Here is a 57,671-nt window from a genome sequence, read left to right as displayed (position 1 = left end):
CGGGCACCAGCGCCAGTGCCTCGTCGAGCCAGTCTTCGAGCTGCTGCGAGACGATCCCGGTGCCGTCCTGCGGAATCGAATTGCCTGCCGTGAAGGTCGATGACTCCGGACGTACGATCGTCACAATGAGTTCGATCCCAGCAGAACGTGCCAATGAGATGGCCAGAGCGATGGCGTCGCGTCCACGATCGGTGGCGATGTATCCGACGACCAGTCGTCGAGGGGTGGCAGCAGGCTGTGACATTGTCTTCTCCCAGTAAGTCGCGAGTCTGAGAAGATTCTACGTCGGCAGCTCAGCATTCTTCGACCTCACATCCCGAGCCCGATGGAAAGGTGCTCCACGTGACGGTGCGCATCGATGACCGGACCGAATAACCCACGATTCTCATTAGTCACAATAAAGTTCAGAAAGAATGAACAAAACCTACACACAGTTCTTCACCTGTGATAAATTCGACAGTGCAATTACGGATTCGCACAAACCCCAGAATTGCAACAGCCCATCTTGAGCGCTGACGCCGCTCAAACGAGATCCACGACCAAGAAGGGAGCGCAGAACTATGCCGAAACTTATCGCATTTCCGAAGCCCCAGCACTGCTGGACCGGGAACACTGCCTGCTTGATTGGCGGACAAGGGCTCGTCGGCTGAATTTCAGCCGCATCTTACGTCTTTCTCCACCGGTCATCTGAACGCCGGTACTTCCTCTGCCGCTAGATTACCCAGGTCATACCGCTGTGTCGCCACCGTTGGCGCCCACACGGTGCAAGCACGCCTGAGGTGGCCTCGCCCAGGACACCGTTGTTCACCAGGTGCGTTCATTCATGAACACCACCGACCTTTGGGGCCTTGATCCACTATCCGATTGAGCCTGCCTGTGGGCTGCTGCCGCCAATTCATCTGATTCCCACCAAGGCTCAGCTGATTGCGGACATCGATCCGTGAGTTCATTTCCCAGAAGTCGCTTTCATTCGAGTCTTCGGGCCTTTCTTCAGCTCATTGTCCTCGAACATTTCCACTAACCCTCATTTGGGCATTCCCCCTGCCCGAAAACATTAAGGAATCATTTTGTCCACGGCATTTCCAATCACATATCCACGGCGTGTGGCACTGAACACCGGGCTCAAGTTGATCCAATGGGCCCGCCGTCCGACTGCCGCCGCAAAGGATCGCAAGCAGGTCACTCTTCGCGACCGTCGTCGGGCGCAGCTTCGCAGACACGCTCGCGATGAACGGGTGAAGGAGCAGCGCGAACGCGACGTCGCGAAGTACCTCTACTATGTTCGGCCCATGATCTGATGTCCGGTGGCCGGGACCGGGAGTTCACTTGGTCCCGGCCAGCGTCAGATTCCCTGTTCCCGCCACCGGCTAACCACACGAGTGTGGCCAGCGTCACTCTCCGCCGATTTGTCGTCCCGCGCGCACCTGAGTAATATTGATCGAGCAAGCGGGGGTATGGCGCAGTTGGTAGCGCGTCTCCATGGCATGGAGAAGGTCAGGGGTTCGAATCCCCTTACCTCCACCGCATGAAGGGCCTGGTCTCATCACAATGAGGCCGGGCCCATCTTCGTATGCGTGGCTCGTATGCGAAGTTGCCGTCAGCGACCCGCTTCGAGGTCGAGCAGTCTCCGCTTCTTCTCTTCACCCCAGGCATAGCCGGTCAGCGCCCCATTCGCTCCGATCACACGGTGGCAGGGAACGATGATGCTGATCGGATTCCGACCATTGGCGGCTCCCACTGCGCGCGCCGCTGTCGGTCTGCTGATCCACGCAGCGAGTTCCCCGTATCCGGCGGTGACGCCGTAGGGAATCGTTGTCAGCGCCTGCCAGACTTCGCGTTGGAATTCGGTGCCTTTCGGGGCCAATGGAATGTCGAATGCGACGCGGGTTCCCGCGAAGTACTCGGCGAGCTGCTCCCCCGTCGCTGCGAACACCGTGAGTCCGTCGTCGAGGACCGGTTCGGCATCGCCTGACAGTGCCAGTCGCTTAAGAATCCGATCGAAATCATCAAGGTAGAGCCCGGTCAGGTGATCGCCGTCGGAGGTGAGAAGAATCCTCCCCAGCGCCGAGTCGATGATCGAATATCGCGCTGCGTTCGCCGTGGGCTGGGTCAGTGTCATCGTCATTGTGTTCTCCGTTCCTGATTCGCGGTGCTGTTCCTGATTCGCTGTGCTGATCATGGTTGTGGCTGGGAGTGATGGGCCCACAGCAGATGGGTGACGTAGGACCTCCAGGGTCGGGCACGGTCCGACTGGTGGGTCCAGGCGGTCATGTCTGTGTCTGAACCGTTGAGCTCCTCCATAGCCTTCCTGACTCCGAGGTCCGAACTGAGAAGGACATCGGGGTCTCCCAGCGCACGCATCCGAATGTAGCCAAGACTCCACGGACCGATTCCGGGGATGGCGAGCAGGCTGTCGTTGACCTCAGTCCGGTCGCATCCCGGCCCCAGATCGATCGAGCCGTCGGCCAGGTGTGCGCTCAGCGCTCGAAGGGTGGCGATCCTGCGACCGGGCAGCGCCCAATGCTCGTCGGGGATCTCTGCGATTGCTGTTGCGGTGGGAAACACTCGGTCGACAGTGCCGGCCCTCAGCTCATCCGGCAGCACCTGACCATAGGCGGTCACCAGGCGGGTCAGATGAGTCTGCGCGGCGCTGACCGAGATCTGCTGGCCCAGGACCGTTCGAATTGCGAGTTCGACGGGGTCGCCTGTTCCTGGGGAGCGGATGCCCGGGTACCTGTCGATGAGCGCGGAGAGCCCTGCCTCGGTCAGTGTCGCTCGCACCGCGATGGGGTCCGCGTCGAGGTCGAGGATTCGCCTGGCCCTGGCGACCGCGCTTCCCAGGTCGCGGGTATCGGCTAAACCGAGGTGGCACTCGATGTAGTCACCGGCACCCGGTGTCAGGGTCAGGACGGCAGGTCCGTGCGCTAGGCGCAGCGAACGGGTGTAGCGATCGCCGCTGACATCCTCAACCCCGGGAATCGCACGCACACTCAGATACCTGAACAGGTGAGCATGGTCGAACGGCGGCCGGTAGGCGAGGCGGACAGTGATGTCCTGACCGGTGTGCGCCTCCCCGGAGCTGCTGCGCAGATCCCGCGGAGTCGACGAATACACGGCTCGGAAGGTGTCGTTGAATTGTCGAATGCTCGAGAATCCGGCGGCGAAGGCGATCTCGCTCATCGACAAGGTCGTCGATTCGACCAGCGTTCGAGCAGTCCTGACGCGTTCGGTGCGGGCGATGGCAAGCGGCCCGACGCCGATCTCGGACTGCAGCACTCGTCCCAGCTGCCGTGGGCTGTATCCCAATGCCGAGGCGAGGCCGGAGATCCCCGCCCGGTCGACGAGACCATCTTGGATGAGTCTCATGGCCCGGGCGGTGACATCGGCTCGACTATCCCACTCAGGCGAATTCGGGCTGGCATCGGGTCGGCACCGTTTGCAGGCTCGGAATCCGGCATCCGCCGCTGCCGCTGCAGTCTGGTAGAAGCCGACGTTCTTGCGCAGCGGAGTTCTCGCCGGACAGGACGGACGACAGAAGATGCCCGTTGAATGAACCGCGGTGAAGAACATTCCGTCGAAGCGTCTGTCGCGTCCGGCCACTGCCTGGTAGCACTGATCTGTGGTGAGCATGTGACTATTCTGCTCGCCCGAGAGCGACAATACTAGCGGTTTTCGGACACGGCGGTGTCCGGCAGGATTCGTGGGACCAGACGGACGAGGAGGAGCATGAAGACAAGCTCGACAATCGTCTGCGCGACGACGGTCGAGGGACCGATGCCATCTGCAGTCATGGCGCGCACGATCGGGAGCATGACCAGCGAATTGCGGGTGACCGCGGTGAAGACGAGGCTCCTCCCCTGGCCCACGCTCAGAGGCAGCACCCGAGCCAGGATCGCGCCGAGGCAGGTCATGATGATCGCGAACACGACGAATGTCGCTACGGCACCACCGAGATCCGACAGATGCGAAGCGATCAGGGGCACCTGCGCCGCGGCGATCACAGCCAGGGTGAGCATCATCATTGGCACCATCGACCCCGAGACACTCTGGACGCAGCGATCCGCGACCGTCGACCTCCGAGACAGCAGACGCACGACGACTGAGGTACCCAGCGGCAGGAGGATGAAGATGACGAGGGCGGCGATGAAGGGCCCCGGCGCGATCGGTCCGACTGCTGTGGTGCCGAGAATGATCCACAGGTAGACCGGCAGGAGGATGATCTGGACGAGCATGAGCACCGGCGTCAGTGCCAGCAGACTTACGTGATCGCCGCCTGCCGATCTGGTGAAGACGAGGACGTAGTCGATGCAGGGGGTGAGGAGAACGATGAGGACTGGCAGGATGATGGGCTGAGCAGGAGGCATGATGGCATAGAGGCCGGCGACGATCAGCGGGACGATCAGGAAGTTGACGAGGGTGACTGCGCCCAGGAACTTCATGTCCGTGAAGGAAACACGGACGGCATCGAACGGGATGTCGAGGAATGTCACGAACAGGAGCGCGATGAGGCAGGGCGTGATCGCAGTGGTGGCGAGCGATGATGCTACCGGCTGGCCCAGCCCGATGAGAGCGCCTGTGACTATGGCGATGAGGTACCAGAGGACCTGATGTCTGGTCAGTGAAGCGAGCACGCGGGGGCAGTCAGCCGTTCTCGGGCCAGTAGTAGCTGTCAGGCAGCGCCCTTTTGCCGAAGATGGACTGGCCGACACGAACGCAGTTCGCTCCTTCTTCGATGGCCACTTCGTAGTCCCCTGACATGCCCATTGAGAGTTTCCCTGCGCCGATCAGCTCGGGGTCGGTCTCCTGCGCTTGGTCCCGCAGAGCGCGCAGACTCTGGAAGCAGGTGCGGACACGATCGAGGTCGGAGGAGAACACCGCGAGAGTCATCAGGCCCTGCACGTTCAGGGTCGGGAACTGCGGCAGTTCTCGCAGGAAGTTCAGGAGTTCTTCAGGCGGCATCCCGAACTTCGACTCTTCTGCCGAGGTGTTGACCTGAACGTAGACGTCCAGGCTGCGACCCGCCGCTTCGAGACGTCGGTCGAGAGCAGCTGCGACCTTCAGCCGGTCCAGAGCCTGGAACTCGGAGGCGAACTTCGCGACCTCACGTGCCTTGTTCGACTGCAGATGACCGATCACGGCCCAGTCGATGTCCAAGTCAGACATCTCGGCCGACTTCCGGAAGGCCTCCTGGACCTTGTTCTCGCCGAGCTTGTGGCAGCCGGCGGCAACAGCTTCTCGGATCCTCTCCTGAGGAACCGTCTTGCTCACCGGCAGCAGTTCGATCTCAGAGGAGTCGCGGCCGGCCCGTACAGCCGCGGTTTCGATGCGCCGATTCACCTCGGCGATGTTGATCCGGAAGTCCTCAGCAGTCGTCGCAGTCGCATACTGTCCGTTGTGGTTGGGCCCCTCGTTCGCGGCCTGGTCCTCGTCCATGTCCTCATGGTACCCAGACCGTCTCAGGCGACTATCCGCGCTCGTCCGGCCGGGACACGGTCAGTGGACTTCAGAGCGTCGTCCCAGGCGGCGGCGAGGCGGGGGCCGACCTCATCCAATTGAGCCTCGGAGACGGTGTATGGCAGCCGGACCCACCGGTCCAGGCCTCCGGCGGGGGCGAAATTGGGTCCGGAGACCAACCCGAGCCCGTGTTTTCTCGCAGCGACGGCAAGGGCACCGGAACGGTCCTCGGGCAGGCGGCACCACAGCGCCATGCCTCCGCTGGGCACGACGACCTGCCAGGTCGGAAGATGAGCGCGCACCTGCGCGGCGAGATTGTCCCTGGCCGCGCGCAGCTTGTCGCGGTATGCGCCGACGATTGTGTCATGGTCACGCATGAGTTCGACGGCGACAAGCTGTTCAAGCACGGGAGCGCCGAGGTCGAGGCTCAGACGCGTGGACGCCATCGCCTCGATGCGGTGGGCCGGAATTCGCAGCCACCCGACGCGCAGACCGCCCCAGTAGATCTTGCTGGTGCTTCCTGCCGTGATCGAGTCGGGGACGAAGGCCGCCATCGGCGTGGGTGTCGGATCGCCATCGAGCCCCAGCTCGACCAAGGACTCGTCGAAGATCGGCACCATGGAGTTGCGCCGAAGCATGGATGCGAGTTCGGGGCGCTGCTCTTCGGGCAGAAGCGCCCCGGTGGGGTTATGGAAGTCGGGGATCAGGTAGGCCGATCGCACACGGGTCTGGCGTGCGATGTGGTCCATAGCCTCGATGTCCCAATGGTGTCCGGCCGGGCCCACTTCGAGCGGATAGGGAATCAGGGAGGCACCGGCACCTTCCAGGGTCGCGATCGCGTTCGGGTAGGTCGGACTCTCAATGAGCACCCGGCCTCGACCCTCGTTGAGTGCACGCACGGCGATGGCCACGGCGCCGAAGGCTCCCGAGGTGATGAGGATCTGATCCGGATCGGTGCGGACACCGCGAGCGGTGTAGCTCTCGGCGATGAGTTCCCTGAGAACCGGGAGCCCCGAAGGATAGTACCCGGTACCGGGCAGATAGGCGTGGATCTGCGTGACCGCGCGTTCGTAGGCTCCCAACAGCCATGGCGGCGCCACCGAGGCGGTGCAGGTGAGGTCGATCTCCGCCTCGTCGGCTCCGGCCGGGGTCAGGAGATGATCGATGCGACCGCCCGGGACTTCCGGCATCTGGACCACGCTTCCGGAACCGCGCCGGGTGAGGACGAACCCCTGTTCGCGCAGCTTCGCAAAGGCGCGGGTGGTCGTCGTCCGAGACAGGCCAGTCGCGGCTGCGACCTCACGCTCACTGGGCAGCCTGGCCCCGACCGGGATGCGGCCGTCGCCGATGGCGCGCGAGATCCCTGCCGTCAGCGAATCATAGGCTGGTCCTGGCCACGGCCCGGTGCCGATGATGCCTGCCAACCTGGGACCGCTCATGACTGCCGTGCTCATGCCAACCTCGCTGTGTCGATGCCTCGTCCACCCGACCGGTGGCGATATGACCACTTTCTTCCAATTGGCTATTTTTTACAAGGCCAGTTCGAGACAAGATGGTGATATCAGTCAGAACGAACCGGAAAGACCTACGATGTCATCAACACCTGTGCCGAAGCGCGAACTCGCGAATATCGGCCCGATCCAGCAGCTCAAGAGCGGTCGACTCCCCCGTCGACTGCCGCAGCTGCTCCTCGGCCTCTACCTCTACGGCGCATCGATGGCCATGATCGTGACATCCGGGCTGGGCATGATGCCCTGGGACGTACTCCATTCGGGCATCATCAAGCACCTGCCGCTGACCTTCGGCACCATCGTCACGATCACGTCCTTCCTCGTCCTCCTCACCTGGATTCCGCTCAAGCAGCAGCCAGGACTCGGGACGCTGCTCAATGCCCTCCTCATCGGACCCTTTCTCGATCTGACGCGGCTCTTCCTGCCCCGACCGGAGGAACTGTGGTGGAATATCGCACTCCTCGTCGGCGGCATCATCCTCAACGGCATCGCCTCGGCGATGTACATCGGCTCGCAGTTCGGCCCCGGCCCCCGTGACGGCCTGATGACAGGCCTGTCGCGAGTCACCGGCAAGTCGATCCGACTGGTGCGCACCCTCATCGAGGTCAGTGTGGTCATCGTCGGCTGGCTGCTCGGCGGCGTCTTCGGCATCGGCACCGCGCTCTACGCTCTGGGAATCGGACCGATCACGCAGTTCCTCCTGCCCACATTCACCGTCGAGCTCCGGCCGCGGCCCCGGCCTCACGCCAAGGGCTGAGCAGGACTTCGCACCTAAGGTCGAGGAGCCTCAGAACGTCGAATCACTCCATCGTGTCAAGAATGTCGACGAGATCTTCGAAGGCCGTGAGCGGATTGACGATCGCGAACCTGGCATTGGGCCGCCCCTGGTGCGAGCTGGGTACGACGAAGGCCCGCTGGTCTTCCAGCAGTCGGTCCGACCACTGCTGATAGTCCTCACGGGACCAGTCGGCACGTTCGAAGACGACGACCGAGAGTTCGGGCTCGCGGACGAGTTTGAGATTCGGACGCTTCTTGATCTCTGTGCCGATCTGCATCGCCAGTTCGATCGAATGGCCGATGGCTTCGCGATAGGTCTCGGCACCGTAGCTGGCCAGGGAATACCATAACGGCAGGCCCCGAGGCCTCCGGGTCAGTTGGATGGCGTAGTCCGAAGGACTCCACTCCTCAGCGTCGGTGAGGGTATCGAGATATTCGGCGCGCTGGGTGTGCGCTCGCCGCCCCAAGGTCGGGTCGCGGTAGATGAGCGCGCAGGCGTCGAACGGGGCGAAGAGCCACTTGTGCGGATCGACGATGACCGAGTCGGCGGATTCGACGCCGGCGAACTTGTGCCGGGCCAGGGGTGAGAGCATCGCAGCCAGCCCATAGGCCCCGTCGACGTGGAGCCAGAAGTTGAAGTCATCCTTGAGCGCCGCAATTCCGGCGATATCGTCGATGGTGCCGAAGTTCGTCGTCCCCGAGGTCGCGACCACAGCGATGACGGCATCGCCGTGTTCTTCAAGCGCAGCCCGGACGCCGTCGGGACGCAGAATGCCGTCGTCCCCGGTAGGAACTGGCTCTACATCGACGTCCATCACGGCTGCTGCCGAGGCGACCGAGGAATGTGCTTCGGCGCTGCACACGATGACCCAGCGCCCCGGCTTCTCTTCGCCGAGCGCGGCCTTGCGCGCATCACGTGCCGCCACCAGTGCTGACAGGTTGCCGATCGTGCCTCCCTGAACGAAGACGCCGCCGGAGCTCGTCGGCAGCCCGAACTCACCGGCCAGCCAGGACAGGACCTCGTTCTCGGCATGGACGACGCCTGCCCCCTCGAGCCACGAGCCTCCGTAGAGCGCGCTGGCGGAGACCACAAGGTCGAACGCCACGGCCGCCTTCGTCGGCGCGCTCGGAATGAAGGACAGGTATTTCGGGTGGTCAGTTGTGATGCAGGCGGGAGCGAAGATGTGCTCGAAGATCGCCAGCGCGCGAGATGACCCGACACCATCCTCGGTGATGGTCGGTCCGGCCAGTCGCTTGAGTTCGGTCTCGGTCGTCGGGTGATCAAGTGGAGTGTCGACGGCCAAGGTGCGCCGACGCGAGTAGTCCAGGACGAGGTTGACGAGGTTTCGGGTCTCGTCGGATACGACGTGCATGCGTGAATGGAGATTGTCGTTCATGGGCCCCTCCGATGTGGGAACAGTGTCATCAGGCGATCGATTCATCCCTTCGAGAATATCCGCTCCCCTCTGATCACGGCGGTCTCCAGTGCACGAACATGGCAACCGCTGCGGACAATGTCACTCGCAAGTATTGATTTATCACCAGCATTACTTGCGATCTGCGCAAAGAGCAGATAGATTGGCGGCCATGACGGATCGCAGCGCAGCCGGTGTCGACGGAGCTGGTGTCCACGGCGCCGGCGTCACAGCCCAACGGGCCAAAGAGGCACTGCGCACCAGCGATCTGTCTCAACGACATGTGGCCGCGAGCATAGGAATCGATGAGACGAAGCTGTCGAAGTCTCTTTCTGGCCGACGCAGATTCGGCACCGAAGAGCTCCTCGCTCTGGCCACCGCTACCGGGGTGACGGTCAGCTGGCTGCTCGGCGACGAATCGCAGGTGTCCGCGACTCCCCTGCGGTACCAACCAGGCATTGACCGGAGTCCTGGGCCACACCCGGGCTCCTCGCCGCGCAGGCTCATCGTCGAAACGGCATGGGATCTGTTCGCCCGCCATGGTTATGAGACGGTGCGAATCGCGGACATCGCGGACGCCGCTGGGATCTCGAATGCGAGCATTCACTATTACTTCGATGGGAAGTCTGATCTCTTCGACGCAACACTCGACTATTCGGTCAAGCTCGCCTTCGACCGTCAGATCGCCTGGCTCGACAAGATTCCCAACCCCCATCGCCGGCTCGAACGTCTGCTCGAACTTCAGTCGCCCATCGGCCGCACCTCACGCAGCGAGTGGTCGATCTGGCTCCAGACCTGGGCTCGGCTCGGTCTCGAAGATGCCCATACCTCTGACTATCCGGCTCACTACGAACGCTGGTCGCACACCGTGCGCTCCACCATCGAAGCCGGTCAGTCCGACGGGCTCTTCCGCTCTGGCGACAGCGAGGCCATGGCCGATGAGCTGACCTCGCTGCTCGACGGTCTCGGGGTCAAGGTCCTCACCGGAATCATGGACGTGGCAACCTTCCGCCGTCGACTCTCCAGTTACCTCAAACGCGCAATCGTCAACACCAACCCTGATGAGGAGTCATCATGAATCGCAAGGTCATACTCACCTGTGCCGTCACCGGCGCCGGCGATACAGCGAACAAGAGCGAGCACGTACCCGTCACACCGCAGGAGATCGCCGATGATGCGATCGCGGCTGCTCGTGCCGGTGCGTCCGTTGTCCACATCCACGTCCGCGACCTCGAGACCAAGCAGGGTTCCCGAGAGGTCACCCACTACCGCGAGGTCGTGCGCCTGATACGTGCCTCCGACGTCGATCCCGTCATCAACCTCACCGCAGGAATGGGTGGAGATCTCGTCGTCGATCCCCAGGATCCGACCACTCACATGCCGGGCACGGACCTCGTCAACGCCCTCGAACGCCTTCCCCACGTCGAAGAGCTGCTGCCCGAGATCTGCACCCTCGACTGCGGTTCCCTGAACTTCGGCGACGGATCGAATATCTATGTGTCCACTCCTGACATGCTGCGTGAGGGCTCGAAGAAGATCCAGACGCTGGGCGTTCGGCCCGAGCTCGAGATCTTCGACACCGGAAACCTGTGGTTCGCCAATGTGCTCGTCGAAGAGGGCCTCATCGATCCTCCGCCGCTCTACCAGCTGTGCATGGGAGTCCCCTACGGAGCACCGGTCGATGCCGGGCTCCTGACTGCGATGGTGAACATGCTGCCGACCGGTGCGCAGTTCACCTCTTTCGCCATCGGCCGCAATCAGCTGCCGTGGGTTGCCCAATCCGTTCTCGCCGGAGGCCATGCCCGGGTCGGGCTTGAAGACAATCTGTACCTGGCAAAGGGGGTCAAGGCCACCAACACTTCGCTGACCGAACGCGCTGTCGACATCATCGAGGGCCTCGGCGCAGAGGTCGCCACACCCGACGAGGCCCGCGACATCCTCGATCTGCGGGTGCAGGCGCCGGTTGTGACGGGACTCGACCTGTGAGCGCGGCTGTGACTGCCCAGTCCTACCCTGACGTCGCATCCATCACCACGGTCACCTGCATCGGAGCCGGCACCATAGGCGGCGGTTGGGCCGCCTACTTCCTGGCTCAGGGATACACGGTCAGAGTCTGGGACCCGGCACCGGATGCGGCTGAGAAGCTCACCCGCCTCATCGATGCGGCCTGGCCCGCGTTGGCCGAACTCGACATGGTCGCAGGCGCGGACCGACATGCTTGGACGGTGCACACGGACCTCGCCGAGGCTGTAGCGGGGACCGGCTTCGTTCAGGAGTCGGCTCCGGAGGACCTCGAGCTCAAACGCAGCCTCCTAGCCAGCATCGATGCCGTCTGTGACGAACACGTCGTCATCGGCTCATCCACCTCCGGCTACAGCATGACCGAGATGGCGGTCGACGCCAGACATCCCGAGCGCCTCGTCGTCGGGCATCCATTCAACCCGCCCTATCTCATCCCACTCGTCGAGGTCGTCGGCGGAGAGTCCACTGCCGTTGCGGCCGTCGACTGGGCGGCCGAGTTCTACACCCGTATCGGGAAATCCGTGATCAGAATGGACCACGAGGTTCCCGGGTTCATCGCCAATCGGCTCCAGGAGGCGCAATGGCGAGAGGCTCTGCACATGATCGACCATGGTGAAGCCACGGTGGAGCAGATCGACAGGTCGATCACCGATGGTCCCGGCCTGCGATGGCCGTTCCAAGGGCCGATGCTCACCTTCCATCTGGCCGGCGGTGAGGGCGGGATGGCACATATGCTCGACCACTTCGGTCCCTCGCTGAAATCGCCCTGGACCCGTTTGGATGCTCCAGAGCTCACACAGAAGCTCCGTGATGATGTCGTGGCCGGCTGTGAAGTGGCCAGTGGTGACAAGACGATTCCTGATCTCATCGCCACACGCGACGCAGGCATCATCGCCTTGCGCAGGCTCACGGCCGAGCTCGAAGCCGCGGACGGAACACAGCGGCGGATAACCTCGGCGGATGCTTCCGAAGCAGAAAGAATGTCTGCGGAGACCGAACTGAGCGGTCAACCAGAACCACGGAGCCAATCGCAGCCGATCGAACTCGGCACCTATCGAACCCAGGTGATTTCAGACTGGATTGACTACAACGGCCACATGTCGGAAGCCTTCTATGTTCTGATCTTCGGTTTCGCCACGGATCAGGTGATGGACCAGGTCGGACTCGGCCAGGAACATCGTGAGGCACACTCCACCTCGCTCTACACCGTAGAATCCCACATCCGCTACCTCGACGAGGTCGGGCTCGGCGCGCAGGTGGAGGTCATACCCACCCTTGTATCCGCAGGGTCGAAGAAGATGCACCTGGCCTACGAGATGAGAGCCGCTGGGCAGCTCGTCGCGACCGAGGAGATCATTGCTGTGCACGTGGACCAGAGTTCGGGCGCGGCCGCCCCGTTTCCCAACGGCGTGTTGGAACGCCTCAGGATGATCGCGCATGCATCTCCTGACTGGGTGGGACGGAAACTGGGATGAGACCGAGACAGGCTGAGTCATCAGGCTGTCAGGATTCGAGAAGTCACGCGTGTGCCCGGAGACTATCCTGGTGATCATGAGCACGAAGAGGAACACTCCCACAGCCATCACATTCTCCACGCAGCTGGAAATCATCAACAGCAGGCCGATCCTGCGCCTGCCCGCCGATGCCAGTGCGGACCTGCCCTCCCGTGGTCAGGTCGCCGCGCATGGGCAGGTGGGCGGGGTCGACGTCACTACGGTGGTCGAACCCGACGGAATGCGCGGACATTGGATCAACGTCACCGATGAGCTGTCTGCAAAGTTGGGTGCAGACCATGCCGACACCGTGGACGTGTCATTGACTCCGACGAAGGAATGGCCGGAGACCTCGATCCCCGCTGACTTCGCCGCAGCGCTTGTGGACGCAGCCGATCTGACCGAAGTATGGGCTGGGCTGACGCCGATGGCGCGGTGGGAGTGGGTGCGATGGATCCAAGCGACGAAGAACGCCGACACCCGCGCACGCCGTGTGGAAGTCGCGATCTCGAAGCTGGAGTCGGGGAAACGACGCCCCTGCTGCTTCGATCTGTCCTCCTGCACCGATCCTGAGCTGGCGAAGAGCGGGAAGCTCCTCGGCATCTCCTGACACCCTCTTTTGTCTGACCTGTCAGCAACACTGCATCCTCGGCACTGCGGCGATAACTGCCGGGACCGGGATCAGCGGTGCTGGAATCGATGAAGTTGCCGGGATAATCGACGAAATCGTCCCAGACGGATCGTCCGCGACCGCCTGTGGTCCTCGCACCTTCGACCTGGAAAGCGACCGTGGCTGCAGAGAGCAGCAGTCAGCGCAATGCCGGTGGGGTGAATTCCGGTAGTCCCTGCCGTTATCAGAATATGCCATGGATGGGGGCTTGCCGCAAGGCCCTGGTCAGGGGGAACAATGGGGTCTTCACTCTTTCAGACAAAGGATTCCGGATGCCCTCGACCGTCTTCAATCTGCCCTCCCGACTCTCTGCCAAGGACACGCCTGAACTCATCTCAGCCGATGACGCCCATTTTGCTCGGATCTCCGGTCGCATCGACAGCGAGCTTGCCGCCGTCGAGTCCCGACTCGCTGACCTCCGTCGTGCCCCTGGGGGTTCCGGCGAAGCCGCACTGGACCGCGATTCCGCCATTCATCGCCTGTCCTCCGAACTGAGTCTGCTGCACCGCTTCGCCCTTGACATATGCCTGGGGCGCATGGTGTTCGCTGATACCGGTGAGATCGTCTACATCGGTCGGACGGGGCTGCGAGATGAAGACGGCCACAACCTGCTCATCGATTGGCGGGCGCCCCTGGCCGAACCGTTCTTCGCGGCCACCCTCGCCTCTCCGATGGGACTGTCAACACGGCGCCGCTACCGGTGGTCGAACGGACGGATCACTGACTATTGGGACGAAAGATTCACGTCGGCGAGCGTCGAGGAGAGCGCGGCCCTCGACGATCAGGCTGCGTTCATCGCCTCTCTGGGGGCCAGCCGATCGACCAAGATGCACGATGTCCTTTCCACCATCCAGGCCGACCAGGACTCGATCATCCGCGCCCCGGCCGACTCACCGCTGGTCGTCGACGGTGGGCCGGGAACCGGGAAGACGGTGGTCGCCCTGCACCGTGCCGCCTACCTCCTCTATTCCGATCCCAGCATCGCCAGCAGTGGCGGCCTGCTCTTCGTCGGCCCCAATCCCGCGTATCTGTCCTATGTCGACGACGTGCTGCCGCGCCTCGGCGAGGACGGTGTGCGCCTCTGCACTTTGGACGACCTGGTCCCAGAGACTACTGCGGCCAATGACGACGAACGCGGCGCTCGCCTCAAAGGGAAGCTGAATCCCGGTGCAGTCATCGACCGTGCCGTGAGCATCTATGAGCAGGCTCCCACCACCGCCCTGACGATCGACACGGTGTGGGGTGATCTCACGGTCACTCCAGGCGACTGGGCAACGGCTTTCTCAGCGCACGATACGGACGTCGATCACAACACTGCGCGTGATCTGGTCTGGAACGAACTGCTGGACATTCTCACCGAGATCGTCGTCGAAGCCGATGAAGAGGCCGAACCAGACCAGGTCCGCGCCTTCATCGGACAGGACCCCGATCTTCGCGAGGTCCTGACAACCACTTGGCCGCTTCTCGACCCCTTGGACATCGCGGGTGATATCTGGACCGTCCCGGCCTACCTGAGTCTCGTCGCACCCGAGCTCAGCGACGAAGATGTGTCGTGGTTGCAGCGATCCGGAGCCAGAGATTGGACGAAGGCGGACATTCCATTCATCGACGCAGCCAGGCGTCGTATCGGTGATCCTGCTGATCTGAGCCAGAGACGTCGTGCCGAGGCGGAGGCGGCAGCCGAGCAGGACCGCATGGCCGATGTCGTTGCCGATCTCGTAGCCGCTGACGATAGTGAACTGATGCAGATGCAGATGCTCAAGGGCGAGGACCTACGCGGCGCGCTGGACAATCCCTCGGCTCGGGAGGACCTCGCGCCAGACCGTCTCGCGGGGCCCTACGGTCACATCATCGTCGACGAAGCGCAGGATCTCACCGATGCCCAGTGGCACATGCTCCTTGACCGGTGTCCGTCCAAGGGCTTCACCATCGTCGGTGACCCGGCACAGGCACGTCATGGCTTTCTCCAGACTTGGGACGAGCGGTTGAGGCACCTCGGCCTCAACGTCGAGGAAGTTCACCTCAGCATCAACTACCGCACCCCCGCTGAGGTGATGAGCGAAGCGGAACCCGTGATCCGAGAGGTCATCCCGCACGCCAATGTACCGCGTTCGGTTCGCCAGTCAGGTGTCCCAGTCCGTCGCATCCGCACAGACGGGGTACATTCCTTGATCAGTGCGTGGTTGGTCTCCCACAGCGAGGGAATCGTCTGTGTCATCACTATGGAACCGGACTCGTGGAGTGGGATCAGAGCTGAACGGGTCACCGTGATGGGGCCAGCTGAGGTCAAGGGACTGGAATTCGATTTCGTCATCCTCGTGGACCCGCAGGGCTTCGGCGCCGGTGTGCAGGGTGGGGTGGACCGGTATGTGTCAATGACCAGGGCGACGGCAGAGTTGGTCACCGCTGCCCACCAGCCCTCAGTCTGAGGATTCGGCCCGATCACCGGCGATGTTCCAGGCCATCCACACGAGGGGAACCTGCAGCGGCAGACGAGCCAGGGCGATCGTACGTCCCCGAGGATTGTGCCAGTGCTTCTTCACGGTGTAGATGTTGGCCGGAAAGACACCGACCATGAGCGCGGCAGAGGCCGATCCGCCCAGTCTGCGTGTGGCAGGCACAGCGAGCATCGTGGCGCAGACAAGTTCGGCCACACCACTGGCATAGGTCCAGACACGGGGATCGCCCAGTCGGGGCGGAACGATCGAGTCGAAGGTCTGGGGTCTGAGGAAGTGCGCGAGACCTGCGAGGCCCAGAATGCTGGTCATGGTCAATGTCTGCAGCTTCAACCCGCGACCACCTCTGCACCTCTGTGAGACCAAACTGTCTCTAGGAGACCAAGCCATCTCTGTGAAAAAAACCTGTGGAGCTTAGGGGAATCGAACCCCTGACCTTTTCATTGCGAACGAAACGCTCTACCAACTGAGCTAAAGCCCCTTCGGCTCTCACTCTACGCCGAAGCCCCCATGGTGCACAAAACGGTGAAGCTGAGCCTCTCACCCCAGTTGACTCTCTGTGACAGGCGGTACAGGGTGGAAGAAATTCCCTTTCGGAAGGACAGGCAATGGCTCAGGAATTCGGAACTGTCATCATAGGCGCAGGAATCGGCGGCGGAACAGCGGTCGAGGCACTCCGCGACGGCGGCTACACCGCGTCGATCGCTCTCATCGGCTCCGATCCGGCCGCACCCTACTACCGTCCGGATTTGTCCAAGAAGGTCATGCTCGAAGGATCAGACCCAGCCGAGTCGGCACTGCGCGGTGCGGACTGGTATCCCGCCCACGATGTGACGACGTTCTTCGGAACCACTGTCACTGAACTGGATGCGCAGAATCAGAGCATCACCCTCGACAATGGCGAGAGCCTCGTCTACGGTCAGGTCATCCTGGCCACAGGCTCCACTCCGCGCTCCTTGGACGTGCCCGGCGCCGATCTGGGCAACATCCACACCCTTCGCGACGCCGGTGACGCTGTGGCCATCCGTTCGCAGTTCGGTCAGGACAGTAAAGTTGTCATCATCGGCGGTGGCTGGGTCGGCCTCGAGGTCGCCGCGGCAGCGCAGAACGCCGGATGTGATGTCACCGTCGTCCTGCGTTCGACTCCCCCGTTGAAGTCGGCCCTCGGCACGGAGATCGGTGAGTACTTCGAAGAGCTCCACCGGTCCAACGGCATCGAGTTCGTCACCGAGGCTGACGCCACCGGCTTCTCGGGAACGAAGGCCGTGGAATCCGTCCAGACCAGTGCCGGTGACCTTCCTGCCGACCTGGTCGTCGTGGGAATCGGTGCAGACCCGACCATCGAACTGGCCGCTGCTGCGGGCCTGGAGACCGATGACGGCGTGATCGTCGATGAGCATATGCGCTCAAGCGATGCCAATATCCTCGCCATCGGCGACATTGCTGCAGCGCAGAACACACTGCTGAACCAGCGACTGCGCGTCGAACACTGGGACAACGCAGTGCGCCAGGCCGAAGTCGCCGCGTCCACCATCACCGGCGGGGACAAGGTCTACGACTGGGAACCGTACTTCTACACGGACCAATACGATCTCGGCATGGAATACGTGGGTCATGGCAGCAGTGACGACGATGTCGTCATTCGCGGCGACAGGTCGAGCGGCGAATACATCGTGTTCTGGACTCGCGGAGGTACCGTCACAGCGGCCATGAACGTCAACATCTGGGACGTCGGTGACGAGCTTCGGGCTCTCATCGGCAAGAGCGTCTCTGCCGCGCGCCTGCAGGACGAGTCGATCGAACTCGGCGCACTCTGAGTTCGGGTGCGTCCTGCCATGGAGTCGCTCTTCGCCGACGAGGCCTTCAACCGCCGCCCCCGCGTCATCGCACCGGGGGCAGTCTGGCTCCCAGGATTCCTCGACGAGGCGGCTCAAACCTGGATCATCAGACAGTACGCGAAGTGGCAGTCCGGGCCGGTGCCTGCTCATGCGACATCGATCGCCGGGCATCCGATGAGCGTGAGAACCATTGGCCTGGGATGGCATTGGCAGCCGGGCCGCTATGATCGCCACGCCCGCGATGTCAACGGTCAGCGGGTGCTCTCATTCCCGGACTGGATGACTCGTCTTGGTCGTCAGGTCGTCTCCACCGCCGCCGAGGTGGTTGCTGAGGATCCTGACTCCCCCGTTGACTCCAAGAGTCTCTGGGGTCTTGTGCCCGAAGAGTATTGTCCGGACGTGGCTCTGGTGAATTACTACGACGCTCGAGCGAAGATGGGAATGCACCAGGACAAGGACGAGTCCGATCCTGCTCCAGTCGTATCATTGTCGCTTGGTGATACGTGTGTCTTCCGGTTCGGCAACACCGTCACCCGTAACAAGCCCTATGAGGACATTCGTCTGGCCTCCGGCGATGCTTTCGTCTTCGGCGGGCCTGCCCGCTTCGCCTATCACGGGGTGACCTCCATCCGGGAGGCCACCGCGCCTGAATATGGTCGTCTGGACCACCTCGGCGGCGGCAGAATCAACATCACGTTGCGCACCACAGGCAGAGAATAGCCGGACGGGGTCCCGAACTCAACAGCTGGGACCCGACCGCTCAGGCCCCGGTCCTCGGCTGATCAGGAGAATCCGGGTCGTCGTCGACGACTCCCGCAGGTGGGCGCGCCAACCGATTCGGAGCGGTCTTTCGGTAGACGGGCTGTCCCGACAGCACACTGGCACGCGAGAGCGTGTTGCTGCCCACCGAGGACACGATGATCAGACACAGCACAGCAGCAGCGGCCATCAGCAGAGAGCCCCAGCTGAAGCCTTCCGAGTGAATGTCATAGACGTAGACCGCGACCACGATCAGAGGCATTCCCAAACCTGTAGCCGGGGAGAATACGTTGATCCGGGACAGCGCGTCGCGGACTCGGAACATCGCAAGCGCGGAGAACAGCATGAGCAGGGACCCGCTGATCCCGAAGACACCGACCAGGGTGGTTGCCACGGCATCATTCATCAGCGCAGCCCCCTGGTGAGGATCCGCGACAGTGCGATGGTAGCGAGAATGCCGACCATGGACGACAGGAAGATCGCGTCGAGGACGATCGACGAGGACACGAGGATGCCGAACATCGTGAGCATGCCGATGGCGGAGAAGTACATGAGATCGCTGACGATCGCGCGCGAGCCCAGGTCCTTGGCGGTGAGAACCCGGACGAGGCCCACAATGACGGCCGCGGCGAGGATGGTGATGCAGATGCTGACGACGATGGTCATGGGCGTTCTTCCTCCTGTTCAACCTCAGCGGAGCTGGCAGCCGGTCCGGACGGTGCCCGGCCCCTGGTCATTGCAAGCAGTCGTGACTCCATGTCATAGAGGCCTTCCATAGCTGCCTCCTCCGAATCCTCGAACAGGGCATGGACGAAGAGCACCGGCGGCTGTGTGGAGGTGCCCGCGGCGATGGCTGTGACCAATGTCCCCGGGGTGATCGTGATCGATGAGGCGAACAGGGTCACCTCGAGGTCGGTCACGCACCGCAGCGGGATCTCTACGATCATCGGCTGCGCGTACTGGCCGGGGCGCAATACTCGGGTGACGATTGTCACCGACCCGGTCACGATCGCCCAGCCGATATAACCCAGATAGGAGATGCCGTGAATGATGCGCATCATGGGGCCGTCACCGCCTCGATGTAGGCGCTGTGGTCAAGCAGCGCGGTCGCGGCGCGGGTGGTGATCTCCAGCAGCGGTTCGGGGTAGGCGAAGATCGCCACGGACATCGCGATCATGATCGTTCCCGGCACCAACAGGCGCGCAGGGATCCGGACGCTGTTCACGATGGGTTCGGCAGGAGCCCTGCCGGTCTCGGCTGAGTCCGGGCGGTAGGTCTGCATCGGCGGCCCCCAGAAGGTATTGCGCCACGTGCGTTGCAGCGCGAGCAGGCTGATGAGAGCTCCGAGGACGATCGCGGCAACCAGCCACCAACCCAGTGCACCCTCGCCGCCGGTCGCGGCCGTGATGAGTCCGACTTTGCCCCACAGGCCCGAGGTCGGCGGGAGCCCGATGAGGGAGAAGAGGCCGAGGATCATCAGGATCGTAGCCCATCTTTCTCGGCCGGCCAGCCCGGTCAGCTTCTTGAACGAACCGCTGCCGTAGGTCTGCTCGACCGCTCCCATGATGAGCAGCAGCCCCGACATCGTGATCATGTGATGGACCATGTAGAAGGCGCCGGCACCCAGCGCCGTCGAGGTCAGGAGCACCACACCGAGCAGAATATGTCCGACCCCACTCGTCATCTGGAAGGCGAGGACGTTGCGGACACGGTTCTGTCCGAACCCGGAGATGGAGCCGATGAGGATACTGGCGATGGCGATGGCGACGATGACGTTGACCCAGGCGGCGGGTTCGCCGTACACAGTGGTGTAGATCCGGTAGATCGCGTAGAGGGCGACCTTCGAGTGCAATCCCGAGAACAGCGACATCATTCCCGCCGAGGTGTTCGGGTAGCTGCGCACCAGCCAACCGTGGAACGGCGCACCGCCGGCCTTGATGATCAGCGCAAAGAGGACGACTCCGATGGCCAGTGCTCCCTGCCCAGTCGGCGCCCCCATCTGGGCGAGGATCGCGATGTTCACGGTGCCGGTGGCGCCGTAGACGAACCCGACACCGATGAGCAGGATGGTCGAGGTGAGCAGGTTGACCATGACGTACATGCGGCCCACACCGAGGCGGCGCCAGGTTCCGGTCACCGCCACCAGTGCGTAGGCCGGCAGCACCATGACTTCGATGAAGACGAAGAAGTTGAACAGGTCCCCGGTCAGTAGCGCACCGTAGACGCCGGTGAGCATCATCAGGATCAGAGCGGGAACGAACCGGTACTGGTCTTCACCGGTTGTGATGAGGAAGATGCAGCTGGCGATGGCGGTGACTGATGTCAGGACCAGCATCAGCGCGGTGAACGTATCCGAGACGAAGGGGATGGCCAGGCCGGGGACGTAGCCGCCGACGGAATGAGCGAGCACCGGCTGGCGATGGTGGACGAAGAGCAGCACGATGCCGGAGATGCCGACGAAGCTCGGAGCCGCCAGCAGCAGAACGCGGTCGAAGGTGCGGGAGGTGATGAGCACGCTCAGCGCGGAGAACAGGAGCGGGACTCCGATGAGCAGGAGCAGGAATGCTGGGTTCATGACTCTCGGGCCTCCCCTGTCTCCGGAGCCCGTTTCTGATCGTCATCGTGACCGAGCACAGCCAGAGCGAGCATGAAGATCGTCACCGTCAGGGTGATGACGATTGCCGTGAGGACGAAGGCCTGCGGCAGCGGATCCGCGGCCAGGCTCTGATCGCCCCGATCACTCAGAGGCTCGACTCGCCAGGCTCCGACTCCCGCAGACAGCAGGATGAAGTTCGCAGCATGGGAGATGAGAGTCAGCCCGAAGACACCTCTGACCATCGACCGCTGCATCATGAGGTACACCCCGCCTGCGGTCAGCACTCCGATTGTGATGGCTAGGACCATTTCGCATCCTCCTGCTCATCGGTCGGCGGCTGTTCGTTGGTCGGCGGCTGTTCCGCTGTCTCGCCGGTGGAACGTTCGGTGGGAGCATCACCGTGCAGGATATGAGTTGATGAGGCGCGCACCTTCGCATCCGGGTCGGCCACCTTCGATCGCCGGTCACGCGGTGGCCGCTCTCCCCTGATCGCGTCCAGCGGTCCGCTGAGCTCGCCGTAGAGGAGCTCATCGGCACGTTCCCGGGTGCGCTCGACATCGCGGCGGATGATGCCGTTGGTCAGCACATCGTCACCGGCCGGGGTGGCCGCGGAGTCGGAGACGCCGAGCAGATTGAAGGAGGCCAGGATGAGGCCGACCACTGCGATGTACACGCCGAGGTCGAACAGCATCGAGGTGGTGAAGTGCTGACCGAGAAGATACCCGTGTAGGGGTTCGAGGAAGGAGCCTGCGAAGATGAGCCCGATGAATCCTGTCACGACCGCTGTGGCCACACCGGAACCGATGAGGTACAGAGGTGCACGCGGCGGGCCGATGGCGCGATCCTTGGCCGTGGACATGTAGAGGAGGCCGATGATCGCAGATCCGACAAGCGCGGCGATGAAGCCGCCGCCGGGTTCATTGTGACCGCGCCAGAAGATCACGAGTGAAGTGATCGCCAGCAGTGGACCGAGGACTCTGATCGTCAGCTGCGGCGGGATTACGTTGGGCCAGGCCTCATGGACGGCGCGATAGGCGGTCGTGCCCCGAGGCCGGATGGAAATCCACGCCTGCCTCGGCGGTTCGGGAATGTTCTCCGCGGGTGGATCGATGAACTTGTCCTTGACCGTCGACATCACTGCGACGATAGCGATTCCGGCCATGCCGAGGACGGTGAGCTCACCGAGGGTGTCCAGAGCACGGAATTCGACGAGGATCGTGTTGACGATGTTGTTTCCACCGCTGATGTCGGGAGCGTTCTCGATGTAGTACAGACCGAGGTCTGACCGATCCCGACGCCCGTTGAGTGCCAGTGTCAGCATGGTGGCGGCAAGTCCGACGATGAGGGCGAAGATCACGCGGGTGGCCTGCAGGCGCTTCGGGTATCTCCAGAATGAACGTGGAAGTTTCTGCAGCACCAACATGATGACGATGATCGTCATCGCCTCGACCAGCAGCTGAGTCAGAGTGACGTCCGGAGCGCCGAGAGCCAGGATCTGGACAGTGGCGAGGATGCCGACTGCCGACAGAGCAACCACTGTGGTCAGACGGGAGTGGGAGCTGCAGACAACGAGCACGGCCACGGTGATGAGGACGAGGAGGACGATGTCGATGGGTCGCCACAGACCATCCTGCAGAGGCGGCAGGTCCGAATAGATGATCGGGACGGCCGAGAAGGCGAGAACGGCAAGACCACCCAGCGAGATGGCCAGGTAGGGGCCGGAGTTCATCGGAGTGACGAAGATGCTCAGGCCGCGACCGGCACGACGCAGAACCCACGTCAGACCGCTCATCACGTTGGCTCCGTCGAAGCCGAGGGTTGCTCGGTGGAAGAAGACGAAGACGCGGGAACGGTTGACGATGATGATCACGCCGATCGCGATGATCAGCAGCGAGGCTATCAATTCCTTATTCACTCCGTGCCAGAGGGCAAGGTGCACTGCTTCGGTTGCATCGGGAATGGCCGCTTGGACTGCCTGATCGAGCGGATTGTCGAAGACGAACAGGACGAAGCTCAGCGGAATCGAGGCGAGGATCGGCATCGCAGCGGCAACAAGCATGACGGGTGACCCGTGTCCCAGTCGCGCCTTCTCCACCGGTTTGCCGTCGATGAATGCCCCCCAGACAGTCTTCGCGCAGTAGGCGAAGGTGAGCACCGAGGCGGCGACGGCTACCAGCAGGGCCGCCCATCCGGTCCAGGCCGAACCGGGAGTGTCAGCGAATGCCGTGAAGAGGGATTCCTTCGAGACGAAGCCGAGAAGAGGTGGGATGCCTGCCATGGAGGCACAGCCGATGATCATGACGAAGAAGGCCCCCGGGGCCGCTCGCATCAGTTGTGGAATCCGAGTGAGTTCGCGAGTCCCGGCGAGATGGTCAACGACTCCGACCATCATGAAGAGGCCGGATTTGAACAGGGCGTGGGCGATCACATGCAGGCACGCAGCGGCGATCGCCGCTTCGGAGCCGACGCCGATCACAGCGGTGATGAGACCCAGCTGCGAGACCGTGGAATAGGCCATCAGCTTCTTGACATCGTATTGGTTGAGAGCGAACCAGCCCCCGATGCAGGCGGTGATGAGGCCGGCAACGATGAGCAGGGTGTTCCAAGCAGGGGTGGCGTGGAATGCAGGTGTGAAGCGCAGGAGCAAGAAGATGCCGGCCTTGACCACGGCGGCCGCGTGCAGATACGCGGAGACCGGTGTGGCTGCGGCCATCGCGTCAGGCAGCCAGGAATGGAAGGGAAACTGAGCCGACTTGGTCATCGCCGCGACCGCGATGAGAATCGCGACCAGCGTCGTCACCGGTGACTGACCCGACCAGACGGGCGAGTTCAGCGCTTCGTGGACGTTCGTGGTCCCGGTGACCGCGATGATGGTTCCGGTTGCCACCAGCAGGGAGAGTCCGCCGATGAAGGTGATGAACATTGTGCGCAGAGAGGGCCCCTGGCCGGGCGAGCCTGACCGGGCGATGAGGAAGAAGGAGGCAAGAGACGTCAGTTCCCAGCACACGAAGAGCACCAAGAGGTCGTTGCTGAGAACCAGCATCACCATTGAGAAGGTGAAGATGACCATCAGCCAGTAGAAGCTCGTGTTGCGCCCTTGGGACAGGTAGCCGGTCGAATAGACGAAGACGATCGCGCCGATGATCAGTGCGATGTAGGTGAAGATGACGCCGATGCCGTCGGCGCGCAGGGCCAGATCGACACCGAAGGAGGGAATCCACTGGTAGGTCACTTCCGGAGTGGCACCCGCCATCACCTCGGCGGCGGTAGGGGTGAACAGGCCGGCGATGCCGAGATAGGCGGCGGCCAGGAGCCATCCGCTGGCTCGACCGAGCCAGCGAGTGATGATGGGGGTGAGAATGATGAGTGCGGCAAGAGCGAGAACCGTTAGGATCATGACCGTAGCCTCAGTGCCACGGACGCAGGTGATGGTTCCTTCACTCACTGACCCTTCGTCACGATGAACGTAATCTCGGATGAACGCAGACTTACAGATGATCAGACTATCGACTCGGAGTTCCATGAGCAAAAGCACACACAGCACTCAGACGAACGAAACGATACACGTCTACTTCGATGCCCGCTTCACGCGAACGACGCACCACGATGGCATCTCCCGCTACGGATCCTGCCTGCTCGCAGCTCTGCTCACAGCCGTGCGGGGAACCGGCATCGAGGTCACTGCGATCATCAACGATGAAGCTCAGCTGGATCTCCTTCCCGACTGTGCATGGGTCAGGCTCAACTCCCCCACGTCTTGGCAGGAGATCTTCATTGCGAAGAAGCTCAACGACCTCGGCGCCGATGTGGTCTTCTCCACCATGCAGGTGATGGGATCGTCGGGACGCAGGTACGGCCTCATCCTGACCGTCCACGATCTCATCTACTATTCGCATCCGCTGCCCCCGGCCGATCTGCCAGCGGCACTCCGGCTGCTGTGGCGGGCTTACCACCTCAGCTACGCTCCGCAGCGTCTGCTGTTGGGGCGCGCCGATGCGATCGCCTCCGTGAGTCAGACGACGAAGGACCTGATCGCAGAGCACCATCTGTCGTCGAAGCCGGTGACCGTGGTGTCCAATGCCGCCGAGGCTGCTGTTTCCGGAATACGCTCCGTCAACAGGAATGATGCGCGTTCGCTGGTCTACATGGGCGCGTTCCTGCCCTATAAGAATGTCGAGACCCTGATTCGATCCCTGGAGCATCTTCCGGGATGGACGCTGCACATCGCCAGTCGAATCGACGGCAGGCGTGAAGCTGCGTTGCGTGCACTGATTCCCAACCGGGCGAAAGTGATCTTCCACCGGGGGGTCAGCGATGCGGAGTATGCGGAACTGCTCGAGGGCGCAACCGCTCTGGTCACGGCCTCTCAGGAGGAGGGATTCGGGCTACCTGTCATCGAGGCGATGGCCCAAGGTGTGCCGGTGGCGGTCTCAGACATTCCGATCTTCCACGAGATCGCAGGCGAGGCTGCTGTCTACTTCGACCCCGATGATGCCAGTGACGTGGCCACCACTATCGAACGTCTCACCGATCCCGCGCTGTGGTCCGAACTCTCGGCGGCCGGGCAGAGGCAGGCCAAGCTCTTCGATTGGGACGCATCAGCCCAGGCGCTGGTGGGCATGATTCGTACGGTTCACGCCTCACGGCAGTGAGTGCACGAGTCGTCAGTGCTCTCTGCACAGGTCAGACCTGTGCAGAGCACGCGTCAGGAGGGGACTGTGCCCCAGCTGCGAAGGATCCAGCTGGTACCGGTGAATCCGAATTCGCCGTGTCCGCAGTTTCCCAGAACTGCGAGCCGACCAGGACCGTCCATGCCGAGCAGCAGTTCTGCGGCTGCGCGCAGGACTGCTCCGTGCGCGACGATGGCAATGGTCTTGGCCTCCGAACCAGCGACGATGTCGGTGATCGCCGAGGCGACTCGACGACCTGACTCTGTGCGGGATTCTCCACCTGGCGGGTTCGTGTCAGCTCCACTGAGCCACTGTTCGAGCTCGTCTGGCCACGATGCACTGAGCTCGTCCCGGGTGTGGCCCTCCCACTGGCCGAAGGCGGTCTCACGCAGACGGTCGTCGCGGGTGACACCGACGTTCAGCAGCGAAGCAAGCGCGTCGGCGGTGTCAGCGGCCCGCGACAAGTCGGAGGAGACAATGAGCCCAGGATGAAGTTCGCTCAGGTAGCTCGCTGCCAGAGCGGCTTGAGTCCGCCCGAGCTCGTTGAGCGGAATATCACTTTGACCTTGGAACCGGCGTTCGACGTTGTAGTCGGTCTGGCCATGCCGCCAGAAGATGACGGTCCTGGTCATTGAGAGTCGTCGGCGGCAGCCGGCGCCGGCAGTTCCAGATCGATGACCGGACAGTCCTTCCATAGGCGTTCGAGCGCGTAGTATTCGCGCTGCTCCTGCGAGAAGACGTGGACGACGATGTCACCGAAGTCCAGGAGGACCCAGTCCCCGCTCCCCCGACCTTCACGGCGCAGAGGAGTGTGACCATAGGCCGTCTGCAGGGCCTCTTCAACGGCGTCGACGATCGATGCGATCTGACGATCGTTCTCCGCCGAGATGATGAGGAAGGCATCGGTGATGTAGAGAGTGGCACTCACATCGAGGGCCACCTGATCGGTGCCGAACTTCTCGTCTGCCGCACGTGCGGCAGTCCTCAGCATTTGGGTTGATTCAACGGTCTCGCTCACAAGAGCCTTTCAGATGATTACAGCAACATGACCAGTGCAATGACGATGAGTGCGACTGCGAAGAGCGCAGCAACACCCAGCACCACATAGGGTACTTTGGATGGTTCTTCCCCAACAAGGATCCGGCCGTCGTGACCGGTGACCTCGCTGGCGCGAATACGTGTCCCCGGAGGATTCTCAGTCTCTTCGTCCTCGTAATCAGGATTGGGAAGTGCCCAGGCCTCTGGAACGGTCTCCATCGGACGGGTCTCGGGGTTGGCCGCAAGTGCGCGAGCCGCGTCATCGGACGAGGTTCCAGTGCCTGCAGCAGACGAGTCGTTGGTTGATGTCGTCCCTGCGTTCTGGCCTCGGCCGGAGTCGCCGCGGGCCTTCGAAGGCTGATCGGTGCCGGTGTCTGGAGTCGCCGCCGGACTGTCGACCTCCGGGATCTGGGCCGAGGCGGCTGTGACGACCCGGACTCCGGAGCTGCTCGGCGGCTGCACGATCGGCATCCGCCGTGAGCGGCTCGTCCCGCCGCCCTCATCGGTGGCATCATCGTTGAGCGCATCGCCGGCGGCTGCTGACTGTCCAAGTCCTGATGACTGCGCCGGAGTTGGTGCCTGGGCCGGGGCTGGTGCCTGCGCCGGGGCTGGTGAGTCCTCCGTGTGCTGCTCAGGCTGGGCCGGCTCAGGCTTCGGCTGTACAGGCGGCGCTGGTTCAGCGGCGGGCCGCCTAGGAGCAGACGAAAGAGCATAATCTTTGACTGGCGATTCTGCAGGTCCCGACGGGGAGCTGGTCGCTGCTGCTCCCGGGTCCAGATCTTCGATCGGCTGGGAGAGTGCATCGCGCGGGGCATCGTCGAAGGCAGTCGGTCGCGGTGCGGAGGCCGCGGTGACCGGAGATTCGAAGTCTCGTGCGGCGACTTCGTCGGCCGAACCGCCGAATCCAGCGGTGTCGAAGGATTCGTTCTCGCCGGCGGCAGCCTCGTCTGATTCCTCGGGCGCTGTCGTTCCCGGTCCTGCGACGACAGGGGTCGCTCCGGTGGAGAGGTCGCCTTCACGAGACAGCCCGTTATCGCGAAGGTAGCTTTTACGGGCGGTGCGCGAATCGAAATGGGGCAAGGGGGCTTGTTGAGGATCGACGGGCTCCGCCGCTTCGACCGGAGGTCGCGACTCCTGCGCCTGGTCGGCAGATGAAGCGCCGCGCTCAGGTACGGCTTGAGACTGTGACTCGGTGTCCGCCGGCGAGTCGGGTGCCTGGCCCCGTGCTGGCGGCGGGCTCAGCAGGTCGGATCGATCGTTCGATGACGTCTCTTTTGGCTGCTCAGGTGTCTCTCGTGCTTCGAACGCCTGTTCCGCAGCCACCCGCTCGGCTTCTCGCCTGGCACGGCGTGACGTGAACTGCTCCTCAGCCATTTTCACTCCTGTACAACTCGTATTTCGCGATGTACTGAACGACCCCGTCCGGTACGAGATACCAGACGGGCGCCCCATCCATCACCCGTAGTCTGCAATCCGTGGACGATATCGACAGTGCAGGGATCTGCACCAAGCTCAACCTGTCCACCGGAAGGCCCTCACTGCGAAGTTCGTGCCCCGGGCGACTCACTCCGACGAAGTGAGCCAAGGAAAACAGCTCGTCTACATTCTTCCACGTCAGGATCTGAGCCAAAGCGTCCGCGCCGGTGATGAAGAACATCTCTGTGTCGGATCCGTAGTTCCTGGCCAGGTCCCGCAGGGTATCGATGGTATAAGTGGGACCTGGACGATCAACGTCGGCTCGAGAGACTGTGAAGCGCGGGTTCGACGCGGTTGCGATGACGGTCATCAGATACCGATGTTCGGCGCTGGTGACCTCTCCGGCATCCTTCTGATAGGGACGTCCGGTGGGTACGAAGACGACCTCGTCGAGATCAAAGGTCGACTGCACCTCACTGGCTGCGACCAGGTGACCGTGGTGAATGGGATCGAAGGTGCCACCCATGACACCGACCCTGCGTGTTTGCTTAGCCATATCAGTGGCGGTTGGAGATGCCCTTCCACGACCGGCTCACTGCTGCCATCGAGAGGAAGATCGCGAGGGTGATGAGTCCGAAGAAGATCGGATCCATGGGCAATTCGGTGTGGTGGGCTGCCTTCTCCGCGCCTTCGGCAACGGTGGTCAACAGGGCTGCGTTCACGTGCTCTCTCCTTCTCGATGATGATGACGCGGTCTGTCTGCGTCGCAGTGCTTATGCTTTCAGTTTCTCATGAACGGTGAGACAAGTGGGCATCGACGTAAGTATCGGTGGCGTCTGAGTGCACCGTCGGTGTGCTTTGGCCCGGTCTGCGTCAGCTGCGGATCTGACCATTGCCCATCATGACCCACTTCGTGGTCGTCAGCTGTTCGACTCCCATGGGTCCGCGGGCGTGGAGCTTCTGGGTCGAGATTCCCACCTCTGCACCGAAGCCGAGCTCTCCCCCATCGGTGAACCGTGTGGACACGTTGACTCCGACTGCTGCGGCGTCGATGGCAGTGACGAATGTCTCAGCATTGTCGATGTCCTTAGTCACGATCACCTCGGTATGGCCTGAGGAATAGGCGCGAATATGCTCGATCGCCTCGTCGATTCCCGACACGACCTTCACCGCCAGTTCGAGGTCAAGGTATTCCTTGGCCCAGTCGCGTCGAGAGACACGTTTGACCTTCATCGTCTCCGGTGCCAACGCCGCGACAGTGGTGTCGGCGTGCAGAACGACTCCGGCCTTGTCGAGGCGGTCGAGTATCTTGGGAAGGACGCGCTTGGCTGCCTTCTCATGGACCAACAGGGTCTCAAGCGAGTTGCAGACACTGGGACGATGTGTCTTCGAGTTGACCACGAGGTCAACCGAATTCTTGACGGTGGCCGATGAATCGATGAACATATGGACATTCCCGATTCCGGTTTCGATCACCGGAACCAGCGAATCCTGCACCACTGTGTTGATGAGTTCAGCGCCACCGCGTGGAATGAGGAGGTCGACGTAGTCACGCGCGTTCATGAGCACGTTGGCACCGTCACGTCCGAACTGGTCGATTCCGCTGATCGAATCTGCAGGCAGACCAGCCGATTCCACGGCTTTGCGCAGCACGGAGACGATCTCAGCATTGGAGTTCTGGGCCGCTGAGCCTCCGCGCAGGACGCTGGCATTGCCGGCCTTGAGCGCGAGGATCGCGATGTCGACAGTGACGTTGGGACGGGCTTCGTAGATCGCACCGATGACTCCCATGGGCACACGGTTCTGAGTCAGTCTGATGCCATTGGGCAGAACTCGTCCCACGACGACGTTGCCCACTGGATCGTCAAGATCGATGACCGTCCCCACTGATGCGGCCATGGCTTCGATGCGATCATGGTCAAGTCGCAGGCGGTCGAGGAGACCTGCGTTCATTCCGTTGTCGATGCCGGCCGCGATGTCGACTTCATTGGCTTTGACGATTCGCTCGGAATTCTCACGCAGGGCGTCGGCGATCGCGCGCAGCCCGGCGTCCTTTTCTGCCGTCGATGACGTCGCCAGGTGAGCGGCAGCGCTCTTTGCGTTCCTGACTACTCTGGTCACACCCCGGACGGTCTTGGGATGTATCTCGGATACAGCGGTCATGGATTATCTCCCCCCGCTCACGTGCGTGAGTACGAGATCATTGCGATGGATGACCTCTTTACGGTAATCATTTCCGAGTCGGGTGCCAAGTTCGTCCGTGGACATGCCGAACATCCCGGGCAGCTCCTGCGATGAGAAGTTGGTCATGCCGCGGGCGATGACTTCACCACCGAGGTTCCGAATCTCGATCGGATCGCCAGCTTCGAAGTCACCGGTCACACCGGTCACGCCGGCAGCCAGCAGCGAGGTTCCGCGGGAGAGCACAGCGGATTCGGCCCCATCGTCGATGGTCACCGAGCCGAAGGTGCGGGCCAGATGGCGCAGCCAAAGCAGACGTGTCCCCCGACGTTTATGCGTCACCGAGAACCACGTGCCCACGTGTTGACCACCGAGCACTGCTGAGATCTTCTCTGCCGAGGTCAGCACCGCGGGAATCCCCGAGTCGGCAACCATGAGCGCGGCTTCGACCTTCGTCGCCATGCCCCCTGTGCCGGTGCCGGCGGCCCCGGTCCCACCGATGGCGATGTCGCCGAGATCGGCGATGGAGGAAACCTGCTCGATGCACACAGAATCGGCCAGATTCGGCGGGCCCGAATAGAGAGCGTCGACGTCGGAGAGCAGAACCAGGGCGTCTGCGTGCGACAGGTGTGCGACAAGTGCAGCCAGTCGATCATTGTCACCGAAACGGATCTCTTCTGTCGCCACAGCATCGTTCTCGTTGACGATCGGCAGTGTCCCGAGGGCCAGAAGTTTGTCGATGGCACGTTGAGCGTTCTTGTACCGAGTGCGTCGGATCAGGTCATCGGCTGAGAGCAGCACCTGACCGGGCACCAGGTCGTAGCGACCCAGCGCCCGGGTGTAGGCGGCCATGAGCAGACCCTGGCCGACTCCGGCAGCGGCCTGCTGTGTGGCAAGGTCACGGGGCCGTTTATTGAGCCCCATGGGTTCGAGCCCGGCCGCAATCGCGCCGGAGGACACGAGGATGACTTCATGTCCGGCGGAGCGATGGGCACCGATGACATCGGTGAGCGCGATCAGCTTCGCCTCGTCCAACCCTCCGTCGAGGGTGGTCAGTGACGAAGAGCCGACCTTGATCACGATGCGGCGTGCAGCTGCGATGTCGGTGCGCGCCGAGATGCTGCCAGAATCGGTGGACTGGCTGTCGCTCATTCCTGACCGGACTCGGAATCGGAGGTGATGCCGGTCGAACTTTCGCGTCCGCGACCGGCACGCTCTGCGAGGCGCTCCTGTTCGAACTCGGCACGAACAGCGGCCTTCGCATCCATACGATCGTGGAATGCGGCCTTGCGTTCCTTACGAGTGGAACGGGCATCCTCATCCAGACGCAGGTCGGTACCGCGGCTGCCCAGCAGCTCGGCGCCGCCGACGCTTGTCGGATCCCAGTCGAAGACGACGCCGTCGTCTCCGCCGATCACGATGGTGTCACCTGGCTTCGCTCCGGCTTTGAACAGTGACTCTTCGACTCCGAGGCGATCGAGGCGATCGGCGAGATAACCGACAGCCTCGTCGTTGGCGAAGTCTGTCTGCCGCACCCACCGCTCGGGTTTGACGCCGCGGATGCGGAAGACAGGACCGTCCTCGTCGCTTTCGGCTTGAATCTGGAAGCCACGGTCGTCAACGGCCTTAGGGCGGATGACGACTCGCTTCGGCGTCGCCTCGAACTCTGCCCGACGCTCACGTTCGGCCGAGACGAGTTCAGCCATCGCGAAGGACAGCTCCCGCAGACCCGTGTGGCTGACGGCGGAAATCTCAAATACTCGATAACCGGCGGCCTCCAGATCGGGCCGGACGATATCGGCCAAGTCATTGCCGTCGGGGATGTCGACCTTGTTCAGCGCCACGAGCTTGGGACGTTCCGACAGAGGCAGCAGACCGTTTCCGTCATCGAGGTCGACAGCATAGGCAGCGAGTTCCGATTCGATGATGGTCAGGTCCGAGACGGGATCACGGCCCGGCTCCCATGTCGCCATGTCGACGACATGGACCAATCCGGCACAGCGTTCGACGTGTCGGAGGAACTCAAGACCGAGGCCCTTGCCTTCTGATGCTCCCGGGATGAGGCCTGGGACATCGGCGATGGTGTATCGCACGTCGCCGGCCTGGACCACGCCGAGGTTGGGCACGAGTGTGGTGAACGGATAGTCCGCGATCTTCGGCTTGGCTTCAGACATGGCCGCGATGAGGCTGGATTTGCCGGCTGAGGGGTAGCCGACGAGCGCGATGTCAGCGATCGTCTTGAGCTCGAGCACCAAGCTGAGTGCTTCGCCCGGCTCACCCAACAGGGCGAAGCCCGGGGCCTTGCGCTTGGACGAAGCCAGAGCCGCGTTGCCGAGGCCGCCGCGGCCACCTGCGGCAGCGACGTATTCTGTTCCGGCATCGACGAGGTCGGCGATGATCTCGCCGTTCTGGTTCTTCACGACCGTGCCGTCAGGGACGGCGATGATGAGGTCACCGCCATCCGCACCATGGCGCAGATCGCCCTTGCCGATGCCGCCGTCGTTTGCAGTCAGATGCGGACGGTGGTGCAGCGGGAGCAGCGTTGTGGTCTGAGCGTCGACGACGAACTTGACGTCACCGCCCTGACCACCGTTGGCACCGTCAGGGCCGCCAAGAGGTTTGAACTTCTCGCGCCTGATCGAGGCGCACCCGTTGCCGCCGTCTCCGGCGGAAAGATGGACTGTGACACGGTCTATGAACTCGGTGGCCATAATGTCCTTATATCAGATGAAGGGTGAGTCTCTAGACTCACCCTTCATGGACCCCTAGCAGGGGAAAAACAGAACTAGTCGATCAAGCGCCGACGATGTTGACGATCTTGCGACCATTGCGTTTGCCGAATTCCACGGCTCCTGCGGACAGTGCGAAGAGCGTGTCGTCTCCGCCGCGTCCGACGTTGGCGCCTGGGTGGAACTTGGTTCCGCGCTGGCGAACGATGATCTCGCCGGCCTTGACAACCTGTCCGCCGAAGCGCTTCACACCGAGGTACTGCGCGTTCGAGTCGCGACCGTTGCGGGACGAGCTGACTCCCTTTTTGCTTGACATGTGAAGTCTCCTCTTACTTGATGTTCGTGATCTTCAGACGGGTGAGGTCCTGGCGGTGGCCCTGACGCTTCTTGTAACCGGTCTTGTTCTTGTACTTCTGAATGATGATCTTGGGGCCGCGGAGTTCATTGACGACCTCGGCGCTGACCGCAACCTTCGACAGGGCATCAACGTCGGTAGTGACAGTCTCACCGTCGACGAGGAGGACTGCATCGAGTTCGACGCTTTCCCCGGCCTTCGCCTTCATTCGGTTGACTGTGATGATGTCTCCGACGCTGACCTTTTCCTGATGGCCACCGGCACGGACAATGGCATAGACCATGGTCGAACCCTTTCTGTTCATACACAAACGAACGGCGGTTGATCCCTTGGCTCCCGCGGAAGGTTTTCCCCGGGTGTCCCATTGAGAGGAATCACCAGCCGTGGTGCGTCGTGCGCACCGACGATCAAGTCTAGTGGATTCGACCGCTGTTGGGCAAACCGCTCGAGTTGAAGAACTCAGGCCTCCCGGGTCTCAGCGATCCGTTCGTGATGACGGATCACCTCGGCGACGATGAAGGTCAGGAACTTCTCTGCGAACTCCGGGTCCAGGTGCGCATCTTCGGCCAGCCTGCGGAGGTGGGCGACCTGCCTGCCCTCCCGCTCGGGATCTGCGGGAGGCAGACCGTGGTCAGCCTTCAGCTCACCGACTGTCTCTGTGAGCTTGAATCTCTCGGCGAGCAGATGGATGAGCGCTGCGTCGATGTTGTCAATGCTTCCGCGCAGTTCCAACAGCCGCTCCTGGGCATGTGTCTTGTCGTTGATCTGATCCACGTGCACCAGTCTAACGAGACTCGCGGCAATCCATCGACGACGCACGGAGGCCGACCCCGCGCCATTGCGGAATCGGCCTCAGAGAAGCTGCGCTCAGACCATCTCCTCCACAGGAACGGCGTCCTTCGTGTCGGGATCCATCAGCGTACCGGCCTTACGGTCGGCCAGATACTTCTTCATCTCCTTCTTCACCACCGGCATCAGCATGTACAAGCCGAGGATGTTGATGAACGCACAGAGGAACAGGGCGGCATCGGCGAACTCGACGATCTTGCTGAAGCTGGCGATGCACCCGATGACCACGAACGCACAGACAAGCACACGGAAGACTGTGACCGCGCCCTTCGACTTGCCGAAGAGGTAGGCCCACGCACGTTCTCCGTAGTAGGCCCAGGTGATGAGGGTGGAGAAGGCGAAGAGTGCGACCGCGATAGCCAGAAGCACCGGATACCAACCGGCGACGGTGGAGAAGGCGTCCGAGGCCAAGGCCACACCGCCGATCTCACCCTCACCGAGGTCATTGGTGTAGGACGGCTGGTTGGCGACGATGATGGTCAGAGCGGTCATAGTGCAGATGATGACCGTGTCCACGAAGGGCTCGAGCAGAGCAACGAAGCCTTCTGAGACCGGCCGACGGGTCTTGACGGCTGAGTGCGCGATGGCGGCCGAACCGATGCCGGCTTCGTTGGAGAAGGCCGAACGCTGGAAACCGATGACCATGACGCCGACGATGCCGCCGGCGATCCCCTGAGGTGCGAATGCCCCTTGGAAGATCTCGCCGAAGGCCTGTGGGATCTGGGCGAAGTTGATGGTCAACACCAGCAGACAGGAGATGACGTAGAAGATTCCCATCGCCGGAACGAGCTTGTCGGTCACGTGGGCGATCGACCGGATTCCGCCGAGGATGACGAGTCCGACGAGCACGGCGAAGATGATGCCGAAGATCAATGACGCCAAGGCCCCGCCGAGGAAGCCCTCGGCGCCGCCCGTAGCGGTGCGCACCTGAGCGAAGGTCTGGTTGGCCTGGAACATCCCGCCGCCGACGACACCGAAGATGAGGATTGATACCGCGAAGATGCCGGTGAGGACCGAGGCGACGGGTTTCGACAACTTGCGGAATGCGATGGGCAGGTACTTGAAGGGACCACCGTAGACGACGCCGTTTTCGTCGATCTCTCGGTACTTGACGCCCAGTGTGCACTCAACGAACTTCGTACACATGCCGAGGAGGCCGGCGATGATCATCCAGAAGGTGGCGCCGGGACCGCCGAGGGCGATGGCGACACCGACACCGGCGATATTTCCCAGTCCGACGGTGCCGGACAGCGCCGAGGCCAGAGCTTGGAAGTGTGTGATCTCCCCGGGGTCGTTCTTGGTCGAATGCTTTCCTCGGATGACTTCGAGTGAGACCTTGAATCCGCGGAATTGGATGAAGCCGAAGTAGACACTGAAGATGAGTGCCGCACCGATGAGCCAGAGAACGACGAAGGGGAAGGAAACAGGGCCGAGGGTGATGGGAAAGAAGATGATCCCGCCGAAGAAGGTGGCGATCGGATCGAACCAGGAGTTGATTGCATCATCAACCGGTGATTTGGGGGCATCTGCTGCCAATAACAAAGTGTTCATGGTGCAATAACCTGCCGCACCCCTTGGACGGTGGCAAGCTCTACAGCACAGGAGACGAATACAGTTACCCAACTGTTACGTGCGTCACACTGAGGAGGTATTGGTGAGATGCTCGTCTCAGTCTGTGTCCTAGACTGAAACCATGACTCAGAACCCTCATCAGCACCTTCCGCCTCCGAACCAGCCAGGATCTCAGCCGACATCACAGCAGCCTCTCCCCGGGCGCGGCCAGCATCCCGGATCCGGTGCTCAGGGCAACCCGCAGCGTTCCGTTCGTCAGGGTAACCCGCAGCGGCCCGTTCAGGGTGGACCGCAGAGGTCCCCTGGAATCCCTCAGGAACAGAGCCGACCTGGGCCGTCGAGAATCACATCGGTCGAGGGCGAACGTGTCAGGGAGACCTCGGCGGGCGGCGTATCTGGATATTTCGCTATCGTCGGCGGGGTCATCCTGTTGACTCTGGCACTTCTGCTCGCGGTGTTCGGACTCATCATGACCGTTGCCCAGGCCGCGGTCGGGGTCATCCTCATCGCACTCGCCATCGTCATGTTCATTGCCTCGATGTTCATGTTCAAGGGGTGCACCTCCGTGGCTCCGGGCAATGCTGTCGTGCTCCAGCTCTACGGGAAGTACGTCGGCACTGTGCGCCAATCAGGGCTGCGCTTCGTCAACCCCTTCTATTCGAAGATTCAGGTATCGACACGCATCCGCAATCACGAGACGTCCACACTGAAGGTCAACGACCTCGACGGCAATCCGATCGAAATCGGCGCCGTGGTCGTCTGGCAGGTCCAAGACACGGCTCAGGCCCTGTTCGAGGTCGATGACTTCGAGGAGTTCGTCGCGATCCAGGCCGAGACAGCTGTGCGCCACATCGCAAACTCCTATGCCTACGATTCCTCGGATCCGAATCGGATGTCCCTGCGCGACAACGCCGATGAGATCACATCGAAACTCTCCAATGAGGTCGCAGCACGAGTCGCCGCCGCTGGCGTGACCATCATCGAATCGCGCATCACGCAACTGGCCTACGCCGCAGAGATTGCACGGGCCATGCTCCAACGCCAGCAGGCTACAGCGGTTGTTTCAGCCCGCCAGCTCATCGTCGAAGGTGCTGTAGGCATGGTCGAGACCGCCATTGAGCAGATCGAGGGACGCGGGATCGTCAAGCTCGGACATCTCGAGCGCAGCGATCTCGTATCGAATCTGATGATCGTACTCTGCGGTGATCAGGCTGCGCAGCCGACCATCAGTACGACGAGGAATCAGGAATCCAAGAACTGAGGCGTCCCGCCGCCGATCCTCATGATCGGCGGCGGGACGCCTCGTCGTCTGTCCGCATCAGTCACATGACAGTGGACATGATGCTCAGTCTTCGCCGATGATGACGAATGAGGTCGGCAGCGACTGCTGCGTCGACTCATCAGCTGCCTGAGCCTTGGCAGCGGGCTTCCGCCGCGGTGCTGCCTTGACCGGTTCAGCCTTTGCCACCTTGGTCGCGGTGTCTGCACCGATCATCAGCGGAAGCTCGGCAGCAGGCACCTCAGGCTTTTTCGCCGGGGCCGGCTTGTCCTGGACTTGCTTGTCCTGAGCAGACTCGTCATGCGTTGGCTCTGATGTCTCCGAGGACTTGGCATTGGACCGCTTCCGGCTGCTGCGGGTCCGGGATCGGCCCGACTTTCCGTTGCCGTTCGAATCGGCGGATTCGTTTCCCTGCGATTCCTTCGTGGAGTCACTGTTCGGCGTCGACTCGGTGTCGCTCGCAGCCGAGGCGTCCTGAGAATCCTCACCGTCCTTGGACTCAGTCTCGTCCTTCTTCAACGTGGCCTTGGCAATTGCGGCTACGGCCGAACGTGAGGCGTCGTTGGCTGCGGAGTCTGTCTGGCCTTCGGGGTCATTGGACTTCGACGACTTATTGTCACCGCGACGCTTGCGATCACGTTTGCTGTTCGAGTTGTCGTTTTGTGCAGACCGGTTGCCGTGGTGGGCCTTCGAGCCGTCCTCTTCTGAACCCGGCAGCAGCAGTCCCCGACCGGAAAGGTCGGCCCCGGCACTGACAAGGGACTCTGCGAGTCCGGTGCCGATGCGCTTACGCGTCATCTGCACAAGACCCAGGGAGGTCACCTCGGCGACCTGATGCTTGGTCCTGTCCCGTCCCAGGCATTCGACGAGGCGACGCACGACGAGATCCCGGTTCGATTCGAGTACCATGTCGATGAAGTCGACGACGATGATGCCGCCTATATCCCGCAGGCGCACCTGCCGGATGACCTCTTCGGCTGCTTCCAGGTTGTTGCGGGTCACGGTCTCTTCCAGGTTTCCACCTGAACCGGTGAACTTGCCGGTGTTGACATCGATGACCGTCATGGCCTCGGTCCTGTCGATGACCAGCGAACCACCCGATGGCAGGTTGACGGTGCGCTGCAGCGCCTTCTGCACCTGTTCCTCGACCCGGTAGTGGTCGAAGATTTCGTCGTCCTCGCTATAGCGATGGACGCGCTCGAGCAGATCCGGTGCCACGGCCTCGACGTATTCGTGAATCGTGTTCCACGCGCCGTCGCCGTCGATGACGAGAGACGAGAAGTCCTCGTTGAAGACATCGCGGATGATCCGCACGATCATGTCCGGCTCGCTGTACAGAAGCTGCGGCGCGAGCACCTTCGTCGACTTCGACTTCTTCTCGATGGTCTCCCACCGTTTCGCCAGTCGTTCGACGTCTCTGCCGAGTTCCTTGTCTGTTGCTCCTTCGGCTGCGGTGCGCACGATGACTCCGTTCGAGTCACCAACGAGTTCTTTGAGCAGCTTCTTCAGTCGATTGCGCTCGACGTCGGGCAGCTTGCGTGAGATGCCGGTCATGGAGTTGCCGGGAACGTAGACGAGGAAACGTCCGGGCAGGGAGATCTGACTCGTCAGACGGGCGCCTTTGTGACCGATCGGGTCTTTGGTGACCTGGACGAGGACAGCGTCGCCGGGGCTGAGCGCCACCTCGATACGGCGAGCCTTGCCATCCATGCCGAGGGCGTCCCAATTGACTTCACCGGCGTAGAGCACAGCATTGCGGCCCTTGCCGATGTCGATGAAGGCTGCTTCCATGCTCGGCAGCACGTTCTGGACCTTGCCAAGGTAGACGTTGCCGATGAGGGACGACTGCTGGCGGTTCTCCTTCAGGTAGTGCTCGACTGTGATCCCGTCTTCGACGACGACCAGCTGTGTCTGCTCGCCGCTTTCACGCACCAGCATCGTCCGGTCCACAGATTCACGACGGGCCAGGAATTCAGCCTCGGTGATGACGGGGCGGCGGCGCCCTGCCTCACGACCTTCCTTGCGGCGCTGCCTCTTGGCTTCGAGGCGAGTCGAACCCTTCAGCGAGGTCACCTCATCGTTGTCCGTGCTGCGCGTCCGTGAGCGACGGCGACGACGGCGACGCGAACCGTTGTCGTCATCGTCATCGTTATCATCATCACCGGAGTCAGCGAACTTCTCAGACTGCTGGCCGGAGTTCTTGTCATCGGAGGATTTGGCGCCGGCGGACTTGGTCGAATCTGTCTGCTGAGCCTTCTTCTCCGACTTATTGCCGGAGCGTGACTCGCGTCTGTTCGAGTGGGTGTCGGAATCCTCGTCAGCAGATTCCTCGGCTGACGATGGCGAATCGTCATTCTCCGATTCGCTGCCGTTGTCATCGCGTCCGCGGGAGCGGCGGCCGCGTCCTCCACGGCGACGCCGACGGCCGCCGGAATCGTTGGAGTCATTGTCGTCGGAGTCATCGCGCTTCGCGCTGTTCGCGTCGGCGTCCGATGCCTCCGCGTAGTCCGAGTCGTTGTCGTAGTCGTCGGCGTCGTCGGTATCGTCGGTGTCGTTCTCAACCTGGACGGGCTGAGCCAGTTCGGCCTTGGGCACCTGGAAGATCAGTCCACCGTCGTGTGGCACGGCTGGCGCGCTGCGCGGGGTCGGAGCAGGAGCGGGGTCCACGGTGGGCGCTGCGAAGGGGTTGCGGGGATCGAACGTGGGGGCCAGTGCTGGCGAGGCGTCATCCGCGGCATCGTCTGCAGAGTCCTCGTCATCGGCATCCGGGGGATCGTTCGCCTCGCTCCCCCGGCCGTTGCTCGCTGCGTTCTGCGGATCCTCGGCAGGTTCACGGACGAACTGTTCGAACACGAGTCCCCTGTTGGCTGCAGAGTCCCGTACCTTCTTCGGTGTGCCCGGCCTCTGCTCTGGCACGTCCTCGACGTCCTCGTCCGAGTCACCATCGCTCGGCTCGGGAATGCGCAGAGACTCCGCGGCCTCGGCGATGTTGTCGAGTTTCGCTCTGATGCTCTCGTCGACGTCCCCATGAGAGGAGTCTGCGGAATTCACCGACTGCTGCAGATTGGCGAGATCGGCGAGGATGCCCTCTGTTGCTTCGTTGCCGTCATTCGACGCGTCATTCATGATTTCTCCCAGTCCGAAGACTCCGTCCACACCTCACGGATCTTCGGATCCTTGCATGGTCCAAGTCGGACCGAAACTTGTGGATGGCACTTCCAGCTCGCGCTCAGCGCGTAGGCCTTCGGTGCTGCCTCTTCTTGGTGTCGACCTGCGAGGTCGTACCCTCGACTCGGTGGAGGCACTTCTCCTGCTCGGTGTGAGAGCAGGTATCCGTCTGGCCATTATGTCACAGATCAACCGAAGTGCTCCGCTCGATCTCCGCCGTCTATGGTCTCCGTCACTTCCCGTATGTGACTATTCACAGTCACTCCCGTTTGCCGCGCAGTGTCCGGGGAGGCATTCTTGGAGTGTGAATACCACAGATACTCTCCCTGACGACGATATCGACGTGGCGTCGCAGACCCGACCCTGGGTCCTGCGGCCGACCAGTCTCGGTGTCTTCCTCATCGTTGCATCCGTCGTCGGCTACTTGGCATCCTTCGCTCTTGCCGTCGAGAAGTACGAGAAGCTGGAAGACCCGAATGCGGTGCTCTCCTGCGACCTCAACCCGTTCTTCTCCTGCGGATCGGTGATGGAGTCTCCCGAGAGCCAGCTCTTCGGCTTTCCCAATCAGCTCCTGGGAATCGGCGCTTTCATATTCCCGCTGCTCCTCGGCGTGTTGCTCCTCGCCAGGACGAGGATCCCGAGGTGGATCATGGTGGGACTCAACATCGGCCTCGCCCTCGGCACCGTCCTCGTCATGTTCCTGTTCTACGTCTCGATCTACAAGATCGGCGTCGGCTGCCCCTGGTGCATGGTGGTGTGGACGATGACGATCCCGATGTTCGTCGCTGTCACGTCCCACAATGTTCTGGCCGGCAATTTCGGCGCCCGGATCGCGCGGAATCCGATGGCCAGAGTACTCGCCAAGGAGAATGTGGCGATCTTCGTTCTGTGGCTGCTCGTCATCGCAGCATGCATCGTCGTTCAGTTCTGGAACTTCTTCTCGACTCTGTTCTGAGCAGGTCCCAAATGACCAACTCACCACTGCCATGAAATGACGCGGGTGCCCTGTGGCCGATCCCTCTGAGGAAGGACGACTGCAGGGCACCCGCGTCTGTGCGCTGAGATCTATTCGGCGGGGAACCAGATTCCGATCTCGCGTTCGGCCGATTCGACGGAATCGGAACCGTGCACGAGGTTCTTCTGGACCTTCTCGCCCCAGTCGCGGCCAAGATCGCCGCGAATGGTACCCGGTGCCGCCGCTGTCGGGTCGGTTGCACCCGCCAGCGATCGGAATCCTGGGATCACTCCCTGGCCGGAGGCGATGATCGACACGACCGATCCTTCGGACATGAAGTCGACGAGGGGCTGGTAGAAGGGTTTGCCTTCGTGCTCTGCGTAGTGGGCGGAGAGTTCTTCCGCGGTCGCGCTGCGCAGCGAAAGAGCATCGATGGCATACCCCTTGGATTCGATCCGAGCGAGGATCTGTCCCACGAGTCCTCGTGCGACACCATCGGGTTTGATGAGGATGAGAGTGCGTTCCATTCCGGTCCTTTTCGTTTGTGCGATGATCGGCGGTCACAGTTTAACCGCCGTCGAGTTCATTGATATCAACCGCCGAGGCGGTTCAGGCTCGTTCCGCCACTTCCCTGTCGATCCTCGCCGACCAGTACACCGACACCGCCCAGAGGGCGATGAAGATCGCTGCGACGAAGAACATAGAGGTGACGAGGAATCCCGAAGCCAGCAGGAGGATCTGCACGACCCAGCCCAGTGCCACACCCGGTCGCTTCTGGCCGATCCGTCGTGGCAGCAGCAGGACCGAGACGATGGCCAGAGCAGCAATCACGGACGCGCCGAGGAGCAGCTGTCCCAAGGTCAGGGATCCTGCTGCCTTCACAGCCAGACCGTAGGCAGTGAGCACTGCGAAGTAGACGACGAAGAGCTCACAGATGAGGATCGAGCCGCACAGGACGGGAAACTTCGATTTCATCGGCTCAGTCCTCCTTGCCGAGCAGCAGACGGGCCTCTGCCACGGTGTGCAGAGAGCCGGTGACCACGATCCCGGGACTCGTCGCCCCGGAGTTGTTGGCCAGGTCGATGGCCTTCATCAAGGCTGCGTTGAGATCCGGCGTCTCGATCACGGAGTCCTCGTCCACCCATTCGCGGACAGCCTCGGCGAGTTCGTGGGCATCAAGTGCACGAGAATTCAGTGCCTGGCTGATGACGAACACGTCGGCGCTGCGGTGAAGTTCCTCGAGCACGCCGAGGATGTCCTTGTCGGCGAACATCGCCAGAACCATCACCGTGTAGTCGAAATCGAATGCCTCGGTGATGGTCTCGGCGAGCACATGGGCAGCGTCGGGATTGTGCGCGCCGTCCACGACCACCGCCGGGCCTGTCCGGACAAGCTCGGCCCGGCCGGGTGACGTCACACGGGACAGACCTTCGGCCACGGTGTCGAGGACCAGCGGCTTGTCCTCATCACTCAGAAACGCCTCCGCCGCAACCAGCGCAACAGCGGCATTGTGCGCCTGATGGATACCGTGCAGCGGCAGGAAGATGTCGGTGTAGACATCCCGAACTCCCTGCACGGTGATGAGCTGTCCATCGACCGCTCTTGTGCGTTCGAGAAGCCGGAAGCTGCGGTCCTCGGTCAGAGCAGGAGTCTGCCGACGCTCCACCTCGGCGTCCAGAGCATTCTGCGCCTCTTCGGTCTGTGCAGCGATGACAGCGACCGGATTCGGTGCTGGGGAAGGATCGAGACTGCGATTGAGGATTCCCGCTTTGGTGGTGGCGATCTCGGTGAGCGTGTCACCGAGGAACTGCTGATGGTCGAGGCCGATCTTCGTGAAGACACAGACCTGCGCATCGGCTACGTTCGTCGAATCCCATTCGCCGCCCATTCCCACTTCGGTGACCACCACGTCGACGGGGGCGTCTGCGAACACGGCGAAGGCCAGGATCGTCAGCGCCTCGAAGAACGTCAGCCTTCCCCGCCCCTCGGCGACGAGCTCCGCGTCGACGAGGTCGAGCACCGGCGAAATCTCGTCGTGGATGCGGACGAAGGTCTCAGCGGCGACAGGACCGCCGTCGACAGAGATCCGCTCGGTCACCGAATGCAGATGCGGACTAGTGAAGCGGCCGACTCTCAAGTCGTGAGCGGACACGATCGAGTCGATCATGCGAGCGGTCGAGGTTTTGCCGTTCGTTCCGGTGACCGTGATGACCGGTGCTGACTGATGAATGTCGCCGAGGAGCTCGCAGGCGCGACGGGTCGCGTCGAGTCGGACCTCGATCTGAGTCTCCCCCGCTCGTGCCAGCAGAGCTGCATACACGCGGACGAGCTGGGACTGCGTCTTCTCGTCGCGCTCGTGTGTGCTCATGCTCGGCTCACAGCGAGTCGAGTTCCCGCAGGCAGCTCTTCAGGAGTGAAGACCTGTTCGGCACCATCGACTTCTGCGAAGTCGAGTGAGGTGGCCAGGGTCTCACCGGCGACGAGGTCCTGATGGGCGCTCAGCGCGGCCACCAGATCCGACTCCGCCTCGATGACGACAGTGATCCGATCGGAGATGTGCAGGTCCAGCTGTTTGCGGATTCCCTGGATGGCGCGAACCGCGTCACGAGCGACACCTTCGGCCTCGAGCTCAGGGGTGACGCGTGTGTCGAGTGCCAGGAAGCCGGAGTCGAGCGCGGCCAACTCCATCCCCTCGGTACCGGATTCGGCCACAGACTCCACGGTGTATTCGCCATCGACCAAGTCGATTCCACCGCTGGTGACAGTGCCGTCGTCGGCGACCGACCAATCGCCGGTCTTCGAGGCCTTGATCACCTGCTGCACCTGCTTGCCCAGCCTGGGACCTGCGGCGCGGGCGTTGATCACAAGACTCTGCGACAGGGAGAATCCTGCAGCTTCCGCCTCGGCGACGTCGAGCACTTCGACCTCGCGGACGTTGAGCTCATCGCTGATGATATCGGTGAACTCGCTGCCCAGGTCGGTGTCATCAGCAACGGTGAGCTTGGCCAGAGGCAGGCGCACCCGCAGCTTGTTGGCCTTGCGTACAGACGAGGCCGTTGAGCAGATGTCGCGGGTCAGATCCATCGCGGACACGAGCTGATCGTCGGCGGGGAACAGACTCGCGTCCGGGTAGTCGGCCAGGTGGACCGACCGTTCGCCGGTGAGTCCACGGTAGATCTCCTCGACGGTGAATGGCAGCAGCGGGGCTGCGACCCGGCAGAAGGCTTCGAGGCAGGTGTAGAACACGTCGAATGACTCGTGGGTCGCCTCCGTGCCGTCCCAGAAACGGCGACGGGAACGACGCACGTACCAGTTGGTGAGCATGTCGAGGTAGCTGCGCACGAGTTCGCAGGCCGCCCAGATGTCGAGGCCTTCCATGGCGTCCGCGAACTCTGCGATCAGGTCGTGAGTCTTCGCCAGCAGATACCGGTCAAGGACCTGGCTCGAATCATAGCGGGATTCGGCCCGGTAACCGGCCTTCTCTCCGTCTGCCCCGTCTGCGGTGTTGGAGTACGTGGCGAAGAACTGCCAGGTGTTCCAGAGCGGGAGAACGACCTGTCGCACTCCATCGCGGATACCCTGCTCGGTCACGACAAGGTTGCCGCCTCGCAGGATGGATGAGGCCATGAGGAACCAGCGCATCGCATCGGAGCCGTCGCGATCGAAGACCTCGTTGACGTCGGGGTAGTTGCGCAGCGATTTCGACATCTTCGCACCGTCGGAGCCCAAGACGATGCCGTGGGAGATGCAGTTGGTGAAGGCAGGACGATCGAAGATCGCTGTCGAGAGCACGTGCAGGAGATAGAACCAGCCGCGAGTCTGTCCGACATACTCCACGATGAAGTCAGCGGGGAAATGATTGTCGAACCACTCGGAGTTCTCGAACGGGTAGTGGACCTGTGCGTAGCTCATGGATCCCGAGTCGAACCAGACGTCGAAGATCTCAGGGATGCGGCGCATCATCGACTGACCGGTCGGATCGTCAGGGTTGGGTCGTACCAAGTCGTCGACCCAGGGGCGGTGGAGGTCGACTTCACCTTGGTCGTTGACCGGCAGGCGACCGAAGTCGGCTTCGATGTCTGCCAGGGATCCGTACACATCGGTGCGCGGATACGAGGGGTCGTCTGAGGTCCATACCGGGATCGGCGAACCCCAGAAGCGGTTGCGCGAGATCGACCAGTCGCGTGCGTTCTCCAGCCATTTGCCGAACTGTCCGTGCTTGACGTTGTCGGGCACCCAATTGATCTGCTCGTTGAGTTCGACCATGCGGTCCTTGAACTCGGTCACCCGGACGAACCAGGAGGACACAGCGCGGTAGATCAGCGGATTGCGGCAGCGCCAGCAGTGCGGGTAGGAGTGCTCGTATGATTCGTGCCGGATCAGCAGTGCCGAACGACCAGCCATCGGCCCGGTGCCATTGCGCAGGTCCTTGATGATGCCCTTGTTGGCGTCGAAGACCTGCTGTCCCGCGTAGTCGGCGACCGTGGAGTCGAAGCAGCCTGCGTCGTCGACGGGACGCACGGCGGTGATGCCATAGGAATCGGTGAGGTCTTTGTCCTCTTCACCGAAGGCCGGAGACTGGTGGACGATTCCGGTGCCTTCGTCCGTGGTGACGAACTTGGCTTCGAGGATGGTGTGCATCCGTTCACCGAACTCCTCTTGGCGGCCCTCGAAGTACGGGAAGGGAGGCTCGTACTCACGGCCGAGAAGCTCACTGCCGGAGAATGTGCGCAGCACCTCGGGGTTCTCCCCGAGCTCTCGGGAGTATGAGCCGAGGCGCGCCTCGGCGAGGATCAGTGTCTTCCCTTGCAGCTCTTGTGCACCGTCTTCACCGGCGACGACGGCTGCCAGCGGGATCTCGGGATTGACCGCGACTGCCTGGTTGGACGGAACAGTCCACGGCGTCGTCGTCCAGATCAGGACCCATTCGTCGGAGTCCTTGAGCTTGTATCCGATGGTCACGGCCGGGTCCTGGCGCGACTTATAGACATCGTCGTCCATCCGCAGTTCGTGGTTCGACAGCGGAGTCTGGTCTTTCCAGCAGTAGGGCAGAACGCGGTAGCCCTCGTAGACGAGCCCCTTGTCCCAGAGCTGTTTGAACGCCCAGATCACGCTTTCCATGTATTCGACGTTGAGCGTCTTGTAGTCGTTGTCGAAATCGACCCACCGGCCCTGCCGGGTGACGTACTCTTCCCATTCCTTCGTGTACTTCAGGACCGAGGAACGGCAGGCGTCGTTGAAGGCGGCCAAGCCCATGCCGCTGATCTCCGACTTATCGGTGATGCCCAGCTGACGTTCGGCCTCAAGCTCTGCGGGTAGACCGTGGGTATCCCAGCCGAACCGGCGATCCACCTTCTTGCCGCGCATCGTCTGGAAGCGTGGGACGACGTCTTTGACGTACCCGGTCAGCAGGTGACCGTAGTGGGGCAGCCCGTTGGCGAAGGGTGGTCCGTCGTAGAAGACGAACTCGTTCTCACCGTTCTCGCCGGGGTCGCGCTGGTCGATTGAGGCCTGGAACGTATCGTCCTGTTTCCAGTAGCCGAGCACTGCGTCTTCGATGGCGGGGAAATCCGGCGAGGCACTGAGGCCGAAGGCCGAGGTCGATACCTTGGGATACAACGGTTGCGTCATGAGCGTCCTTTTTCAGTCACTGCGGTCACTGTCACGAGGACGACATGTCTGCCGCGGTACCACCTCGCTTATCCGTCCTCAACGACTGTCGGGTGAGACAGACGATCAGCGGATCGCTCATAGCCGGAGTGATGACGGGTCCAACCGTCCGGTTCTACTGGATGCCTTCTCCCGTACCGATACCTTCGGCAAAGGGCGAACGCACTGTTCTTCCGGATGCTCCCCGGTGATGGCCGGATCACTGCACCCTCAATCGTATACCTTGGCCCGACGTGTCGACCACCTGGCCCGGTGTGTCGATCATCTGGCTGGGTGCAGTCGCCCGGCCTCCGAACTCAGAGGCCCTGGTTGCGTGCCACTTTGTGCTGTGCGGCCTGTGCAATCGGTCTGATCACCATCAGGTCGACATTGAAATGGTGCGGTCGGGTCAGCGAGTACACCACGGCGTCGGCGACATCATCTGCGGACAGGGGGTTCTCCACCCCTTCGTAGACCTTGTCGGCTTTGTCCTGACTGCCGCCGACTCGTTTCAGCGTGAATTCATCGGTGGCGACCATCCCGGGTGCGATTTCGATCACACGGACAGGTTCACCAGCGAGCTCGAGTCGCAGCGTCGCGGCGATCGAATGTGTGCCGTGCTTGGCCGCGACGTAACCGCCCCCGCCTTCATAGGCCTGGTGTCCGGCGGTCGAGGACATGACGACGATGTCTCCCCGCCCGGATTCGATCAGAGCGGGAAGGAATGACTTGACGACTCGGAGGACTCCGAGGACATTGATATCGAACATGTCACGCCAACCGTCGACCGAGGCCTCGGCGACGGTGTCAGTGCCGTACGCGGCACCCGCGTTGGCGACCAGAGAGTGCACCGGCCCCCCAGCCATCACCTCGGCGTTGAGCGCCGCGACCGCATCATCATCGGTGAGGTCAGCTACCACGTAGCTGGCGCCGGTCTCCTCGCACAGCGCCCGCAGCTTCTCCTCTCGTCGTGCCACGGCAACGACGTCCCAGCCCTGCTCGCGCAGCTGGCGAACCGTAGCGGCGCCGATTCCCGAACTCGCACCTGTCACAACTGCTCTGAGTGTTTCCATCGCTGTACCTCTCCGTACTTCTTCGTCGTTGTTCGTGGCTCCAGGCCCTGATCGGGACCCGGGCTCACCGCATCTGAACCTGGGCATGTCACATCTGTGTCTGGGTGTGTCGCGTCCGGTGGAGGACACGATCATAGGGGACACCGGTCAGTCTACGGAGTTTCATCACCTTCCGGCAGATCCAGTCGCGGCTAAGCGCTCGCGGTGTCCGGGTCGGCCTTCCTCGCTCGGTTCGGCCGCGGGTTCGGCTTCGAATGCGGATTGCGGGGACCCCCTTCGCCGAAGACGGCGCGCACGCCGGGAATCTTGACCGCCAGCCAGGTGATGACAGCGCAGATGACCGTGTAGACGATCGGCATCGCGATGGCATGGAGGAGAACACCGGGGACCGTCGTCGGCAGGCCCATCATATTGCGCAAGGGGTAGAGCACGAGGGGGTGGAGCAGGAACACCCCAAAGGAGTACGGGTAGAACCAGTGCAGGAGCCGGAAACCGTTATTCATGTGATGGTGCAGCAGGAGGTAGGCGGCGGACGAAGCGATGACGACCCCCGGCGAGAGGTATTCGTAGGGGAAGACCCACGGCTTCTCGCCTGGGCCGAGTCCCGCCCACACAATGGTCATAGCGATGGCACCGGCAAGTGCCAGCCACGCCAGCACCACACCACGGGAGGAGAGCACCACGTCCCGCAGCACCCATCCGAGGATGTAGAAGCCGGCCATCGGCAGAAAACGTGTGGCGATATTGGCCTCACCCACATCGAAGACGATGCTCGCCCACTGGTCGAGCATGCCGATGCCCAGAAAGATCAGACCCGTCCCCCATTGCAGGCGCCGCGAGCCGTGAACGCTGAGCAGCCGGAAGAACGGGGTCAGAAGCGTCAGGCCGGCGAGCACGTAGAGGAAGTAGAGCTGCACGAACGGAGAACCGGTCAGGATCGCGATTCCCGGGTTCCATCCGTCGTCTGTCGGGAGCAGATAGAAGCGCCTGAAGACGACGTATACGGCCGTCCAGAACACGAGCGGGATTCCGATTCTCCAGACGCGCTTGCTGAGGAATCTACGCGGTTTGTTCCCGCGGGCCGGGTCCAGTGCCAAGGCCCCAGATATCATGATGAACACAGGAACCGACCACCGAGCTGCGGAGTCGAAGCCGTTGGCGACCCACCAGTCGGGGCCCATGGTCGCGTAGTTCTCCTCAACGACTGTCCCCAGCGAATGGATGGCGACGACTGCCACGATCGCGATCGCACGGGCTGGGTTCATCCACGCGGTCGACGTAGGCGGCAGGTTCTCTGATCCGATTCTGTCCAAGGGCGCCATGGTCCAATATTCTCATCTCCGTTCGCAGACGCATCTCACGCTCCATTCAGTGTGTCTCTGGCAGCGTGTGTCTCTGGCAGCGTGTTTCAGTGGCAAGAACCACTGAAGTCCGCTCACGCCCGAACATCGGTTTGGCCCCAGGCCGCCCGGGTGAGAAAATCAACAATTATGAACACACCTGCCTTTTCGGACTCGACGCACGAGTCAGTGAACCTGCCGGATAAGCCGGCTCTTGAGGGACTTCGGGACAAATGGGACGCCGCTTGGAGCGACAGCGGAGTCTATGCCTTCGACGTCGATACGGATCGTGAGCAGGTCTATTCGATCGACACTCCCCCGCCCACAGCCTCGGGGTCTCTGCACGTCGGGCACGTCTTCTCCTACACGCAGACTGACATCATTGCTCGATATCAGCGCATGCAGGGCAAGAACGTGTTCTACCCCCTCGGCTGGGATGACAATGGTCTGCCGACGGAACGACGTGTCCAGAACTACTACGGGGTCACCTGCGATCCCACTCAGAGTTACGACCCGAACTTCGAGCCGCCGGCAAAGCCCGCGAAGAACTCTCGTGACTTCGTCAAGATCTCGCGTCAGAACTTCATCGAACTCTGCGAGACCCTGTCCGCCGAGGACGAGCAGATCTTCGAACACCTCTTCCGCTCCACCGGCCTGTCCGTGGATTGGAAGTACACCTACCGCACCATCGATGACACATCACGCTCGGTCAGCCAGAAGGCTTTCCTCTCCGACCTCGCAAACGGTCACGCCTACTCCCAGGACGCCCCCACCATGTGGGATGTCACCTTCGGTACTGCCGTCGCGCAGGCGGAACTCGAAGACCGGGAGAAGGACGGCGCCTACCATAAGGTGAACTTCTACCCCGAGGGCACCGACGGTCTCGCCGACACCTCGGCGGAGCCGATCGTCATTCTCACCTCCCGTCCGGAGCTCATTCCCGCGGTAGTGGCACTCGTGGCTCATCCCGAGGACGAGCGTTACACCTCCTCGTTCGGATCCAGGTACGTCTCACCTCTCTTCGGCGTCAGCGTCGAAGTTCGCGCCCATGAACTCGCGAAGTCGGACAAGGGCACCGGCATTGCCATGGTCTGCACCTTCGGCGACCTCACTGACGTCACCTGGTGGCGTGAACTCGACCTCCCCACTCGCGCGGTCATCAACCGGGGTGGACGACTCAACCTCGAAGTCCCCGAATGGATCGCGTCGTCGCCGAAGCCCGATGCCGTGGCCAACTACGAGCAGCTGGCGGGAAAGACAACTTTCACCGCCCGCAAGGAGATCGCGGACATGCTCGCCGAATCCGGTGACCTCATCGGCGAGATCGAAGCGATCACACATCCTGTGCCGTTCTACGAGAAGGGCGACAAGCCCCTCGAAGTCGTCACGTCCCGCCAGTGGTACATCCGCAACGGCGGACGCTCGGCCGAACTCCGCGACGCGCTCATCGCCCGCGGTCGTGAGATCGAGTGGCATCCGGCGTTCATGCGCTCACGCTACGAGAACTGGGTGGAGAATCTCAACGGTGACTGGCTGGTCTCCCGCCAGCGTTACTTCGGCGTACCGATCCCACTGTGGTATCGCTTGGACTCGGCCGGGGAACCTGACTACTCGGATCCGATCGTTCCCGAGTCCCTGCCCGCCGATCCCGTCGCCGAGGTTCCCGCCGGCTTCACCGCTGACCAACGTGACGTGCCCGGTGGCTTCACTGCCGATCCGGACGTCCTCGATACGTGGGCAACCTCATCTCTGACCCCGCAGCTGCTGGGTGGGTGGAGTCGCGACGAAGACTTCTTCTCCAAGGTCTTCCCCTTCGATCTGCGCCCTCAGGGCCACGACATCATCCGCACTTGGCTGTTCTCCACTGTCGTCCGGGCCAACTCGCTCAATGACGCTGCACCATGGAAGCATGCCGGCCTCTCCGGCTGGATCCTTGATCCGGATCGCAAGAAGATGTCGAAGTCGAAGGGCAACGTCGTAGTCCCCTCGGACATCCTCGGCGAGGCGAAACCGGGCTTCGGCCCCGACGCGGTGCGCTACTGGGCGGCCAGCGCCAAACTCGGAGCCGATACAGCTTATGACGTGACGCAGATGCAGATCGGGCGCCGATTGGCCATGAAGCTGCTCAACGCTTCGAAGTTCGCGCTGGCCCAGGGGGTTCACTCCGGGCTCGTCGGCCAGCTCGGTTCCGTGACGCACGATCTCGATCGAGCTCTGCTCAAGAAACTCGCCGAGGTCATCGGGACCGCTTCAACGCATATGGCGGCCTACGATTACGCACACGCTCTGCGAGCCGCGGAGAGCTTCTTCTGGGAGTTCACCGATGACTATGTCGAACTCGTCAAGGACCGGTCGTACGGCGCCAAGGGCGAGGGCGATCAGCTTTCGGCTCATGTCACTCTGGCAACTGCCCTCGACGTCCTCCTGCGTCTCTTCGCTCCGATCATGCCCTTCGTGACCGAAGAGGTGTGGTCGTGGTGGAGATCGGGATCTGTGCACAGGTCACCGTGGCCCGGAGACGAGCAGCTGACACAGCCTGACTCGTCCGTGGATCCGGACCTGCTCATCTCTGTCGCCTCGGTGCTCACCGAGATCCGGAGGTCGAAGACCGAGGCCAAGGTCTCCCAGAAGACTCAGGTGCGCAGCCTCACCATCCATGCGCCGGCAGCTGTCGTCGCGGCGATCGACAGTGCCCAGGGCGACCTCACGGCCGCTGGACGCATCCAGAATCTCACCACTGAGGTGAAGGGTGAAGAGATCACGGTAGCCGAGATCGACTTCATCGAACAGGACTGACCGTCAGCACCTGTTCCAAGATCAGAACAGAATCCTCCGGCACGAGGAGAGCCTGGACGCTTACGATTGAACTCGACAACTGAAGGAGTACGAGGCTTCTTCTAGGACGAAAGGCTCTTGAACGATGAGAAGTGAACTCTTTTCGAAGCGAAACGCCGAGATCCAGAACCAGGATCGCTGGACTCTGCAATCGAATAAGATGCTGCGCACTGTGATCACGCCCAATGCGCCCATGATCGCCACAAAGGGTGCCATGGTCGCTTACCAGGGCGACGTCCGCTTCGCTCACCAGGGGTCGAAGTCGGTGGGCCAGTTCATGAAGAAGGCCGCCACCGGTGAAGGCGGCAATGTGATGAAGGTCGAGGGCCACGGAGAGGTGTTCTTCGCTCGAGAGGCCTCGAACATCTTCATGATGGCTATGGAAGGTCAGCAGGATGCTCTGACGGTCAACACCGCGAACCTCTTGGCCTTCGATGATGCTCTCAACTGGGAGATCAAGCGGATCAAGGGCGGAATCGGTGCCATGGCCAGCGGCTCCGGGCTGTTCAACCTCGAACTCAACGGCCAAGGCACTGCTGCCATCTGCTGCAAGGGCGAGCCGATGGTCCTCGACTGCTCACAGCAGCCGACGTTCGTCGACCCGCAGGCCGCGGTGTGCTGGTCCTCATCTCTGGCGCCGCAGATCAAGACCGACGTCAGCGTGGGGACCTTCTTCGGTCGCGGTTCGGGTGAATCGGTTCAGCTTGCCTTCCACGGCCCCGGCTTCGTCGTCGTCCAGCCTGCTGAGAACGCCGTGTACACCGCACAAGCCTAGCCAGATCAGGGCTGAAGCGCTCTCCCTCAGAAAGTGTTCCAGCTGCAGCGCAATGCGAGCCCGAGGCCGCCCGAAGCAACACCGGGTAGCCTCGGGCTCGCTGCATGGGACGAGCGCTTCAGGCCACCGACGTCCGGCGCTGCCCCGCTCCCCCGCGCTCCACGCGATAGCGACGGAACTTCGGGAAGATCAACGCACAGGCGATGACGAGCACAATGACGATGAGGCCCCCTCCGGCGGAGGCGATTGTCGTATTCGTGAACACCGCGACAGTGCCGTGCAGAACATCGGCAATGCGTGGTCCGCCTGCGACAACGACGATGAACACACCCTGCATGCGACCTCGCATGTCATCGCTGGCAGCCTCCTGCAGCATCGTAGAACGGAATGCGGAGGAGATGATGTCGGCGCCGCCGCCGATGGCCAGGCCGAGAAGCGCGACGATGAGAGCCGCCGCCCAGAACCCTGAGGCGAATTCCAGGGACAGGCCGAACACAGACATGGCGGTGCCCCAGACGAGGATCGCTGTGATCACTGCCAAGCCCTGACGTTCGACGCGAGATACCCAGCCTGAGAAGATCCCCGCCAAGGCGCTGCCTGCTGCCAGAGACGCGAACAGCAGAGAGAAGACGATGCCTCCGGCCGGAGGACCGCCGAAGGACTCGGTCGCGATCTGCGGGAACAGTGCTCTGGGCATTCCGAAGACCATCGCAATGACGTCGACCAGCAGTGACACCATGACGACGGTGTTCGTCGCCAGGTAGCGGAAGCCGTCGATGACTCCTTTGACACCCGCGCGCGTGTCGGGCTGTTTCTGAGGGACCAATGGGGGCAGACGCAGCACCGCGTAGAGAGTTGTGGCCAGGAACAGCGCATCCAGGATGTAGAGCGTCTGATAGCCGACGACCGGTATCAGAGCACCGCCGATGATCGGTCCTGCGACGGCGCCCAATGTCATGACCGTCATGTTGAGCGAGTTGGCAGACGGGAGAAGTTCGAGCGGAACGATGGTCGGCAGGAGTGCGCCCTTGGCCGGCTGGTTCAGGCCGAAGAAGGCCTGTTGCAAGGAGAATACGGACAGCAGCAGCCACACGTTTCCAAGCTGCATGACTGCGATGAGAGCCAACAGCGAGCTCGCGATGATCAGGCCGACTGTGGAGATGACGAGCAGCCTGCGACGGTCGATGACATCGGCCAGTGAACCGCCCCACAGTCCGAACACGATGAGCGGAACCAGCCCGAATACACCGCTGAGACCTACGTAGCCGGACGATCCGGTGATGTGATAGATCTGTGCGGGAATAGCGACCACAGTCATCTGAGCACCGATGACAGTGACGATGTTGGCCACCCAGAGGCGGCGGTAGTTGTCGTATTTCAGAGGCCTGGTATCAGCGAACAGCCTCATCTAATGAGACGACTCAGGCTGACTTTTTGGATGCACGAGGCTGTTCACGAGGCACCAGAGTGGGGGCGACGTTCTTGTCCACGACGTCCCTGGTCACGACCACCTCGGCGATGTCCTCCCGGGAGGGAACATCGAACATGACCGGTTGCAGGACCTCTTCGAGGATGGATCGCAGTCCACGTGCCCCGGTGCCGCGCAGGAGTGCGAGGTCGGAGATGGCTTCAAGGGCGTCGGTCTCGAAACGAAGCTCTACATTGTCGAACTCGAACATGCGCTGGTACTGCTTGACCAGGGCATTCTTCGGTTCTGTGAGGATCGATATCAGCGCCGCACGATCCAGTGTGGAGACCGTGGCCAGTACGGGCAGGCGTCCGATGAACTCGGGGATGAGTCCGAACTTCAGCAGATCTTCGGGCAGGATATCGGCGTAGAGGTCTTCTTCGTCGTTCTTCGACTGCAGGAGCGCACCGAACCCGATGCCGTGCTTGCCCTTACGGCCGGCAACGATCTCCTCCATGCCTGCGAAGGCTCCCGCGACGATGAAGAGCACATTCGTGGTATCGATCTGGAGGAAGTCCTGGTGGGGATGTTTGCGTCCGCCCTGCGGCGGCACGGAGGCCTGAGTGCCTTCGAGTATCTTCAGCAGCGCCTGCTGGACACCTTCGCCGGAGACATCTCGGGTGATCGACGGGTTCTCCGACTTGCGTGCGATCTTATCGATCTCGTCGATGTAGATGATGCCGTGTTCGGCCTTCTGAATGTCGAAGTCCGCGGCTTGGATGAGTTTGAGCAGAATGTTCTCGACGTCTTCGCCGACGTAGCCGGCCTCCGTCAGTGCTGTCGCGTCTGCAACGGCGAAGGGAACATCCAGTCTCTTCGCCAGCGACTGCGCCAGGTAGGTCTTGCCCGATCCGGTGGGGCCCACGAGGAGGATGTTGGACTTCGCGATCTCAACCTCGGTGTCATCGGAACCCAGGGTCTTCGTATCTTCGTCGCTCTGCAGGGAGCGGATGCGCTTGTAATGGTTGTACACGGCCACGGACAGGGCCTTCTTCGCCGGTTCCTGACCGACGACGTATTCTTGGAGGAAGTCGAAGATCTCGCGCGGCTTGGGCAGTTCGATATCGGTGTGTTCGGAGGTGCCTTCGCTGAGCTCCTCTTCGATGATCTCGTTGCACAGCCCGATGCATTCATCGCAGATGTAGACGCCAGGTCCGGCGATGAGTTTCCGAACCTGCTTCTGGGATTTCCCACAGAAGTTACATTTGAGCAGGTCTGCTCCGTCCGCACTGCGAGCCACTGTCACAACCTTCCGCCGGGGCACCTGGCCCCAACTCTACCGCTCGTGTTTCCTGTACCTCAATAGCTTCCCATACGGGACTGACATGAGCGGCCAGAACCGTCATTCGGTGTGTCGGAGAAGATGGACGCACCCATGCTGTTGAGAAGGCCCAAACTACTCGGCGCCGCACCAGGTGGCAACTTCGCAGCACAGACCGCTTCGGGCCCGGACAGCCGATGACTGTCCGGGCCCGACGATGTTCGTGTGTCTCAGACCGCCTTGCGAGAGGTCAGAACCTGATCGACGAGACCGTAGTCCTTCGCCTGTTCGGCGGTGAGGAAGAGGTCACGTTCGATGTCGTTGGAGACCTGCTCCGGTGACTTGTTGGAGTGGTCCGACAGAGTCGTCTCCAGCCACTGGCGCATCCGGAAGACCTCTGCGGCCTGGATCTCGATGTCCGAAGCCTGTCCCTGTCCCTGGCCCTCCATCGCAGGCTGGTGGATGAGGACTCGGGCGTTGGGCAGAGCCAGACGCTTGCCCGGAGTGCCGGCTGCCAGGAGTACGGCAGCAGCCGAGGCGGCCTGACCGAGGCAGACAGTCTGGATCTCCGGCTTGATGTACTGCATCGTGTCGTAGATGGCAGTCATCGCGGTGAAGGAGCCACCCGGCGAGTTGATGTAGAGCGTGATGTCACGATCAGGGTCCTGTGATTCGAGGACCAGGAGCTGCGCCATCACGTCGTCGGCGCTCGTGTCGTCAACCTGGACGCCCAGGAAGATCACGCGATCGTCGAAGAGCTTGGTGTAGGGATCCTGGCGTTTGAAACCGTAGGGAGTCCGCTCTTCGAACTGGGGCATGACGTAGCGGGACTGCGGCATGTTGCCGGCGGTGGACCCTGGCATAAAGTTCATTGAATTCATTCTTCCTTGACTCCCACTCAGTTGTCGGTGACGTCGGACGAACGGGTCACCATCTTGTCGATGAAGCCGTATTCCAGTGCTTCTTCGGCGGTGAACCAGTGGTCGCGGTCGTTGTCCTTGAGGATCTGCTCCAGGGTCTTGCCTGTCTGTTCGGCGGTGAGCTCTGCCATCTGCTTCTTCATGTGCAGGATGAGCTCTGCCTGGATCTTGATGTCGGTGGCGGTGCCGCCGATTCCACCCAACGGCTGGTGCATGAGGATGCGGGCGTGGGGGGTGGCGAACCGCTTGCCCGGTGCACCGGATGACAGCAGGAACTGCCCCATCGATGCGGCCATTCCCATGGCGACGGTGGAGACATCTGGCTTGATGTACTGCATGGTGTCGTAGATCGCCATTCCCGCGGTGACCGAGCCACCCGGGGAGTTGATGTACAGCGAGATGTCCGCATCGGGATCCTCCGCCGCCAGCAGCATCATCTGAGCACAGATCGCGTTGGCGTTGGAGTCACGCACTTCCGAACCGAGCCAGATGATGCGCTCTTTGAGCAGGCGGTTGAAAATATGGTCATCGAGACCCATTGCTCCACCGGCGTCGAGGCCGACGGGCGCTGTCATTTCATGTGCGCTCACGTTTCACTCCTGTTGGTCTTTGGTTGGCTTGATATGGACTCTAACTGCTCTCCGGTCGGATTTAGTCCGTCGGAACGCCTGTGTTCGCCATCAGCGTGATCGGGCACCGGATTCCCCTGCATCTGCTGGGAAGATTCGTGCCGGATGAGGCCCGCACCTGGCTGCGGCCGACCGATGCACCTATGCGAAACGGTGGGCACGGAATATTCTCCGTGCCCACCGTTGTCGGCTCTGTCACCGCCGAAGCGGTTGGAAGTCAGTTATCGTCGTCGCCTTCGGCTGCGACGGCATCATCTGAGTCATCGACGACCTCAGGTGCCTCTTCCGCAGCTGGAGAGGTGAACTCCTCCATATCGACGACATTGCCTGCTGTGTCCTTGACGACAGCACCGGCGAGAGCAGCGGCCAGGGCCTTGCGGCGTGTGACCTCTCCGACCAGTGCGTTGACCTGTCCGGAGCTGTCGAGCATCTGAGCGAACTCATTCGGGTTCATGCCGTACTGCTGTGACGCAGAGATGAGGTATTCGATGAGCTCGGGCTGTGTCACCTCAACCTCT

52 protein-coding genes, 2 tRNA genes and 1 pseudogene (2 of these 55 cut by a window edge) are annotated in these 57,671 nt (G+C 62.1%); 15 read left to right on the top strand and 40 right to left on the bottom strand.

Going from position 1 to position 57,671, the window contains the following annotated elements:
- Positions 1-244, bottom strand: partial view of a universal stress protein gene (locus FO013_RS05390; protein ID WP_143921559.1) — the beginning only. 656 nt of this gene lie to the left of the window's left edge; 244 of the gene's 900 nt are visible here — the first part of the coding sequence; it begins with the start codon at positions 242-244; its stop codon lies off the left edge, out of view.
- An 859-nt stretch (positions 245-1,103) separates the two neighbouring features.
- Here FO013_RS05390 and FO013_RS05385 point away from each other — a divergent pair.
- Complete coding sequence (locus tag FO013_RS05385) at positions 1,104-1,298, top strand: hypothetical protein (protein ID WP_143921558.1); 195 nt, start codon at positions 1,104-1,106, stop codon at positions 1,296-1,298.
- Positions 1,299-1,448: 150 nt separating this feature from the next.
- Positions 1,449-1,521: transfer RNA gene (locus FO013_RS05380), tRNA-Ala, on the top strand.
- A 76-nt stretch (positions 1,522-1,597) separates the two neighbouring features.
- Here the strand turns inward: FO013_RS05380 and FO013_RS05375 are convergent.
- From FO013_RS05375 to yczR, 5 genes are read right to left on the bottom strand one after another with little or no spacing between them, the layout of a single operon-like run.
- Complete coding sequence (locus FO013_RS05375) at positions 1,598-2,125, bottom strand: methylated-DNA--[protein]-cysteine S-methyltransferase (RefSeq protein ID WP_143921557.1); 528 nt, start codon at positions 2,123-2,125, stop codon at positions 1,598-1,600.
- 50 nt (positions 2,126-2,175) lie between these two features.
- On the bottom strand, positions 2,176-3,630 hold the full coding sequence (locus FO013_RS05370) for an AlkA N-terminal domain-containing protein (protein ID WP_143921556.1): 1,455 nt from the start codon (positions 3,628-3,630) through the stop codon (positions 2,176-2,178).
- Positions 3,631-3,662: 32 nt separating this feature from the next.
- The gene (locus FO013_RS05365) at positions 3,663-4,631 is read right to left on the bottom strand and encodes an arsenic resistance protein (protein ID WP_186293001.1); all 969 of its coding nucleotides are present in this window, start codon (positions 4,629-4,631) and stop codon (positions 3,663-3,665) included.
- A 10-nt stretch (positions 4,632-4,641) separates the two neighbouring features.
- Positions 4,642-5,433, bottom strand: a complete 792-nt coding sequence (locus FO013_RS05360) for a YggS family pyridoxal phosphate-dependent enzyme (RefSeq protein ID WP_143921554.1) — start codon at positions 5,431-5,433, stop codon at positions 4,642-4,644.
- A 23-nt stretch (positions 5,434-5,456) separates the two neighbouring features.
- Entirely contained in the window at positions 5,457-6,908 is a 1,452-nt protein-coding gene (gene yczR / locus FO013_RS05355) for a MocR-like transcription factor YczR (RefSeq protein ID WP_260848005.1), read from the bottom strand.
- Between the two features lie 136 nt (positions 6,909-7,044).
- Here yczR and yczE point away from each other — a divergent pair, with 136 nt between their 5' ends.
- Complete coding sequence (gene yczE / locus FO013_RS05350) at positions 7,045-7,722, top strand: membrane protein YczE (RefSeq protein WP_143921553.1); 678 nt, start codon at positions 7,045-7,047, stop codon at positions 7,720-7,722.
- Between the two features lie 43 nt (positions 7,723-7,765).
- Here yczE and FO013_RS05345 read toward each other — a convergent pair whose 3' ends face one another.
- Positions 7,766-9,139 carry a pyridoxal phosphate-dependent decarboxylase family protein gene (locus tag FO013_RS05345; RefSeq protein WP_143921552.1) on the bottom strand — a complete coding sequence of 458 codons (1,374 nt, stop codon included), beginning with the start codon at positions 9,137-9,139 and terminating at the stop codon, positions 7,766-7,768.
- A 190-nt stretch (positions 9,140-9,329) separates the two neighbouring features.
- On the opposite strand from FO013_RS05345, the gene FO013_RS05340 reads away from it, so the two are divergent.
- From FO013_RS05340 to FO013_RS05325, 4 genes are all read left to right on the top strand, one after another.
- Positions 9,330-10,235, top strand: coding sequence for a TetR family transcriptional regulator C-terminal domain-containing protein (locus FO013_RS05340; protein WP_143921551.1), 906 nt, complete (start codon positions 9,330-9,332; stop codon positions 10,233-10,235).
- Complete coding sequence (locus FO013_RS05335) at positions 10,232-11,143, top strand: beta-keto acid cleavage family enzyme (protein ID WP_143921550.1); 912 nt, start codon at positions 10,232-10,234, stop codon at positions 11,141-11,143. Before FO013_RS05340 ends, FO013_RS05335 begins: the two co-directional genes overlap by 4 nt.
- Positions 11,140-12,654 (top strand): 3-hydroxyacyl-CoA dehydrogenase NAD-binding domain-containing protein, encoded by a 1,515-nt coding sequence (locus FO013_RS05330; RefSeq protein WP_143921549.1) that lies wholly within the window; start codon positions 11,140-11,142, stop codon positions 12,652-12,654. Before FO013_RS05335 ends, FO013_RS05330 begins: the two co-directional genes overlap by 4 nt.
- A 76-nt stretch (positions 12,655-12,730) precedes the next feature.
- Positions 12,731-13,282, top strand: coding sequence for a YdeI/OmpD-associated family protein (locus FO013_RS05325; RefSeq protein WP_143921548.1), 552 nt, complete (start codon positions 12,731-12,733; stop codon positions 13,280-13,282).
- 28 nt (positions 13,283-13,310) lie between these two features.
- Here the strand turns inward: FO013_RS05325 and FO013_RS05320 are convergent.
- Positions 13,311-13,478: pseudogene (locus FO013_RS05320) on the bottom strand (family 1 glycosylhydrolase); the annotation flags it as partial.
- Positions 13,479-13,614: 136 nt separating this feature from the next.
- Here FO013_RS05320 and helR point away from each other — a divergent pair.
- Positions 13,615-15,771: an RNA polymerase recycling motor ATPase HelR gene (gene helR, locus FO013_RS05315; RefSeq protein WP_143921547.1), complete on the top strand. Its 2,157-nt coding sequence runs from the start codon at positions 13,615-13,617 to the stop codon at positions 15,769-15,771.
- Here the strand turns inward: helR and FO013_RS05310 are convergent.
- A complete protein-coding gene (locus tag FO013_RS05310) occupies positions 15,763-16,110 on the bottom strand; it encodes a DoxX family protein (protein ID WP_143921546.1) in 348 nt (115 codons plus the stop codon). The two genes, helR and FO013_RS05310, sit on opposite strands and share 9 nt — an antisense overlap.
- Before the next feature lie 96 nt (positions 16,111-16,206).
- A tRNA-Ala gene (locus FO013_RS05305) sits at positions 16,207-16,279 on the bottom strand.
- 127 nt (positions 16,280-16,406) lie between these two features.
- Here FO013_RS05305 and FO013_RS05300 point away from each other — a divergent pair.
- Both FO013_RS05300 and FO013_RS05295 read left to right on the top strand, forming a co-directional pair.
- Positions 16,407-17,615, top strand: a complete 1,209-nt coding sequence (locus FO013_RS05300) for an NAD(P)/FAD-dependent oxidoreductase (RefSeq protein WP_143921545.1) — start codon at positions 16,407-16,409, stop codon at positions 17,613-17,615.
- Positions 17,616-17,633: 18 nt separating this feature from the next.
- Positions 17,634-18,356, top strand: coding sequence for an alpha-ketoglutarate-dependent dioxygenase AlkB (locus FO013_RS05295; RefSeq protein WP_143921544.1), 723 nt, complete (start codon positions 17,634-17,636; stop codon positions 18,354-18,356).
- A 40-nt stretch (positions 18,357-18,396) separates the two neighbouring features.
- On the opposite strand, the gene FO013_RS05290 is transcribed toward FO013_RS05295, so the two are convergent.
- The 6 genes from FO013_RS05290 to FO013_RS05265 are packed head-to-tail and all read right to left on the bottom strand — an operon-like array spanning position 18,397 to position 24,388.
- The gene (locus FO013_RS05290) at positions 18,397-18,801 is read right to left on the bottom strand and encodes a cation:proton antiporter (RefSeq protein ID WP_143921543.1); all 405 of its coding nucleotides are present in this window, start codon (positions 18,799-18,801) and stop codon (positions 18,397-18,399) included.
- Entirely contained in the window at positions 18,801-19,061 is a 261-nt protein-coding gene (locus FO013_RS05285) for a monovalent cation/H+ antiporter complex subunit F (RefSeq protein ID WP_143921542.1), read from the bottom strand. Before FO013_RS05285 ends, FO013_RS05290 begins: the two co-directional genes overlap by 1 nt.
- Positions 19,058-19,456 carry a Na+/H+ antiporter subunit E gene (locus FO013_RS05280; RefSeq protein WP_313900568.1) on the bottom strand — a complete coding sequence of 133 codons (399 nt, stop codon included), beginning with the start codon at positions 19,454-19,456 and terminating at the stop codon, positions 19,058-19,060. The genes FO013_RS05285 and FO013_RS05280 overlap by 4 nt, the downstream gene beginning before the upstream one ends.
- Positions 19,453-20,970, bottom strand: coding sequence for a monovalent cation/H+ antiporter subunit D family protein (locus FO013_RS05275; RefSeq protein WP_143921541.1), 1,518 nt, complete (start codon positions 20,968-20,970; stop codon positions 19,453-19,455). Before FO013_RS05275 ends, FO013_RS05280 begins: the two co-directional genes overlap by 4 nt.
- The gene (locus tag FO013_RS05270; protein WP_143921540.1) at positions 20,967-21,299 is read right to left on the bottom strand and encodes a sodium:proton antiporter; all 333 of its coding nucleotides are present in this window, start codon (positions 21,297-21,299) and stop codon (positions 20,967-20,969) included. Before FO013_RS05270 ends, FO013_RS05275 begins: the two co-directional genes overlap by 4 nt.
- A complete protein-coding gene (locus FO013_RS05265; protein ID WP_143921539.1) occupies positions 21,290-24,388 on the bottom strand; it encodes a DUF4040 family protein in 3,099 nt (1,032 codons plus the stop codon). The genes FO013_RS05270 and FO013_RS05265 overlap by 10 nt, the downstream gene beginning before the upstream one ends.
- 124 nt (positions 24,389-24,512) lie before the next feature.
- Here FO013_RS05265 and FO013_RS05260 point away from each other — a divergent pair, with 124 nt between their 5' ends.
- Positions 24,513-25,643, top strand: coding sequence for a glycosyltransferase family 4 protein (locus FO013_RS05260; protein WP_186293000.1), 1,131 nt, complete (start codon positions 24,513-24,515; stop codon positions 25,641-25,643).
- 53 nt (positions 25,644-25,696) lie between these two features.
- Here the strand turns inward: FO013_RS05260 and FO013_RS05255 are convergent, their stop codons facing one another.
- From FO013_RS05255 to FO013_RS05205, 12 genes are all read right to left on the bottom strand, one after another.
- On the bottom strand, positions 25,697-26,293 hold the full coding sequence (locus tag FO013_RS05255; protein ID WP_143921538.1) for a histidine phosphatase family protein: 597 nt from the start codon (positions 26,291-26,293) through the stop codon (positions 25,697-25,699).
- Positions 26,290-26,652 carry a ribosome silencing factor gene (rsfS, locus tag FO013_RS05250; protein WP_143921537.1) on the bottom strand — a complete coding sequence of 121 codons (363 nt, stop codon included), beginning with the start codon at positions 26,650-26,652 and terminating at the stop codon, positions 26,290-26,292. Before rsfS ends, FO013_RS05255 begins: the two co-directional genes overlap by 4 nt.
- 44 nt (positions 26,653-26,696) lie before the next feature.
- Entirely contained in the window at positions 26,697-28,073 is a 1,377-nt protein-coding gene (locus tag FO013_RS05245) for a hypothetical protein (RefSeq protein ID WP_143921536.1), read from the bottom strand.
- Positions 28,066-28,671 carry a nicotinate-nucleotide adenylyltransferase gene (gene nadD, locus FO013_RS05240; RefSeq protein WP_143921535.1) on the bottom strand — a complete coding sequence of 202 codons (606 nt, stop codon included), beginning with the start codon at positions 28,669-28,671 and terminating at the stop codon, positions 28,066-28,068. The genes FO013_RS05245 and nadD overlap by 8 nt, the downstream gene beginning before the upstream one ends.
- 1 nt (position 28,672) lies before the next feature.
- A complete protein-coding gene (locus FO013_RS22315) occupies positions 28,673-28,837 on the bottom strand; it encodes a hypothetical protein (RefSeq protein ID WP_167389343.1) in 165 nt (54 codons plus the stop codon).
- Positions 28,838-28,988: 151 nt separating this feature from the next.
- Positions 28,989-30,278 (bottom strand): glutamate-5-semialdehyde dehydrogenase, encoded by a 1,290-nt coding sequence (locus tag FO013_RS05235; protein WP_143921534.1) that lies wholly within the window; start codon positions 30,276-30,278, stop codon positions 28,989-28,991.
- Between the two features lie 3 nt (positions 30,279-30,281).
- On the bottom strand, positions 30,282-31,448 hold the full coding sequence (gene proB / locus FO013_RS05230; RefSeq protein WP_143921533.1) for a glutamate 5-kinase: 1,167 nt from the start codon (positions 31,446-31,448) through the stop codon (positions 30,282-30,284).
- Complete coding sequence (obgE, locus tag FO013_RS05225) at positions 31,445-33,007, bottom strand: GTPase ObgE (RefSeq protein WP_143921532.1); 1,563 nt, start codon at positions 33,005-33,007, stop codon at positions 31,445-31,447. Before obgE ends, proB begins: the two co-directional genes overlap by 4 nt.
- An 82-nt stretch (positions 33,008-33,089) precedes the next feature.
- Positions 33,090-33,341: a 50S ribosomal protein L27 gene (gene rpmA / locus FO013_RS05220; protein WP_143921531.1), complete on the bottom strand. Its 252-nt coding sequence runs from the start codon at positions 33,339-33,341 to the stop codon at positions 33,090-33,092.
- Between the two features lie 13 nt (positions 33,342-33,354).
- Positions 33,355-33,663, bottom strand: a complete 309-nt coding sequence (rplU, locus tag FO013_RS05215) for a 50S ribosomal protein L21 (protein WP_029417392.1) — start codon at positions 33,661-33,663, stop codon at positions 33,355-33,357.
- Between the two features lie 176 nt (positions 33,664-33,839).
- Positions 33,840-34,154 (bottom strand): chorismate mutase, encoded by a 315-nt coding sequence (locus FO013_RS05210; protein WP_143921530.1) that lies wholly within the window; start codon positions 34,152-34,154, stop codon positions 33,840-33,842.
- Between the two features lie 93 nt (positions 34,155-34,247).
- The gene (locus FO013_RS05205; protein ID WP_143921529.1) at positions 34,248-35,780 is read right to left on the bottom strand and encodes an alanine/glycine:cation symporter family protein; all 1,533 of its coding nucleotides are present in this window, start codon (positions 35,778-35,780) and stop codon (positions 34,248-34,250) included.
- A 142-nt stretch (positions 35,781-35,922) separates the two neighbouring features.
- On the opposite strand from FO013_RS05205, the gene FO013_RS05200 reads away from it, so the two are divergent.
- Positions 35,923-37,062, top strand: coding sequence for an SPFH domain-containing protein (locus FO013_RS05200; protein ID WP_260848004.1), 1,140 nt, complete (start codon positions 35,923-35,925; stop codon positions 37,060-37,062).
- 84 nt (positions 37,063-37,146) lie between these two features.
- Here the strand turns inward: FO013_RS05200 and FO013_RS05195 are convergent, their stop codons facing one another.
- Positions 37,147-40,206 carry an Rne/Rng family ribonuclease gene (locus tag FO013_RS05195; RefSeq protein WP_143921528.1) on the bottom strand — a complete coding sequence of 1,020 codons (3,060 nt, stop codon included), beginning with the start codon at positions 40,204-40,206 and terminating at the stop codon, positions 37,147-37,149.
- A gap of 346 nt (positions 40,207-40,552) precedes the next feature.
- Here FO013_RS05195 and FO013_RS05190 point away from each other — a divergent pair, with 346 nt between their 5' ends.
- Positions 40,553-41,203 (top strand): vitamin K epoxide reductase family protein, encoded by a 651-nt coding sequence (locus FO013_RS05190; RefSeq protein ID WP_143921527.1) that lies wholly within the window; start codon positions 40,553-40,555, stop codon positions 41,201-41,203.
- A 110-nt stretch (positions 41,204-41,313) separates the two neighbouring features.
- On the opposite strand, the gene ndk is transcribed toward FO013_RS05190, so the two are convergent.
- From ndk to FO013_RS05160, 6 genes are all read right to left on the bottom strand, one after another.
- Positions 41,314-41,730 (bottom strand): nucleoside-diphosphate kinase, encoded by a 417-nt coding sequence (gene ndk / locus FO013_RS05185; protein ID WP_143921526.1) that lies wholly within the window; start codon positions 41,728-41,730, stop codon positions 41,314-41,316.
- A gap of 82 nt (positions 41,731-41,812) precedes the next feature.
- A complete protein-coding gene (locus FO013_RS05180) occupies positions 41,813-42,178 on the bottom strand; it encodes a DUF4233 domain-containing protein (RefSeq protein ID WP_143921525.1) in 366 nt (121 codons plus the stop codon).
- 4 nt (positions 42,179-42,182) lie between these two features.
- Complete coding sequence (locus tag FO013_RS05175; protein ID WP_143921524.1) at positions 42,183-43,571, bottom strand: bifunctional folylpolyglutamate synthase/dihydrofolate synthase; 1,389 nt, start codon at positions 43,569-43,571, stop codon at positions 42,183-42,185.
- Positions 43,568-46,834, bottom strand: a complete 3,267-nt coding sequence (ileS, locus tag FO013_RS05170; RefSeq protein ID WP_143921523.1) for an isoleucine--tRNA ligase — start codon at positions 46,832-46,834, stop codon at positions 43,568-43,570. Before ileS ends, FO013_RS05175 begins: the two co-directional genes overlap by 4 nt.
- Positions 46,835-47,169: 335 nt before the next feature.
- Positions 47,170-47,925 carry an SDR family oxidoreductase gene (locus tag FO013_RS05165; protein ID WP_143921522.1) on the bottom strand — a complete coding sequence of 252 codons (756 nt, stop codon included), beginning with the start codon at positions 47,923-47,925 and terminating at the stop codon, positions 47,170-47,172.
- A 191-nt stretch (positions 47,926-48,116) separates the two neighbouring features.
- A complete protein-coding gene (locus tag FO013_RS05160; protein ID WP_143921521.1) occupies positions 48,117-49,247 on the bottom strand; it encodes an acyltransferase in 1,131 nt (376 codons plus the stop codon).
- Positions 49,248-49,415: 168 nt separating this feature from the next.
- Here FO013_RS05160 and valS point away from each other — a divergent pair, with 168 nt between their 5' ends.
- Both valS and FO013_RS05150 read left to right on the top strand, forming a co-directional pair.
- Positions 49,416-52,061, top strand: a complete 2,646-nt coding sequence (gene valS, locus FO013_RS05155) for a valine--tRNA ligase (RefSeq protein ID WP_143921520.1) — start codon at positions 49,416-49,418, stop codon at positions 52,059-52,061.
- A 124-nt stretch (positions 52,062-52,185) separates the two neighbouring features.
- Positions 52,186-52,875 carry an AIM24 family protein gene (locus tag FO013_RS05150; protein ID WP_143921519.1) on the top strand — a complete coding sequence of 230 codons (690 nt, stop codon included), beginning with the start codon at positions 52,186-52,188 and terminating at the stop codon, positions 52,873-52,875.
- Between the two features lie 118 nt (positions 52,876-52,993).
- Here FO013_RS05150 and FO013_RS05145 read toward each other — a convergent pair whose 3' ends face one another.
- From FO013_RS05145 to tig, 5 genes are all read right to left on the bottom strand, one after another.
- Positions 52,994-54,283 (bottom strand): MFS transporter, encoded by a 1,290-nt coding sequence (locus tag FO013_RS05145; protein ID WP_143921518.1) that lies wholly within the window; start codon positions 54,281-54,283, stop codon positions 52,994-52,996.
- A gap of 13 nt (positions 54,284-54,296) precedes the next feature.
- Positions 54,297-55,583, bottom strand: coding sequence for an ATP-dependent Clp protease ATP-binding subunit ClpX (gene clpX / locus FO013_RS05140; RefSeq protein WP_143921517.1), 1,287 nt, complete (start codon positions 55,581-55,583; stop codon positions 54,297-54,299).
- A gap of 251 nt (positions 55,584-55,834) precedes the next feature.
- The gene (locus tag FO013_RS05135) at positions 55,835-56,476 is read right to left on the bottom strand and encodes an ATP-dependent Clp protease proteolytic subunit (protein WP_029417364.1); all 642 of its coding nucleotides are present in this window, start codon (positions 56,474-56,476) and stop codon (positions 55,835-55,837) included.
- A 26-nt stretch (positions 56,477-56,502) separates the two neighbouring features.
- On the bottom strand, positions 56,503-57,099 hold the full coding sequence (locus FO013_RS05130; RefSeq protein WP_101618803.1) for an ATP-dependent Clp protease proteolytic subunit: 597 nt from the start codon (positions 57,097-57,099) through the stop codon (positions 56,503-56,505).
- Between the two features lie 271 nt (positions 57,100-57,370).
- A protein-coding gene (gene tig / locus FO013_RS05125) for a trigger factor (RefSeq protein WP_143921516.1) crosses the window boundary here: on the bottom strand, positions 57,371-57,671 show its end. Its footprint extends 1,049 nt past the window's final position; 301 of the gene's 1,350 nt are visible here — the last part of the coding sequence; the start codon falls outside the window, past its right edge — the gene reads right to left on this strand; the stop codon is at positions 57,371-57,373.

The sequence above is a fragment of the Brevibacterium aurantiacum genome (genome assembly GCF_007558825.1).
GTDB lineage: Bacteria > Actinomycetota > Actinomycetes > Actinomycetales > Brevibacteriaceae > Brevibacterium > Brevibacterium aurantiacum_A.
This window is presented reverse-complemented; position numbering and strand designations above follow the sequence as displayed.

Coding starts and splice junctions, on each gene's coding strand:
- valS (WP_143921520.1), top strand. CDS start 49,416: ATGAACACACCTGCCTTTTCGGACTCGACGCACGAGTCAGTGAACCTG.
- helR (WP_143921547.1), top strand. CDS start 13,615: ATGCCCTCGACCGTCTTCAATCTGCCCTCCCGACTCTCTGCCAAGGAC.
- FO013_RS05160 (WP_143921521.1), bottom strand. CDS start 49,247: ATGGCGCCCTTGGACAGAATCGGATCAGAGAACCTGCCGCCTACGTCG.
- FO013_RS05180 (WP_143921525.1), bottom strand. CDS start 42,178: ATGAAATCGAAGTTTCCCGTCCTGTGCGGCTCGATCCTCATCTGTGAG.
- FO013_RS05175 (WP_143921524.1), bottom strand. CDS start 43,571: ATGAGCACACACGAGCGCGACGAGAAGACGCAGTCCCAGCTCGTCCGC.
- FO013_RS05275 (WP_143921541.1), bottom strand. CDS start 20,970: ATGAACCCAGCATTCCTGCTCCTGCTCATCGGAGTCCCGCTCCTGTTC.
- FO013_RS05290 (WP_143921543.1), bottom strand. CDS start 18,801: ATGAATGATGCCGTGGCAACCACCCTGGTCGGTGTCTTCGGGATCAGC.
- FO013_RS05150 (WP_143921519.1), top strand. CDS start 52,186: ATGAGAAGTGAACTCTTTTCGAAGCGAAACGCCGAGATCCAGAACCAG.
- FO013_RS05145 (WP_143921518.1), bottom strand. CDS start 54,283: ATGAGGCTGTTCGCTGATACCAGGCCTCTGAAATACGACAACTACCGC.
- FO013_RS05335 (WP_143921550.1), top strand. CDS start 10,232: ATGAATCGCAAGGTCATACTCACCTGTGCCGTCACCGGCGCCGGCGAT.
- rsfS (WP_143921537.1), bottom strand. CDS start 26,652: ATGCTGAGGACTGCCGCACGTGCGGCAGACGAGAAGTTCGGCACCGAT.
- nadD (WP_143921535.1), bottom strand. CDS start 28,671: ATGGCTAAGCAAACACGCAGGGTCGGTGTCATGGGTGGCACCTTCGAT.
- FO013_RS05195 (WP_143921528.1), bottom strand. CDS start 40,206: ATGAATGACGCGTCGAATGACGGCAACGAAGCAACAGAGGGCATCCTC.
- FO013_RS05200 (WP_260848004.1), top strand. CDS start 35,923: ATGACTCAGAACCCTCATCAGCACCTTCCGCCTCCGAACCAGCCAGGA.
- FO013_RS05245 (WP_143921536.1), bottom strand. CDS start 28,073: ATGGCTGAGGAGCAGTTCACGTCACGCCGTGCCAGGCGAGAAGCCGAG.
- FO013_RS05260 (WP_186293000.1), top strand. CDS start 24,513: ATGAGCAAAAGCACACACAGCACTCAGACGAACGAAACGATACACGTC.
- FO013_RS05270 (WP_143921540.1), bottom strand. CDS start 21,299: ATGGTCCTAGCCATCACAATCGGAGTGCTGACCGCAGGCGGGGTGTAC.
- FO013_RS05265 (WP_143921539.1), bottom strand. CDS start 24,388: ATGATCCTAACGGTTCTCGCTCTTGCCGCACTCATCATTCTCACCCCC.
- FO013_RS05285 (WP_143921542.1), bottom strand. CDS start 19,061: ATGACCATCGTCGTCAGCATCTGCATCACCATCCTCGCCGCGGCCGTC.
- FO013_RS05310 (WP_143921546.1), bottom strand. CDS start 16,110: ATGACCAGCATTCTGGGCCTCGCAGGTCTCGCGCACTTCCTCAGACCC.
- yczR (WP_260848005.1), bottom strand. CDS start 6,908: ATGAGCACGGCAGTCATGAGCGGTCCCAGGTTGGCAGGCATCATCGGC.
- rplU (WP_029417392.1), bottom strand. CDS start 33,663: ATGGTCTATGCCATTGTCCGTGCCGGTGGCCATCAGGAAAAGGTCAGC.
- FO013_RS05325 (WP_143921548.1), top strand. CDS start 12,731: ATGAGCACGAAGAGGAACACTCCCACAGCCATCACATTCTCCACGCAG.
- FO013_RS05165 (WP_143921522.1), bottom strand. CDS start 47,925: ATGGAAACACTCAGAGCAGTTGTGACAGGTGCGAGTTCGGGAATCGGC.
- FO013_RS05295 (WP_143921544.1), top strand. CDS start 17,634: ATGGAGTCGCTCTTCGCCGACGAGGCCTTCAACCGCCGCCCCCGCGTC.
- FO013_RS05375 (WP_143921557.1), bottom strand. CDS start 2,125: ATGACGATGACACTGACCCAGCCCACGGCGAACGCAGCGCGATATTCG.
- FO013_RS05205 (WP_143921529.1), bottom strand. CDS start 35,780: ATGAACACTTTGTTATTGGCAGCAGATGCCCCCAAATCACCGGTTGAT.
- FO013_RS05130 (WP_101618803.1), bottom strand. CDS start 57,099: ATGACAGCGCCCGTCGGCCTCGACGCCGGTGGAGCAATGGGTCTCGAT.
- FO013_RS05345 (WP_143921552.1), bottom strand. CDS start 9,139: ATGAACGACAATCTCCATTCACGCATGCACGTCGTATCCGACGAGACC.
- ndk (WP_143921526.1), bottom strand. CDS start 41,730: ATGGAACGCACTCTCATCCTCATCAAACCCGATGGTGTCGCACGAGGA.
- rpmA (WP_143921531.1), bottom strand. CDS start 33,341: ATGTCAAGCAAAAAGGGAGTCAGCTCGTCCCGCAACGGTCGCGACTCG.
- FO013_RS05235 (WP_143921534.1), bottom strand. CDS start 30,278: ATGACCGCTGTATCCGAGATACATCCCAAGACCGTCCGGGGTGTGACC.
- FO013_RS05255 (WP_143921538.1), bottom strand. CDS start 26,293: ATGACCAGGACCGTCATCTTCTGGCGGCATGGCCAGACCGACTACAAC.
- FO013_RS05360 (WP_143921554.1), bottom strand. CDS start 5,433: ATGGACGAGGACCAGGCCGCGAACGAGGGGCCCAACCACAACGGACAG.
- ileS (WP_143921523.1), bottom strand. CDS start 46,834: ATGACGCAACCGTTGTATCCCAAGGTATCGACCTCGGCCTTCGGCCTC.
- obgE (WP_143921532.1), bottom strand. CDS start 33,007: ATGGCCACCGAGTTCATAGACCGTGTCACAGTCCATCTTTCCGCCGGA.
- FO013_RS05280 (WP_313900568.1), bottom strand. CDS start 19,456: ATGATGCGCATCATTCACGGCATCTCCTATCTGGGTTATATCGGCTGG.
- FO013_RS05370 (WP_143921556.1), bottom strand. CDS start 3,630: ATGCTCACCACAGATCAGTGCTACCAGGCAGTGGCCGGACGCGACAGA.
- yczE (WP_143921553.1), top strand. CDS start 7,045: ATGTCATCAACACCTGTGCCGAAGCGCGAACTCGCGAATATCGGCCCG.
- proB (WP_143921533.1), bottom strand. CDS start 31,448: ATGAGCGACAGCCAGTCCACCGATTCTGGCAGCATCTCGGCGCGCACC.
- FO013_RS05300 (WP_143921545.1), top strand. CDS start 16,407: ATGGCTCAGGAATTCGGAACTGTCATCATAGGCGCAGGAATCGGCGGC.
- FO013_RS05135 (WP_029417364.1), bottom strand. CDS start 56,476: ATGAACTTTATGCCAGGGTCCACCGCCGGCAACATGCCGCAGTCCCGC.
- FO013_RS05340 (WP_143921551.1), top strand. CDS start 9,330: ATGACGGATCGCAGCGCAGCCGGTGTCGACGGAGCTGGTGTCCACGGC.